At 62.2% G+C, this 54,802-nt stretch carries 57 protein-coding genes, 1 tRNA gene, 1 other RNA gene and 1 pseudogene (1 of these 60 cut by a window edge); 42 read left to right on the top strand and 18 right to left on the bottom strand.

The genetic code is table 11. The annotated features are described in order from the left end of the window. Nucleotides 1-1,296, top strand: the 3' portion of a protein-coding gene (locus NKJ35_RS02135) for an acetolactate synthase 3 large subunit (protein WP_352644642.1). 504 nt of this gene lie to the left of the window's left edge; only the last 1,296 of its 1,800 coding nucleotides appear in the window; its start codon lies beyond the left edge, outside the window; the stop codon is at nucleotides 1,294-1,296. A gap of 80 nt (nucleotides 1,297-1,376) precedes the next feature. Here the strand turns inward: NKJ35_RS02135 and ssrA are convergent. Then, nucleotides 1,377-1,732: a transfer-messenger RNA gene (gene ssrA, locus NKJ35_RS02130) on the bottom strand. 161 nt (nucleotides 1,733-1,893) lie between these two features. Between ssrA and NKJ35_RS02125 the strand changes: the two genes are divergently transcribed. The 6 genes from NKJ35_RS02125 to NKJ35_RS02100 all read left to right on the top strand — a co-directional run bounded on the left by NKJ35_RS02125 (nucleotide 1,894) and on the right by NKJ35_RS02100 (nucleotide 6,439). Further along, nucleotides 1,894-2,205: a DUF2853 family protein gene (locus NKJ35_RS02125; RefSeq protein ID WP_254818940.1), complete on the top strand. Its 312-nt coding sequence runs from the start codon at nucleotides 1,894-1,896 to the stop codon at nucleotides 2,203-2,205. 113 nt (nucleotides 2,206-2,318) lie between these two features. Then, nucleotides 2,319-3,113, top strand: a complete 795-nt coding sequence (locus NKJ35_RS02120) for a thymidylate synthase (RefSeq protein ID WP_352644640.1) — start codon at nucleotides 2,319-2,321, stop codon at nucleotides 3,111-3,113. A gap of 281 nt (nucleotides 3,114-3,394) precedes the next feature. After that, nucleotides 3,395-4,186, top strand: a complete 792-nt coding sequence (modA, locus tag NKJ35_RS02115; protein ID WP_502904605.1) for a molybdate ABC transporter substrate-binding protein — start codon at nucleotides 3,395-3,397, stop codon at nucleotides 4,184-4,186. Nucleotides 4,187-4,202: 16 nt separating this feature from the next. Beyond that, entirely contained in the window at nucleotides 4,203-4,907 is a 705-nt protein-coding gene (gene modB, locus NKJ35_RS02110; RefSeq protein WP_254818937.1) for a molybdate ABC transporter permease subunit, read from the top strand. Then, nucleotides 4,904-6,016 (top strand): molybdenum ABC transporter ATP-binding protein, encoded by a 1,113-nt coding sequence (gene modC / locus NKJ35_RS02105; RefSeq protein WP_352644638.1) that lies wholly within the window; start codon nucleotides 4,904-4,906, stop codon nucleotides 6,014-6,016. Before modB ends, modC begins: the two co-directional genes overlap by 4 nt. Nucleotides 6,017-6,097: 81 nt before the next feature. Next, nucleotides 6,098-6,439: a winged helix-turn-helix domain-containing protein gene (locus NKJ35_RS02100; RefSeq protein WP_023676697.1), complete on the top strand. Its 342-nt coding sequence runs from the start codon at nucleotides 6,098-6,100 to the stop codon at nucleotides 6,437-6,439. 33 nt (nucleotides 6,440-6,472) lie between these two features. On the opposite strand, the gene cobF is transcribed toward NKJ35_RS02100, so the two are convergent. Beyond that, a complete protein-coding gene (gene cobF, locus NKJ35_RS02095) occupies nucleotides 6,473-7,246 on the bottom strand; it encodes a precorrin-6A synthase (deacetylating) (RefSeq protein ID WP_352644636.1) in 774 nt (257 codons plus the stop codon). A 141-nt stretch (nucleotides 7,247-7,387) separates the two neighbouring features. Between cobF and NKJ35_RS02090 the strand changes: the two genes are divergently transcribed. From NKJ35_RS02090 to NKJ35_RS02070, 5 genes are all read left to right on the top strand, one after another. After that, nucleotides 7,388-8,398, top strand: a complete 1,011-nt coding sequence (locus tag NKJ35_RS02090; protein ID WP_352644634.1) for a DUF4424 domain-containing protein — start codon at nucleotides 7,388-7,390, stop codon at nucleotides 8,396-8,398. Then, nucleotides 8,398-8,916 carry a dihydrofolate reductase gene (locus NKJ35_RS02085; protein ID WP_352475326.1) on the top strand — a complete coding sequence of 173 codons (519 nt, stop codon included), beginning with the start codon at nucleotides 8,398-8,400 and terminating at the stop codon, nucleotides 8,914-8,916. Before NKJ35_RS02090 ends, NKJ35_RS02085 begins: the two co-directional genes overlap by 1 nt. Nucleotides 8,917-9,077: 161 nt before the next feature. Next, a complete protein-coding gene (gene hflK, locus NKJ35_RS02080; RefSeq protein WP_023676693.1) occupies nucleotides 9,078-10,172 on the top strand; it encodes an FtsH protease activity modulator HflK in 1,095 nt (364 codons plus the stop codon). Then, entirely contained in the window at nucleotides 10,172-11,128 is a 957-nt protein-coding gene (hflC, locus tag NKJ35_RS02075; protein ID WP_254818932.1) for a protease modulator HflC, read from the top strand. The genes hflK and hflC overlap by 1 nt, the downstream gene beginning before the upstream one ends. A gap of 143 nt (nucleotides 11,129-11,271) precedes the next feature. Then, complete coding sequence (locus NKJ35_RS02070) at nucleotides 11,272-12,789, top strand: DegQ family serine endoprotease (protein ID WP_352644632.1); 1,518 nt, start codon at nucleotides 11,272-11,274, stop codon at nucleotides 12,787-12,789. Between the two features lie 46 nt (nucleotides 12,790-12,835). Here NKJ35_RS02070 and NKJ35_RS02065 read toward each other — a convergent pair whose 3' ends face one another. Both NKJ35_RS02065 and serB read right to left on the bottom strand, forming a co-directional pair. Next, nucleotides 12,836-13,408: a GNAT family N-acetyltransferase gene (locus tag NKJ35_RS02065; RefSeq protein ID WP_352644630.1), complete on the bottom strand. Its 573-nt coding sequence runs from the start codon at nucleotides 13,406-13,408 to the stop codon at nucleotides 12,836-12,838. Next, entirely contained in the window at nucleotides 13,405-14,292 is an 888-nt protein-coding gene (gene serB / locus NKJ35_RS02060; RefSeq protein WP_352644627.1) for a phosphoserine phosphatase SerB, read from the bottom strand. Before serB ends, NKJ35_RS02065 begins: the two co-directional genes overlap by 4 nt. Between serB and miaA the strand changes: the two genes are divergently transcribed. The 3 genes from miaA to NKJ35_RS02045 all read left to right on the top strand — a co-directional run bounded on the left by miaA (nucleotide 14,282) and on the right by NKJ35_RS02045 (nucleotide 16,683). Further along, a complete protein-coding gene (gene miaA, locus NKJ35_RS02055; protein ID WP_352645029.1) occupies nucleotides 14,282-15,250 on the top strand; it encodes a tRNA (adenosine(37)-N6)-dimethylallyltransferase MiaA in 969 nt (322 codons plus the stop codon). The genes serB and miaA overlap by 11 nt on opposite strands. 104 nt (nucleotides 15,251-15,354) lie before the next feature. Further along, on the top strand, nucleotides 15,355-16,149 hold the full coding sequence (locus NKJ35_RS02050; protein WP_254818928.1) for a GGDEF domain-containing protein: 795 nt from the start codon (nucleotides 15,355-15,357) through the stop codon (nucleotides 16,147-16,149). A 147-nt stretch (nucleotides 16,150-16,296) separates the two neighbouring features. Further along, complete coding sequence (locus NKJ35_RS02045; protein ID WP_352644624.1) at nucleotides 16,297-16,683, top strand: ester cyclase; 387 nt, start codon at nucleotides 16,297-16,299, stop codon at nucleotides 16,681-16,683. A 36-nt stretch (nucleotides 16,684-16,719) separates the two neighbouring features. On the opposite strand, the gene NKJ35_RS02040 is transcribed toward NKJ35_RS02045, so the two are convergent. Further along, nucleotides 16,720-18,546, bottom strand: a complete 1,827-nt coding sequence (locus tag NKJ35_RS02040; RefSeq protein ID WP_352644622.1) for an ATP-binding protein — start codon at nucleotides 18,544-18,546, stop codon at nucleotides 16,720-16,722. A 151-nt stretch (nucleotides 18,547-18,697) separates the two neighbouring features. On the opposite strand from NKJ35_RS02040, the gene NKJ35_RS02035 reads away from it, so the two are divergent. From NKJ35_RS02035 to NKJ35_RS01980, 12 genes are all read left to right on the top strand, one after another. Further along, nucleotides 18,698-19,264 (top strand): helix-turn-helix domain-containing protein, encoded by a 567-nt coding sequence (locus NKJ35_RS02035; protein WP_352644620.1) that lies wholly within the window; start codon nucleotides 18,698-18,700, stop codon nucleotides 19,262-19,264. Nucleotide 19,265: 1 nt separating this feature from the next. Then, entirely contained in the window at nucleotides 19,266-19,577 is a 312-nt protein-coding gene (locus NKJ35_RS02030; protein ID WP_254818924.1) for a hypothetical protein, read from the top strand. A 21-nt stretch (nucleotides 19,578-19,598) separates the two neighbouring features. After that, on the top strand, nucleotides 19,599-20,123 hold the full coding sequence (locus tag NKJ35_RS02025; protein WP_352644618.1) for a GNAT family N-acetyltransferase: 525 nt from the start codon (nucleotides 19,599-19,601) through the stop codon (nucleotides 20,121-20,123). A 291-nt stretch (nucleotides 20,124-20,414) separates the two neighbouring features. Beyond that, nucleotides 20,415-22,166: an acetolactate synthase 3 large subunit gene (locus tag NKJ35_RS02020; protein WP_352644617.1), complete on the top strand. Its 1,752-nt coding sequence runs from the start codon at nucleotides 20,415-20,417 to the stop codon at nucleotides 22,164-22,166. Nucleotides 22,167-22,232: 66 nt separating this feature from the next. Next, a complete protein-coding gene (ilvN, locus tag NKJ35_RS02015; RefSeq protein ID WP_023676680.1) occupies nucleotides 22,233-22,805 on the top strand; it encodes an acetolactate synthase small subunit in 573 nt (190 codons plus the stop codon). A 61-nt stretch (nucleotides 22,806-22,866) separates the two neighbouring features. Next, a complete protein-coding gene (locus NKJ35_RS02010; protein ID WP_352644615.1) occupies nucleotides 22,867-23,463 on the top strand; it encodes a LysE family translocator in 597 nt (198 codons plus the stop codon). A 168-nt stretch (nucleotides 23,464-23,631) separates the two neighbouring features. Further along, nucleotides 23,632-24,876 carry an efflux RND transporter periplasmic adaptor subunit gene (locus NKJ35_RS02005; protein ID WP_352644613.1) on the top strand — a complete coding sequence of 415 codons (1,245 nt, stop codon included), beginning with the start codon at nucleotides 23,632-23,634 and terminating at the stop codon, nucleotides 24,874-24,876. Then, nucleotides 24,873-28,031, top strand: coding sequence for an efflux RND transporter permease subunit (locus NKJ35_RS02000; RefSeq protein ID WP_352475313.1), 3,159 nt, complete (start codon nucleotides 24,873-24,875; stop codon nucleotides 28,029-28,031). The genes NKJ35_RS02005 and NKJ35_RS02000 overlap by 4 nt, the downstream gene beginning before the upstream one ends. 56 nt (nucleotides 28,032-28,087) lie before the next feature. After that, entirely contained in the window at nucleotides 28,088-28,693 is a 606-nt protein-coding gene (gene nthA / locus NKJ35_RS01995; RefSeq protein ID WP_352644612.1) for a nitrile hydratase subunit alpha, read from the top strand. Continuing rightward, nucleotides 28,690-29,349 carry a nitrile hydratase subunit beta gene (gene nthB / locus NKJ35_RS01990; RefSeq protein ID WP_352644610.1) on the top strand — a complete coding sequence of 220 codons (660 nt, stop codon included), beginning with the start codon at nucleotides 28,690-28,692 and terminating at the stop codon, nucleotides 29,347-29,349. The genes nthA and nthB overlap by 4 nt, the downstream gene beginning before the upstream one ends. A gap of 19 nt (nucleotides 29,350-29,368) precedes the next feature. Next, the gene (locus tag NKJ35_RS01985; protein ID WP_352645027.1) at nucleotides 29,369-29,701 is read left to right on the top strand and encodes a nitrile hydratase accessory protein; all 333 of its coding nucleotides are present in this window, start codon (nucleotides 29,369-29,371) and stop codon (nucleotides 29,699-29,701) included. A 140-nt stretch (nucleotides 29,702-29,841) separates the two neighbouring features. Continuing rightward, nucleotides 29,842-30,969, top strand: coding sequence for an ATP-dependent DNA helicase (locus NKJ35_RS01980; RefSeq protein ID WP_352644608.1), 1,128 nt, complete (start codon nucleotides 29,842-29,844; stop codon nucleotides 30,967-30,969). A gap of 6 nt (nucleotides 30,970-30,975) precedes the next feature. On the opposite strand, the gene NKJ35_RS01975 is transcribed toward NKJ35_RS01980, so the two are convergent. Continuing rightward, complete coding sequence (locus NKJ35_RS01975) at nucleotides 30,976-31,380, bottom strand: SpoIIAA family protein (RefSeq protein WP_352644607.1); 405 nt, start codon at nucleotides 31,378-31,380, stop codon at nucleotides 30,976-30,978. 115 nt (nucleotides 31,381-31,495) lie between these two features. Between NKJ35_RS01975 and NKJ35_RS01970 the strand changes: the two genes are divergently transcribed. The 3 genes from NKJ35_RS01970 (at nucleotide 31,496) to NKJ35_RS01960 (ending at nucleotide 36,323) form a co-directional block, all read left to right on the top strand. Further along, nucleotides 31,496-32,236, top strand: coding sequence for a pyridoxine 5'-phosphate synthase (locus NKJ35_RS01970; protein ID WP_254818915.1), 741 nt, complete (start codon nucleotides 31,496-31,498; stop codon nucleotides 32,234-32,236). A 96-nt stretch (nucleotides 32,237-32,332) separates the two neighbouring features. Next, complete coding sequence (locus tag NKJ35_RS01965) at nucleotides 32,333-34,246, top strand: potassium transporter Kup (RefSeq protein ID WP_352505658.1); 1,914 nt, start codon at nucleotides 32,333-32,335, stop codon at nucleotides 34,244-34,246. A gap of 157 nt (nucleotides 34,247-34,403) precedes the next feature. Then, complete coding sequence (locus tag NKJ35_RS01960; RefSeq protein ID WP_352644605.1) at nucleotides 34,404-36,323, top strand: potassium transporter Kup; 1,920 nt, start codon at nucleotides 34,404-34,406, stop codon at nucleotides 36,321-36,323. A gap of 43 nt (nucleotides 36,324-36,366) precedes the next feature. Here NKJ35_RS01960 and NKJ35_RS01955 read toward each other — a convergent pair whose 3' ends face one another. Then, nucleotides 36,367-37,257 (bottom strand): SDR family oxidoreductase, encoded by an 891-nt coding sequence (locus NKJ35_RS01955; protein ID WP_352644603.1) that lies wholly within the window; start codon nucleotides 37,255-37,257, stop codon nucleotides 36,367-36,369. Between the two features lie 136 nt (nucleotides 37,258-37,393). Here NKJ35_RS01955 and NKJ35_RS01950 point away from each other — a divergent pair, with 136 nt between their 5' ends. Beyond that, nucleotides 37,394-37,804 (top strand): winged helix-turn-helix transcriptional regulator, encoded by a 411-nt coding sequence (locus NKJ35_RS01950; RefSeq protein ID WP_352644601.1) that lies wholly within the window; start codon nucleotides 37,394-37,396, stop codon nucleotides 37,802-37,804. A gap of 74 nt (nucleotides 37,805-37,878) precedes the next feature. Continuing rightward, nucleotides 37,879-39,116 (top strand): annotated as a pseudogene (locus NKJ35_RS01945) (FAD-dependent oxidoreductase). Here the strand turns inward: NKJ35_RS01945 and NKJ35_RS01940 are convergent. Together NKJ35_RS01940 and NKJ35_RS01935 are read right to left on the bottom strand one after the other, a co-directional pair. After that, nucleotides 39,064-39,789, bottom strand: coding sequence for a glutathione S-transferase family protein (locus NKJ35_RS01940; RefSeq protein WP_352477518.1), 726 nt, complete (start codon nucleotides 39,787-39,789; stop codon nucleotides 39,064-39,066). The pseudogene NKJ35_RS01945 and the gene NKJ35_RS01940 sit on opposite strands and share 53 nt — an antisense overlap. Nucleotide 39,790: 1 nt before the next feature. Further along, nucleotides 39,791-40,096: a Rieske (2Fe-2S) protein gene (locus NKJ35_RS01935; protein WP_254820707.1), complete on the bottom strand. Its 306-nt coding sequence runs from the start codon at nucleotides 40,094-40,096 to the stop codon at nucleotides 39,791-39,793. A 101-nt stretch (nucleotides 40,097-40,197) separates the two neighbouring features. On the opposite strand from NKJ35_RS01935, the gene NKJ35_RS01930 reads away from it, so the two are divergent. Then, nucleotides 40,198-40,650 carry a MarR family winged helix-turn-helix transcriptional regulator gene (locus NKJ35_RS01930; RefSeq protein ID WP_352509627.1) on the top strand — a complete coding sequence of 151 codons (453 nt, stop codon included), beginning with the start codon at nucleotides 40,198-40,200 and terminating at the stop codon, nucleotides 40,648-40,650. A 36-nt stretch (nucleotides 40,651-40,686) separates the two neighbouring features. Here NKJ35_RS01930 and NKJ35_RS01925 read toward each other — a convergent pair whose 3' ends face one another. Further along, the gene (locus tag NKJ35_RS01925; protein WP_352644599.1) at nucleotides 40,687-41,115 is read right to left on the bottom strand and encodes an anthrone oxygenase family protein; all 429 of its coding nucleotides are present in this window, start codon (nucleotides 41,113-41,115) and stop codon (nucleotides 40,687-40,689) included. 153 nt (nucleotides 41,116-41,268) lie between these two features. Between NKJ35_RS01925 and NKJ35_RS01920 the strand changes: the two genes are divergently transcribed. From NKJ35_RS01920 to NKJ35_RS01900, 5 genes are all read left to right on the top strand, one after another. Then, a complete protein-coding gene (locus tag NKJ35_RS01920) occupies nucleotides 41,269-41,922 on the top strand; it encodes a TetR/AcrR family transcriptional regulator (RefSeq protein WP_352644597.1) in 654 nt (217 codons plus the stop codon). Nucleotides 41,923-41,945: 23 nt separating this feature from the next. Then, complete coding sequence (gene ilvC / locus NKJ35_RS01915) at nucleotides 41,946-42,965, top strand: ketol-acid reductoisomerase (protein WP_023676662.1); 1,020 nt, start codon at nucleotides 41,946-41,948, stop codon at nucleotides 42,963-42,965. 455 nt (nucleotides 42,966-43,420) lie between these two features. Beyond that, nucleotides 43,421-44,398 (top strand): DUF3592 domain-containing protein, encoded by a 978-nt coding sequence (locus tag NKJ35_RS01910; protein ID WP_352644595.1) that lies wholly within the window; start codon nucleotides 43,421-43,423, stop codon nucleotides 44,396-44,398. Between the two features lie 499 nt (nucleotides 44,399-44,897). After that, nucleotides 44,898-45,419, top strand: a complete 522-nt coding sequence (locus NKJ35_RS01905; protein WP_352644593.1) for a hypothetical protein — start codon at nucleotides 44,898-44,900, stop codon at nucleotides 45,417-45,419. After that, nucleotides 45,412-46,035 (top strand): hypothetical protein, encoded by a 624-nt coding sequence (locus tag NKJ35_RS01900; RefSeq protein WP_352644591.1) that lies wholly within the window; start codon nucleotides 45,412-45,414, stop codon nucleotides 46,033-46,035. The genes NKJ35_RS01905 and NKJ35_RS01900 overlap by 8 nt, the downstream gene beginning before the upstream one ends. Nucleotides 46,036-46,047: 12 nt before the next feature. Here the strand turns inward: NKJ35_RS01900 and NKJ35_RS01895 are convergent, their stop codons facing one another. From NKJ35_RS01895 to NKJ35_RS01885, 3 genes are all read right to left on the bottom strand, one after another. Further along, the gene (locus NKJ35_RS01895; protein ID WP_352645025.1) at nucleotides 46,048-46,332 is read right to left on the bottom strand and encodes a PilZ domain-containing protein; all 285 of its coding nucleotides are present in this window, start codon (nucleotides 46,330-46,332) and stop codon (nucleotides 46,048-46,050) included. A 175-nt stretch (nucleotides 46,333-46,507) separates the two neighbouring features. Beyond that, nucleotides 46,508-47,092, bottom strand: coding sequence for a BA14K family protein (locus NKJ35_RS01890; protein WP_352477524.1), 585 nt, complete (start codon nucleotides 47,090-47,092; stop codon nucleotides 46,508-46,510). A gap of 51 nt (nucleotides 47,093-47,143) precedes the next feature. After that, on the bottom strand, nucleotides 47,144-47,281 hold the full coding sequence (locus NKJ35_RS01885) for a hypothetical protein (protein WP_254820699.1): 138 nt from the start codon (nucleotides 47,279-47,281) through the stop codon (nucleotides 47,144-47,146). Here NKJ35_RS01885 and NKJ35_RS01880 point away from each other — a divergent pair. Continuing rightward, the gene (locus NKJ35_RS01880) at nucleotides 47,280-48,392 is read left to right on the top strand and encodes an endonuclease/exonuclease/phosphatase family protein (RefSeq protein WP_352509641.1); all 1,113 of its coding nucleotides are present in this window, start codon (nucleotides 47,280-47,282) and stop codon (nucleotides 48,390-48,392) included. The two genes, NKJ35_RS01885 and NKJ35_RS01880, sit on opposite strands and share 2 nt — an antisense overlap. 7 nt (nucleotides 48,393-48,399) lie before the next feature. Then, nucleotides 48,400-49,122: a hypothetical protein gene (locus NKJ35_RS01875; protein ID WP_352644589.1), complete on the top strand. Its 723-nt coding sequence runs from the start codon at nucleotides 48,400-48,402 to the stop codon at nucleotides 49,120-49,122. Here NKJ35_RS01875 and NKJ35_RS01870 read toward each other — a convergent pair. The 4 genes from NKJ35_RS01870 to NKJ35_RS01855 all read right to left on the bottom strand — a co-directional run bounded on the left by NKJ35_RS01870 (nucleotide 49,119) and on the right by NKJ35_RS01855 (nucleotide 52,701). Continuing rightward, nucleotides 49,119-49,361: a hypothetical protein gene (locus NKJ35_RS01870; RefSeq protein WP_352477528.1), complete on the bottom strand. Its 243-nt coding sequence runs from the start codon at nucleotides 49,359-49,361 to the stop codon at nucleotides 49,119-49,121. The genes NKJ35_RS01875 and NKJ35_RS01870 overlap by 4 nt on opposite strands. A gap of 114 nt (nucleotides 49,362-49,475) precedes the next feature. After that, nucleotides 49,476-50,693, bottom strand: a complete 1,218-nt coding sequence (locus NKJ35_RS01865) for an ABC transporter permease (protein WP_352644586.1) — start codon at nucleotides 50,691-50,693, stop codon at nucleotides 49,476-49,478. Nucleotides 50,694-50,695: 2 nt separating this feature from the next. Next, nucleotides 50,696-51,406, bottom strand: a complete 711-nt coding sequence (locus NKJ35_RS01860) for an ABC transporter ATP-binding protein (RefSeq protein ID WP_352644585.1) — start codon at nucleotides 51,404-51,406, stop codon at nucleotides 50,696-50,698. A gap of 2 nt (nucleotides 51,407-51,408) precedes the next feature. Then, entirely contained in the window at nucleotides 51,409-52,701 is a 1,293-nt protein-coding gene (locus NKJ35_RS01855) for an efflux RND transporter periplasmic adaptor subunit (protein ID WP_352644584.1), read from the bottom strand. Between the two features lie 111 nt (nucleotides 52,702-52,812). Here NKJ35_RS01855 and NKJ35_RS01850 point away from each other — a divergent pair, with 111 nt between their 5' ends. After that, complete coding sequence (locus NKJ35_RS01850; protein WP_254820692.1) at nucleotides 52,813-53,718, top strand: PhzF family phenazine biosynthesis protein; 906 nt, start codon at nucleotides 52,813-52,815, stop codon at nucleotides 53,716-53,718. A gap of 105 nt (nucleotides 53,719-53,823) precedes the next feature. Continuing rightward, a tRNA-Lys gene (locus tag NKJ35_RS01845) sits at nucleotides 53,824-53,899 on the top strand. A 483-nt stretch (nucleotides 53,900-54,382) separates the two neighbouring features. Here the strand turns inward: NKJ35_RS01845 and NKJ35_RS01840 are convergent. Beyond that, on the bottom strand, nucleotides 54,383-54,802 hold a 420-nt coding region (locus tag NKJ35_RS01840; protein ID WP_352644581.1), incomplete at its 5' end, for a nicotinate-nucleotide--dimethylbenzimidazole phosphoribosyltransferase.

The raw sequence follows: 54,802 nt of genomic DNA, 5'->3' as shown, positions 1-54,802 counted from the left end.
GTCGACATGCCGAAGGACGTTCTGTTTGCGTCCGGAATGTACACGCCGCCTTCGGACGTTGTCGCGCTGAAGAACTATCAACCGAAGCTGCAGGGCGATATCGGCAAGATCGGCCAGGCGATAGAATTGATGGCCAATGCCAGCCGTCCCGTTATTTATGCCGGCGGCGGCATCGTCAATTCCGGCCCGGAAGCATCGAGGTTGCTCCGGGAGCTGGTTCAACTGACCGACTTTCCGGTCACCTCGACGCTGATGGGCCTTGGAGCTTACCCCGCCTCCGGCAAGAACTGGCTCAAGATGGTCGGTCTGCATGGTTTCTATGAGGCCAACATGGCGATGCACGATTGCGACGTCATGATCTGTGTCGGCGCGCGCTTCGATGACCGCGTGACCTCGCGTGTGGACGCTTTTTCGCCGAACTCCAGCAAGATCCATATCGACATAGATCCGTCCTCGATCAACAAGAACGTCCACGTCGATATCGGCATACAAGGCGATGTCGGCAATGTTCTGGATGACATGGTTCGTCTATGGCGCGCATTGCCTCAGAAACCGGATGGAGGCCGCCTCCAGGACTGGTGGAGAAGGATCGCCGGCTGGCGCGCACGCAATTCATTCTCCTATGAGATGAACAAGGATGTGATCATGCCGCAATATGCGGTGGAGCGTCTCTACGCGCTGACGAAGGATCGCGACACATACATCACCACTGAAGTGGGCCAGCATCAGATGTGGGCGGCCCAATTCTACGGCTTGGAAAAGCCGAACCGCTGGATGAGTTCGGGCGGCCTCGGGACGATGGGCTACGGCCTGCCGGCGGCGCTGGGCGTGCAGATCGCACATCCAGACAGCCTTGTCATCGATATTGCCGGCGACGCATCGGTTCAGATGACCATGAAAGAGATGTCGACGGCAGTCCAGTACGACGCGCCGATCAAGATCTTCATTCTGAACAACGGATATATGGGCATGGTTCGCCAGTGGCAGCAAATTCTTCACGGCAACCGCCTCGCGCATTCCTATTCCGAGGCCTTGCCCGATTTTGTCAAATTGGCCGAGGCGTTCGGAGCGGTCGGCCTGCGCTGCGACAAACCAGCCGACCTTGACGATGCGATACAGGAGATGATCGATGTGGGCGGGCCGGTGCTCCTTGACTGTCGTGTTGCCAAGCTCGCCAATTGTTTTCCGATGATCCGGACTGGCAGGGGGCACAATGAAATGCTGTTGCCCGACGACGCGGCCACAGGTGAAACATTCGCCGGTGCGATCGATGCGGTCAGCCAGCGATTGGTATAAACGCTGCGGCGCCTTGGGTCTGTCAGGGCGCATAAAAAAAGCCGCCGACGAGCCTGCAGCTGCACATATCAAAAAGGGAGAATGGAGGTTTCTGTTGCCAGGTACCTCCGAACCCCGCCTAGAAGTGCGAACCACTAGGGCTTGAATTGAAGCTATCGCACCGCTTACGCGGCGAGACGTGCTTCCGCATAGTTGTCGTTGGCAACTATAAGTTTAGCCCGATAACGGTGGTACAATGCCGGGCAAAAGTACGATCTTTACACCTTCGTCGATCCTATTTCGCCCCCAGCAAAAGCCGCTCCTGAGCAGCGGTTTTTGGTGGAGGCGCCGGGTACCGCCCCCGGGTCCGAACGGCTTATTTCATCGCCTGTTTATCGCCATAGTCGGTCGCGCCGACGAAGCGAATATAGGGACTGGCGGTGGAAAATGAAAGGCCGGAATGCCACTTTCGTCGGTGCCAACGTGGATCATGAAGGGTTGACTTGTAGCCGGTCTCAACCGAAGCTTTGTGGCGGTGAGGAGACCTAGCGCATACTTGCGGCAGCGCGCCACAATCCTCATCAACCGGATCCCGTGGCGCCGACGAGGGGAAATTCGATGGCCGATTATCTTGCAGACGTAAAGAAATATGATGCGGCGGCGGATGCCGACGCGGTCGCCAAGATCGTCAAACATCTGGGCATCGCGCTCAGGAACCGCGATTCCTCGCTGGTGTCCTGCACCGACCCGGAGGAACTGAAGCGCGTCAGGAACAGCTGGGTCGCCGGCAAGCTCGGCGTCACCGACGGCGCCAAGGCAGATGCGGCTATCGAAAAGGCCTGCAAGGCGATGGCGGCCGACAACAGCAAGAGCCGGGTGACGTTCTATTACCTTGTCGCCAGGGATCTGGGCATGCTCGGCTCGCTCTGAGCAACCTCGCCGCTGATGCTGGTGAGGCTTCTGCTGGAATCGTCTCGCTTTGCTGTGTTCGGCCGACGGTCATTCGGCTATGATGGCTGACAACCCGAATCGGACCGGAGCAGATGCGCCAGTATCTCGATCTTCTGAAGCATGTGCTGGAAAACGGCACTGATCGCGGCGACCGTACCGGCACCGGAACGCGCTCGGTATTCGGCTACCAGATGCGCTTCGACCTGGCCCGCGGCTTTCCGGTCACCACCACCAAGAAGCTGCACCTGAAGTCGATTGTCCACGAGCTTTTGTGGTTCCTGGCCGGCGACACCAACATCAAATATCTCAACGATCACGGCGTCTCGATCTGGGATGAGTGGGCCGACGAGAACGGCGATCTTGGTCCGGTCTATGGCAAACAGTGGCGGTCGTGGCCGGACTGCCATGGCGGCGTCATCGACCAGATTGCGAATCTTCTGAAGGAGATACGCAAAAATCCTACTTCGCGGCGGCTGATCGTTTCGGCGTGGAACCCGGCCGAGGTGGAGGCCATGGCGTTGCCGCCCTGCCACTGCCTGTTCCAGTTCTATGTTTCGGAAGGCAAGCTTTCCTGCCAGCTCTACCAGCGTTCGGGCGATATCTTTCTCGGTGTGCCGTTCAACATCGCTTCCTATGCGTTGCTGACGCTGATGGTGGCGCAGGTGACCGGATTGAAACCCGGCGATTTCATCCACACGCTCGGCGATGCGCATCTTTACTCGAACCATTTCGAGCAGGCGCGCGAACAATTGCGGCGCACGCCCAAGGCGTTGCCGACGCTATGGATAAACCCCGAGGTGAAAGATCTCTTTGCCTTCCGCTTCGAGAATTTCCGGCTCGACAACTATTTCGCCGACGCGACGATCAAGGCACCGATCGCGGTTTAGCGCCATAGCTGACCGTCCATATCGAAATTGCCTACTGTGGCTACGCCCTTGGCGTTGTCAGCATTCAACTTGATCGGCCGACGTCGACCTGACGCAATCCCTGGTCGCTGTTTTTATTCAATATTTCCTTCGGCCTCGATACCGCTGTATCCAACGAAGATTATCGCAGGCCACGAAAACCTCAGCCCAGAAGACCGTGGCCGGTAAAGAAGCTTTCCTTGTTATGTTCACATGGATATATCGATAGACGGCTTCGGGCGATCCGAGACGAGGAGAGTTTCATGCTGACGCGCAAGGGTTCGACGACGATTGCCAAAGTCGGTCTCGCCGCCATGCTGATGGTCGTGGTGCCGGCGGCCTATGCCGATAACAAGGTGGTCGTGTTTGCTGCGGCGAGCCTCAAGGAAGGGCTCGACGCCGTCAACAAAGCCTGCGAGGCCGACGTCGGCGAGGTGGCAACCATTTCCTACGCGGCGAGCTCGGCGCTGGCTAGGCAGATCGAAAGCGGCGCGCCGGCAGACGTGTTCATCTCGGCCGATCTCGACTGGATGAAATATCTTTCCGACAGGAAGCTGACCAAGCCCGAAACCGAAATGAAACTGCTCGGTAACCAGATCGTGCTGGTCGCGCCGCGGGATTCCAAGGTCGAGACCAGGATTGAAAAGGGGTTCGCTCTTGCCGGGCTCGTCGGTGACGGCAAACTTGCCATGGGCGATGTCAAGGCGGTGCCGGCCGGCAAATACGGCAAGGCAGCCCTCGAATCGCTCGGTGTCTGGTCTTCCGTCGAAGGCAAGGTGGCGCAGGCCGAGAATGTCCGCGCCGCTCTAAAGCTGGTATCGACCGGCGAGGCAGCACTCGGCATCGTCTACGCCACGGATGCGCATGCGGAGCCTGGCGTGAAAGTGGTCGGCACTTTCCCCGCGGGTACCCATCCGCCGATCATCTATCCAGTCGCCCAGCTTGCGGATTCGAAGGGCAAGGATACCCCGGCATTCCTAAAATGCCTGCAATCCGCCAAGGCTGGCGAACTCTTCAAGGGGCAAGGTTTTACCGTGCTCGCGCCGAGCAATTAGGGCAACGCGCTGACGTATGAACTGGCTGCTGGATCTTACTCCCGACGAATGGAACGCGGTCCGGCTGTCGATCAAGGTGGCGACCGTGGCGATGATCGCCAGCCTGCCGCCGGGCGTAGCAATCGCCCTTGTGCTCGCCCGCGGCCAGTTCTGGGGCAAGACGCTGCTCAATGGTCTGGTGCATCTGCCGCTGATCCTGCCGCCGGTGGTGACCGGCTATTTGCTGCTTTTGACTTTCGGCAAGCGCGGTCCGGCCGGGGCTTTCCTGGCCGAGCATTTCGGCATCGTTTTTTCCTTTCGCTGGACGGGCGCCGCGCTCGCCTGCGGGGTAATGGGTTTTCCGCTGATGGTGCGGGCGATCCGGCTGTCTATCGAGGCCGTCGACCGCAAAATCGAGGCGGCCGCCGGCACGCTTGGCGCCAATCCGCTATGGGTATTCGGCACGATCACCCTGCCGCTTATCCTGCCCGGCCTGATCGCCGGTGCGATCCTCTCCTTCGCCAAGGCGATGGGCGAATTCGGCGCGACGATCACCTTCGTCTCCAACATCCCGAACGAGACGCAGACGCTGCCGTCGGCGATCTATACTTTCACGCAGGTTCCCGGCGGCGACGCCGGCGCGCTCAGGCTGACGCTGATCTCGATCGTCATATCGATGGCGGCACTCGTGGCCTCGGAAGTGCTGGCGCGGCGTGTCGGCCGGCGGATGGACATCGAATGACGGTTCAGGTCGACATCAGCCACCGGCTTGGCGGTTTCGCCGTCAATGCCCGCTTCGAGAGCGCCGGGCGGCTGACTGCGCTGTTCGGGCCTTCCGGCTCCGGAAAGACGACGCTCATCAATTTGATTGCCGGGCTGATCCGCCCCGACAAAGGCCGTATCGCGGCCGAGGGCCGCGTGCTGGTCGATAGCGACGCCGGCCTGTTCGTGCCGAAACATAAGCGGCGGATCGGCATGGTGTTCCAGGATGCGCGGCTGTTTCCGCATATGAGCGTGGCGAGCAATCTGCGCTATGGCCGTTGGTTCACGCCGGCTGCCGAGCGCTACGCTGATATCGATGGCGTGGTCGAATTGCTCGGCATCGGTCATCTGCTCGACCGGCGGCCGGCAAAACTCTCCGGTGGCGAGAAGCAGCGCGTGGCAATCGGCCGGGCGCTGCTTGCCAGTCCGAAATTGCTGCTGATGGACGAGCCGCTGGCGTCGCTCGACGAGGCGCGCAAGGCCGAGATCTTGCCTTATATCGAGCGGCTACGCGACGAGACAAAAATTCCGATCGTATATGTCAGCCACTCGATCGCCGAAGTGGCGCGGCTGGCGAGTGACGTCGTGGTGCTGATGCAAGGCAAGGTCGCCGCTACCGGTCCGACCGGAGCGATCATGCAGCGTCTGGATCTATTGCCGGCCGAAGAGCGGGGCGAGGGCGGTGCCGTGCTGGATACCGCGGTTCTGCGCCACGACGAGGCGTTTGGCATGACCGTGCTTGGCTCGGCGGCAGGCGAGATCCGGGTGCCGCTTCTGGCAATGCCAGTCGGTGCGCCGGTGCGCGTCCGCATCCGTGCCCGCGACGTGATGATCGCCACCGAGCAGCCGGTTGGCCTCAGCGCGCTCAACATATTGCCGGGCACGATCGTGGCGATAGAGCCGGGCGAAGGGCCTACGGTCGAGATCGGCCTCGACTGCAATGGCGCAACCGTGCTTGCCCGCATCACCGAACAGTCGCGGCAGACGCTGGGGCTCCGGCTTGGTCGACAGGTCTTCGCCGTGGTCAAGACGGTGAGCTTCGACCGGGCGAATACCGGCGCCGGCATGCCGGCCGAGGCGGATGGGTGAACGGCCGATGATTCGCTATATCGTTTGGGAATAGCGGTATCGCTGCAGAACTTGTAGAATAGCGTGACCGCGGAGGAGCAAATGCCGTCGCTGAGTTTGCGGATAAATCTCGATCCGGATGGCCGCATCGGGCCGGGCAAGATCGAGCTTCTGGAACAGATCGCCGCCTTCGGCTCGATTTCGGCCGCGGCACGCGGCATGGAGATGTCCTACAAGCACGCATGGGATCTGGTCGAAGACATGAACCGGGTGTTCGGTAAGCCGCTGGTTGCGGCACAGACGGGCGGCAAAAAAGGCGGTGGCGCTCAGTTGACGTCGGTCGGGCTTGCTGTGGTCAGCCGCTTCCGCGCGATCGAGCGGGCTGCGTCTTCAGCAGCGGCGGCGCATATGGAGGCGCTGCAGGCCGAGATCGACGCAGCGTGAACTCGGCGGAATTCATGCCGCGCTCGATCCCTGCTACTCCTCCGGCTCGCCCGGCTTGCGCAGCAGATAGGTGTCCATGATCCAGCCTTTTTTCCGGCGGGCCTCCTCACGGGTGCTCACGATCTTGTCGCCAACGTCGCCAATCCGGCCCGAGATGACGATCTCGTCGGGGGTGCCGAGATAGGCCCCCCAGTAGACGGTGACGTCCTTGTCGTCCAGCGTGTTGAAGGCGCATTTGCCGTCCAGCATGACGATGGTGCTGCCGGCGTTTTCGGGCAGACCTTCCTCGGTGAGCCGGCGGCCGGTGGTGATCAAAATGGCGTCGCCGATTCGGTTCAATGCCATTTTGTGGCTGGCGGCGAGTGCCTGGATGGCGGTGATGCCAGGGACGACCTCCAGCTCGAACGCGATATTGCCTCTGAGGCGCACGCGATCCAGGATGCGCAGCGCGCTGTCGTAGAGCGACGGATCGCCCCAGATCAGGAAGGCGCCGCAGCCATCTTCGGGGAGTTCGTCGCGGATCAGGCCTTCGTAGATCACGGCGATCGCCTCGTGCCAGTCGTCGACGGTCGAGCGGTAGGAAGGCGCCGGCTCGGCGCGCACCGGCACCTCGAATTCGACACGGCGCGAGTTCGGATTAGTGACGAAGCGGTCGCAGATCTGGCGGCGCAATTCGGCGAGGTCGCTCTTCTTGGCGCCCTTGTCGGGAATGAACAGCACGTCGGCCCGATTGAGGCCGTTGATGGCCTGAACCGTCATGTGCTCCGGATTGCCGGCGCCGATGCCGATGACGAGAAGCTTGCGCATGGGCGAACTCCTGCCCGATCGGGACCGGCGTGTCTAGACCGACACGACATGCCGGCAGGCGCCGGCGCATTTGCCGAAAGGCTTTGAAACGCCACATTGAACAGGTAGAGTCATGTCGGCATTCTCGCCGGGGGAGTTTCCATGTTCCGTTACGTTCTGACCGCAGCCTTGGCGCTCTCGGCTACGCCTGCGCTCGCCAATGATTCGGTCGCCGAACTCGGCACTGGTGGGCTGATCCTTTCGCGCAGCGATGCGGTGGCGATGGAAAGCGAGGATCTCTACATCTCGCCGGAAAAGGTGACGGTCGACTACGTCTTCCGCAACAACACCGACAAGGATGTCAATGCGATCGTCGCCTTTCCGATGCCCGACATCGAAGGCGACCCCGAAGAAATACCGGCAATTCCGGAGGCGCAGAGCGACAATTTCCTCGGCTTCGAAGTGACGATCGACGGGGTGCCGGCAAAGCCGCAGCTCGAGCAGAAGGTGTCCGCGCTCGGCATCGACATCGGCGCTGACCTGAAGGCGCAGGGCGTACCGTTCTATCCGTTCGGCGATGCGGCCAAGGCAGCGCTGGCAAAGCTGCCGCAAGCGGTCACCGACGACTGGGTCAATCGCGGCATCATCATCGAGGACACCGCCGACGACGGTTCGGGCATGAAGACCGTCTATACGCCGTTCTGGCAATTGCGCTCGACCTATTGGTGGCGCTCGACCTTTCCGGCCAACAGGGCGGTCCATGTCTCGCATCGCTACAAGCCGAGCGTCGGCGGCACCTCCTCGGTCAGCTTCTTCTATGACGGCCAGTTCCAGGGCCAGTATGCCGCCTACAAGACACGCTACTGCATGGACGATGCCTTCGAGAATGCCGTGCGCAAGGCAGCCAAGGACGATCCCGACGGCTACCCCAAATATTTCGAGAACCGCATCGCCTATATCCTGACCACGGGCGGCAACTGGGCCTCGGGAAACATCGGTGCGTTCAAGCTGACCGTCGACAAGGGCGATCCGAAGAACCTGGTCTCGTTTTGCGGCGAAAACGTCAGGAAGATCGGACCGACGACGTTCGAGATGAAGGCGCAGAACTTCTACCCCGAGCACGACATCGACATATTGCTGCTGGAGCCATCCGATGGCGGGAACGGCGGCTGATGGATCTCGCGATTTATGTCGCCATCGCCGAGAACGGCGTGATCGGACGCGAGGGTGGGTTGCCGTGGCGGCTTTCCACCGATCTCAAGCGGTTCAAGGCCGATACGATGGGCAAGCCGATCGTCATGGGTCGCAAGACCTATGAAGGCATCGGCCGGCCATTGCCGGGCAGGCTCAACATCGTGGTGACACGAGACAGGGCATGGCGCGCCGAGGGCGTCGAAGTCGCGCATTCGATCGAGGACGCGATCGCGCTGGCGACGGTGCGCGGGCGCTGCATGGCCGGCGCCGACGAGATCTGCGTCATCGGCGGCGGGGAGATCTACGCTCAGGCGCTGCCGTTGGCCGATAGGCTGCACGTGACCCATGTTCTGGCCGCGGTCGACGGCGATGCCCATTTCCCGCCGATCGATCCGGCGCTGTGGCGGATCGTCCGCTCGCAAGACGTGGCGGCTGGCGAAAAGGACAGCCATGCGACACGCTATTCGGTTTACGAGCGGCGCCGCGACGTGCATTGAAGACGACAAAGGGTCGCGACAGGTCTAAATGGACCCAAAAGGCGGACAGTGGCGGCAGCCGATCGCGTTGAAAGCGTGCCGTTGCATCCCTATAGAAGAATAATATTGGATTTTGCGCCGGTGAGCCGGCGCTTGAGGGAATTCCAAGCGAAAGGACATTCATGCCCTGGAACGACAAGAGCGGCGGCGGCGGCCCGTGGGGCGGCGGCAACAATCAGGGGCCTTGGGGTCAGGGACCCAAGGGACCCAGCGGCCCGCAGGGCTCGCCTCCCGATCTCGAGGACATCATCCGGCGCGGGCAGGACAGGTTGCGGCGCGCGCTGCCGGGCGGCGGTGGCGCGAGCCCTGCCGTGTTCGGGCTGATTGCTGCGGCGCTGGTGGTGCTATGGGCGTTCAAGGCGGTCTACACCGTGCAGCCCGACGAAGTGGCCGTCGAGCTCAGGTTCGGCAAGCCGAAGGCGGAGCTCTCACAACCTGGCCTGCATTTCCATTGGTGGCCCATCGAAACGGTCGAGACCGCCAACATCGCCGAGCAGCTTGTCAGCATCGGCGGCGGCAGTTCCAGCGGCAATGGCCTGATGCTTTCCGGCGACCAGAACATCGTCAATGTGCAGTTCTCTGTGGCCTATCAGGTCTCCGACCCTAAGGCCTATCTGTTCGACGTGTCCGACCCGGACGGCATGCTGCAGCAGGTCGCCGAAAGCGCGATGCGCGAAGCGGTCGGCCGGCGCCCGGCGCAGGACATTTTCCGCGACGACCGGCAAGGCATTGCGGCATCGGTGCGTGAGATCATCCAGACGACGCTGGACGGCTACAAGGCCGGCCTCAACGTCAACGCAATTTCGATCGAGGACGCCGCGCCGCCGCGCGAGGTGGCAGATGCGTTCGACGAGGTGCAGCGGGCCGAACAGGACGAGGACAAGTTCGTCGAGCAGGCCAATCAGTATTCCAATCAGAAGCTCGGCCAGGCGCGCGGTGCGGCCGCACAGATCCGCGAAGACGCGGCCGCCTACAAGAACCGGGTCGTGCAGGAGGCCGAAGGCGAGGCGCAGCGCTTCATCTCGGTCTATGACGAATATGCAAAGGCGCCGGAAGTGACGCGCAAGCGGCTCTACCTGGAGACGATGGAGAGGGTGCTGAAGGATTCGAGCAAGGTCATCGTCGAGCAGGGCAACGGGCAAGGGGTGGTTCCCTACCTGCCGCTGCCGGCATTGCAGCAGAAGGCGCCGGCACCGGCCACCGGAGGAAACCAGTGATGGCCAACCGTCTTCCCGTCATTGCGGTCATCGCCGCGGTCATCCTGTTCCTGCTCTATTCGTCGGTCTTCGTCGTCAATGCGCGCCAGCAGGCGCTGGTGCTCAGGTTCGGCGAAATCGTCGACGTCAAGAACCAGCCTGGCATCTATTTCAAGGCGCCATTCTCTTTCTTCGATGCCGACACCGTGCAGCTGATCGAAAACAGGGTGCTGCGCTTCGACCTCGACAACATCCGCGTCCAGGTTTCGGGCGGCAAGTTCTATGAGGTCGATGCCTTTATCGCCTATCGTATCTCGGACCCGCGTGTGTTCCGCGCCGCGGTCTCCGGCCAGATCGAACTGGCCGAGGCCCGGCTGAGGACGCGTCTCGACGCCGCCTTGCGCCGCGTCTATGGCCTGCGAGACTTCGAGGCGGCGCTCTCGGAAGAGCGCGCCGTGATGATGCGCGAGGTGCGCGATCAGCTGAGGCCGGATGCCACCTCGCTTGGCCTGCAGATCGAGGATGTCCGCATCCGCCGCACCGATCTCACGGCCGAAGTTTCGCAGCAGACCTTCGACCGCATGAAGGCCGAACGTCTCGCCGAAGCCGAGCGGCTGAGAGCGCGCGGCAACGAAGCAGCGCAGCGGATCAGGGCTCGCGCCGACCGCGAAGTGGTGGAAATCGTCGCCGAAGCGCAAAAAGAGTCTGAAATCCTGCGTGGTGAAGGTGAAGCCCAGCGCAGCGCCACGTTTGCCGGGGCCTATCAGCGCGATCCGGCCTTCTTCGATTTCTATCGGTCGATGAATGCCTATGGCACGGCGCTGAACAGTACCGGAACGACGATGGTGCTGTCGCCGAATTCCGAGTTCTTCCGCTTTTTCCGCGACCCGAACAGCAAGGAAACGCCTGCGGCACCGGCGGCACCACCGCCTGCCGCTCCCGCCGCACCGGCGGCACAGCCAAGCACCGGCCAGTAGGGCCGGTGCAGGGGCGCCGGCGTAACGGAGGATTTATCCTCTGGCCGTAGCCATAGCCGCAAACGTGCCTTATTTCTTGCCAACATGACGCGGACCGGCATTTTTGCCGAAGCGGTTTTTTCAGAACACCCGGAGGCCTTTCGATGACATCCACCACCCTTCTGCGTGCAGCGAGGCGGACGTTCATCGCCGGGGCCGCTGCGCTTCTGGTCGGCGCCGTTGCCGTTCCCTCGTTCGTGGCGCCGACGATGGCAGCCGACGGGCCGCCCTCGGTTGCCGATCTCGCCGCCGGCCTGCTTGGCGCCGTGGTCAACATCTCGACGTCGCAGACTGTTAAAGGCACTGAGGGGCCGGGCGCAGTGCCGATGCCGCAGCTGCCGGAAGGCTCGCCCTTCCAGGACTTCTTCGACGATTTCTTCAAGAACCGTGGCGGCGAAAAGGGCGGCGGCGGGCAAAAGGTGCAGTCGCTGGGCTCCGGCTTCGTGGTCGACGCCGAGCAGGGCATCGTGGTGACCAACAACCACGTCATTGCCGATGCCGACGACATCGAGGTGAATTTCTCCGATGGGGTGACGCTCAAGGCGACGCTGGTCGGCACCGACACCAAGACCGACGTCGCGGTGCTGAAGGTCGATCCGAAAGGGCACAAGCTGACGGCTGTGAAGTTTGGCGATTCCAACAAGATGCGTGTCGGCGACTGGGTAATGGCGATCGGCAATCCGTTCGGTCTCGGCGGCACGGTGACGGTCGGCATCGTCTCGGCGCGCAATCGCGACATCAATTCGGGCCCGTATGACGACTTCATCCAGACCGATGCCGCGATCAACCGCGGCAATTCAGGTGGACCGCTGTTCAACAGCAGCGGCGAGGTCATCGGCATCAACACGGCAATCATCTCGCCGTCGGGCGGCTCGATCGGCATCGGCTTCTCGATCCCGTCGCAGCTTGCCTCGGGCGTCGTCGACCAGCTTCGCCAGTTCGGCGAGACGCGGCGCGGCTGGCTTGGCGTGCGCATCCAGCCGGTGACCGACGACATTGCCGAGAGCCTGGGCATGGCGACCGCCAAGGGCGCGCTGGTCGCCGGCGTCATCAAGGGCGGGCCGGTCGACAACGGCACCATCCAGGCCGGCGACGTCATCATCAAGTTCGACGGCAAGGACATCCATGAAATGCGCGACCTGCCTCGCGTCGTGGCGGAGAGCCCGGTCGGCAAGGCCGTCGACGTGATCATCGTGCGCAAGGGTGTCGAGCAGACCGTCAAGGTGACGCTCGGCCGGCTCGAGGATGGCGAGAAGCTTGCCAGCGGCGGTGAAAACGGCAACACCGACCAGGACGACGCCGACAAGGCGCCTGCGGTTTCGACGGCTTCCGTGCTCGGCATGACGATCGGCGAGCTCAATGACGAGACGCGCACGAAGTTCGGCATCGCCGCCGACGTCTCCGGCGTCGTCGTGACCGACGTCTCCAAGGATTCGGCGGCGGCCGAACGCGGCGTCCAGCCGGGCGAGGTGATTACCGAGATCGCGCAGGAATCGGTCGCAACGCCCAAGGACGTCATGGACCGGATCGGTGCGCTGAAGGAGCAGGGGCGCAAGAACGCGCTTTTGATGCTGGCGTCGAAGACCGGCGAGCTGAGGTTTGTGACAATCCGGATGGATTGAGTCCGGAAGAGCCTGCAACATTCTGATGTTGAAAGGAAAAGGGCGGCTAGCGGGCCGCTCTTTTTCTTGCCTGCCAGTCTGTGCGTGACAGCCTGTAGAAGACATGTCGCCTGAGTGCGGTGTGGTTGTCCGGAACACCTGGATGGTCGAAGTCGGAGGCGGGGTCGGCGATCATGCCCAGGCGCTCCATGACGGCAGTGGGCCGGCTGTTATCCTTGACTGCGAAGGACACGATTTCGTCGAGGCCAAGTCTTTCAAAGCCATAGGTCAGCCAGGCTTCGGCTGCTTCGGTGACATAGAAGCGGCCCCAGAATTCGGGTGCCAGCCGCCAGCCGATCTCGATCGTGCCGGGCGGCAGGAATGGCAAATGATCGGTTCGGGTTATGCCGACGAAGCCGATGCATTCACCTGTGGCTGCGATCTCAGCGGCCGCGAAGCCGAAGCCGTCGCGATCGATAGCCGCGCGCAACTCCTCCATCTTGGCGTCAGCCTGGGCGCGGTCGCGGCGAAACGGAAAGAACTCCATGACCAACTCGTCGGAATTGATGCGATGGAAGAGCTCGCGGTCACGATCTTCCCAGTTGCGCAGGATCAGGCGCTCGGTGCGGATCGGCGTCATTCGACAAATTCCTCCCGGTGATAACCCTGCAGATAAAGCAAGGCGGTGAGGTCGCCGTAGTCGATGCGGATCTTTGCCTCGGATGCCACGGCCGGCTTGGCATGCAAGGCGACGCCGATGCCGGCAAGACGGATCATGTCGAGATCGTTGGCGCCATCGCCGACGGCAATGGCATCGGCAGGTGTCAGGCCAAGGCGGGCGGAAATCTCGAGAAGGGCTTCGGCCTTGGCGGCGCGGCCGAGGATCGGTTCGGCGACCAAGCCGGTGAAGCGGCGATCCTGCTCGATCAGGCGGTTGGCGCGATTTTCGTGAAAGCCGAGCAATCCTGCGATGCGGGCGGTGAAGATGTCGAAACCACCGGAGATCAGCGCCGTCCAGGCGCCGCCGGCCGCCATCGTCTGGACGAGCGTGCGGCCGCCGGACGCAAGCGTCAGGCGATTGTCGATGATGCGGTCGATGATTGCGGCATCGAGACCCTTGAGCAGCGCCACGCGCTCGCGCAAGGCCGGCTCGAATGCGATCTCGCCGTTCATCGATCGCGCGGTGATGGCGGCGACACGATCCTTGACGCCGATCTCGTCGGCAAGCTCGTCGATGCATTCCTGGTCGATCATCGTCGAATCCATGTCGGCGATCAGGATCTTCTTGCGCCTGTTCTCAGCCGGCTGGACGGCCACGTCGATCGGTTCGGAAGCAAGCGCGGCATGCAGGTGCGCCGTTATTTCGGAAGCGTCGGCGGTCTCCGGCAAGTCGAGCTCGCAGGCGATGTCTTCGGCCAGCCAGCGAACGGTGCTTGCGCCGACCGACCGCGAGGCCATATTCGCTAGCGTCGGCGTCAATGCGCGGCCGGCGGGATGGGATAGAAGCGTGGCGATCAGCGGCATCGAAAATTCCAGCGGACAGGCGGGCGAAGGCCGCGTGAAGAACGCGATCCTGATAGCCGGGCCGACCGCCAGCGGCAAGTCGGCGCTTGCACTCGACCTCGCCGAGCGCAATGGCGGTGTCATCGTCAACACCGATTCCATGCAAGGCTATTCGGTGCTCGACGTGCTGACGGCGCGGCCTGGTCCTGCCGAACTCGCCCGCGTCCCCCACTTTCTTTATGGACACGTCGATCCGTCCACCGCCTATTCCACCGGCGCCTGGTTGCGTGATGTCACGAAGCTGATCGACGACGGCACGCTCTCCGAGCGGCCAGTGATTTTCGTCGGCGGTACCGGGCTTTATTTTCGGGCGCTCACGGAAGGTATCTCGGAGATGCCCGACATTCCGAAGTCGATCCGCGATCGCTGGCGCTACGAGCTCCAGGAACAGGGCGCAGTGAGATTGCACCGCATCCTGTTGCGGGAGGATTCTGCGGCGGGCATGATGCTGAAGCCGACGGATGGCCAGCGCATCGTGCGGGCGCTGGAGGTGCTCGACGCATCGGGCCGTTCCATCCTGGACTGGCAGGCCGCGCGTGGCCGGCCGTTGATCGACAGGAGCAGCGCGCGCTTTTTCGTCATCGAGCCGGAGCGAGCGGCGCTGGTGGAGCGGATCGATGCCCGCTTCGACCGCATGCTGGACAAGGGGGCACTGGACGAGGTGAAGCAGCTTTCGGCGCTCGGCCTCGATCCCGACCTGCCGGCGATGAAGGCGATCGGTGTTCGCGAGCTCCAGGCCGCGCTGGCCGGCGCCATCAGTTTTCCCGAGGCCATCGAGCGCGCGAAAATCGCGACGCGGCAATATGCCAAACGGCAGACGACCTGGTTCAGGCACCAATTGGGCCCGGAATGGGAGAGATTGCGTCCGGGTGAGAGGATCGACTCGATGCCCTCACCCCCTCCTTCGAGCGCAACCTGAAAAGTCGACACCGAGGGGCCATTTCGCGTTGAAGTTGTCCAGGTTAACTGTCCGTAAGTTCCCGCATGCCATAAGATCGATAGGAACTTTCCAACGGGGAGCAGATGCGTTTCCACAAGGCGGAATCAGCCTTTTTTGTCTTTATTTTTGTGATCCTGGCCGCCGGCCTGGTCACGCTTTACGCCTATGGGCTCCTGCAAACCCTGGCCGCCGACATCAGCAATACGCCTTCGGAACTCGATGAAATCATCTATCTCAACAAGCTGCTGTTTGCGACCGGCGTGCTGCTGGCGACTGCGCTGTTCTTCGGCATTTTCTTCATCTACCCGCTGATCCGAAAGCAGGCGACGGAAGAAGGCAAGCTGCGTGCCATGACCGTTTCGCTCAGCGCGCGTTCAGAGACGCTGGAGCATGCGGCGCTCACCGACAGCCTCACCGGCATGCAGAACCGGCGCTACTTCGACGATGCGCTGAAGGAATATCTCGAAGAGTTCCGCCGCATCGAGAAACCAGTCGGGCTGATGATCCTCGACCTCGACCATTTCAAGCAGGTCAACGACAGCCACGGCCACGATGTCGGCGACGAGGTGTTGCGGGCGGTCGCCAACTGTCTCAAGGACATGACACGCTATCACGACGTGGTGGCGCGCCTCGGCGGCGAGGAGTTCGCGGTGGTCACGCCCAATATGGATGCCGAGCTGCTATCCAAATTCGCCGAGCGCATCCGCAAGGCGATCGCCAACATGTCGGTGCTGACAGGCAATGTCCGACTGAAAATCACCACCAGCGTCGGGCTTGCTGTCTGGGATCGCAAGGAAACCGCCGAGGAGTTCTATCGCCGCGCCGATCGCCAGCTCTATGAGGCGAAGAGGCAAGGGCGCAACCGCGTCTGCGCCTGAAATTCCGTCGTCAAATTCGTGATGTGGAAATTCGTGATGCTGGCCGTCTGGTATCGTTTTCTGCGTTTCCGGTGCACGCAGACCGACGTCACCCAGTCAAGCTGAGATGCTGCCTTTGTGGGGCTTGCCGGAAATAGAGGTGTTGCCGTGACTAAATCCGACCTCTCAGATCGTTATCGGGGCTATATTGCATGTCTAAACAAGCAGGATTGGCCAAACCTGGGGCGGTTTGTCCATGATGAAGTGACCCACAACGGTCGCAAGCTCGGATTGTCCGGCTATCTCGAAATGTTGGTGAGAGACTTCGACCAAATTCCGGACCTTTACTTCGACATTCAGCTATTGGTTGCCGATCCGCCTTATGTAGCGAGCCGGCTAAGCTTCGACTGCGCGCCAAGGGGAACGTTCCTTGGGCTCGATGTGAGCGGGAAAAGAATTTCGTTTGCCGAGAACGTATTCTATGAGTTTCAGAGAGGGAAAATTGGCCAGGTGTGGTCAATTATAGACAAGACAGCCATCGAAGCTCAGCTGTGATATCTGCGAGCGCTGCCTAAAAGTCGCTCGGCTCGATCATTCTGGCGGACGCAGCCCGAAGGTCGCCGGCTTGAGGCCGTATCGCAAGTCGAAATCGTCGTTCCGCTGGGTGCGTGCGGCCGACGGCTTGCGATAGTCCGAATCGCCGGCCTGCCGGCCCGGATCGACTACTTCCGCGAAAGGCATTGCCTGCTGTGATTTCGGCATGTTGCGCAGCCGTTCGACGATCGCCACTAGGTCGACCTCGTCGCCGGTTTCGGACGGCAAGGCATTCTCGCGTTTGGCGGTGCCTGGGATCAAATCCTCGGAGAGTTTTTCGAACTTCATCCGCATCGTCGTCGCCACGCCTTCTCCGAAGGCGATGGCCTCGCGCTGGCCCATGGAAGACAGGAACGCCAGCGTCGAGGCCGAGGAATCGGCGATCGCCGAGCGGATGATCGCCTGGTCCTGCTCGTTGGCGAGCCGCATGGCAAAGAACGTCGAGCACTGCGACAGGATGGTCGGGTCGAGTTCGCCCGGGCGCTGCGTGACGACGCCGAGATAACAGCCATATTTGCGGCCTTCCTTGGCGATGCGCGACAGCGCGTGCCGCGTAGGCGCGAAACCGAGGCGCGGATCGGCCGGCATATAGCGATGCGCTTCCTCGCACAGGAAGAGCAGCCGCAAGCGGCCTTCGCTCCACAATGCCAGGTCGAAGGCCAGCCGCGCCAGCACCGAGCAAACGGAATTGACCACCTCGGACGGCATGCCGGCCATTTCGAAGCAGGTTACCGGGCGGCCGTGATGCGGCACGCGGAAAATGTTGCCGATCGTCTCGTGGATGGTGTCCTCGATCAGGCGCGAGTTGAACATGAAACGGTAGCGCGGATCGGATGCCGCCGATTCGATACGTGCCTTCAGTGACTTGAGGGTCGGGCGATCGTTCTTGCTTTCCAGCAATCCCATGCGCTCATCGACCAGCTTGATGAGGTCGGCAATGCGATAGGGCACCGGCGCGTCGGCGGTCAGCGCGTCGGTGCTGCGCCGTAGGTAGTTGCCGGAGTTCGGATTGCGGTAGAGGTTCTTGGCCGCGGGGATGAGATCGCGCAAGGCGTCGACCTCTTCCGGGACCGTCTCGCGGCCGCGAAACAGCACCTCGGCAAATTCCTCGAGCTTGAACATCCAGAAGGGCAGGTCGAGCGTCGTCGAATCGACCCTGACGCAATGTTCGGGCAACGACGCGGCGAACTCGTTGTGTGGATCGAGGATGAGCACGCGTAGATCGGGCCGGGCGGCGATCGACTTGCGCAAGAGCAGCGACACGGCGGTCGATTTGCCGACCCCGGTGGTGCCGACAATGGCGAAATGGCGCGCCAGCGTATCGTCGATGGCGATATTGGCGTCGATGGCCTCGTCCTGCGACAGCGTGCCGATGGTGATCGAATGACGACCGGCGAGATCGTAGACGGCCTGCAGGTCGCGGCTGCGGATACGATGGGCAATGGCGCCGATATGCGGGTAGGTTGTGATACCACGGTCGAAGATCGGCTTCGCGCCGGGTTCGGCACCGTCGCGCACCTCGCCGATCAATTCGATGCTGACCTCGATCGGATTCTGGCCCTCGCTGCTCCAGGCACGATCCGACTTGCCGATTTCATAGACAAGGCCGACGGTTCGTGATGTGCCGAGATTGATCGAGATCATCTTGCCGACGCTCCACAGGCCGGTGACCGTGCCTTCGATGTCGTCGGCATAGGCGCTGATGGTGGCGCGCGCGCCGTCGCATTGCACGACATTGCCCAGAATCCGCTTGTCGTTCTGCTCCGCCCTGCGGCGCTCCAGCAAAGTCGGTTCCCCAATGGAGGCTTCGCGTTCAACGAGCATGGACAGGCCGGTCCCCTTTTCCCAAGCGATGAGCCTAGGCGAACGGGGTTAAGGTGGGATGAGGCCGGATGGTTTAGCGGACATTAAGGAGTTTGCGAAAAGTGGACGAAACGGTCGTTGCCTCGCAGAAAAATTTCGATATATTGGATTAATGGATGATATAGCGAACGACATATCCTCGACTATCGGCAGAAGGATACACACCGAAAGGGTGGCTCGCAGCTGGTCCCTGGCTGAATTGGCGGAGCGGTCCGATGTCTCGAAAGCCATGCTGAGCACGATCGAGCGCGGCATGACCAGCCCGACGGCGGCACTCCTCGTGCGCATCGCGGCCGCCTTCGGCATGACGCTGTCCACATTGATCGCAAGGGCGGAATTGCAGGGCGGTGGCCTGCTTCGCGAAGGTGACCAGCCGCTGTGGCGCGATCCGGCTACGGGTTATGTGCGGCGGCATCTTTCGCCGGTCTCCGACATGCCGCTCGAACTGATCCGGGTCCAGTTGCCGGCCGGCGCCAAGGTAAGTTTCCCGGCGGCGTCCTATGCCTTCATCAGGCAACAGATCTGGCTGATCTCCGGGCGCCTCGAATTCACCGAGGGCGACATCGTTCACAAGCTCGAAACCGGCGACTGCCTGGCGCTCGGCGCGCCATCAGATTGCGTCTTCCACGCTCCGGGGCCGGACGCCGCCGACTATCTGGTTGCGTTGGCCAGGCGCTGAGGTGAAGGCACGCCGTCCGAAACGCTCCGACAATGGTGGGCCGCCGCTCGACGACTATGACGGTCCGCCCTGGGGCAAGGGCGATCCCTATGTCTTTCTTGCCTGGCGGACCGCCCATGCCCAGGCATGGAAAGCGCCGAGCCGCGAGATCATGCTGATGCGGCTGGACAAGGCCGAGCGGCTGGGCCTGACCTATGAGGAATACACGCTCGAACTGCTGGAACGCGGGCGACATCTGCAAGAGGAAGACGCCGATCGCATCGCGGAAATCCGCCGGGCCAGGAAGCGGAAGCGGACCAGTCATTTCGACTGACGGGCGGCGAAGGGAAACCACATGAGTTCGATCGAAATCAGGCCACTCAGCAATACTGACGGAACGCAAAAAATGCTGGCGGATCTGCTGATCGGGACAGTCGCTGCCGGCGGCTCGGTCAGCTTCATGCATCCGCTGGCGCCGGAGATGGCCGCGGCCTTCTGGAACAAGTCGCTTGATGCGGCCGCCAGAGGCGAAAGGGCGGTGCTTGGGGCCTGGAACGGCGAGGCTCTGGTCGGCACAGTCACCTTGCTGCTCGACTGCCCTCCCAACCAGCCGCACCGGGCCGAGATCGCCAAGCTGATGACCCGCCTCGATTGCCGCGGCAAGGGCATAGCAACCCGCCTGATGGAGGCGGCGGAAGCCGTTGCCGTGGAGAAAGGCCGCACGTTGTTGGTCCTTGACACGGCAAAAGAGGAGGGGGCTCCCGGCCTCTATGAAAAGCTCGGCTTCACGCTGGCCGGCGAAATACCGGATTATGCGCTGAAGCCGCATGGCGGGCTCACAGCCACCCTCATCTACTGGAAACGCATTGGTTCAGCCTGATCCGACCCGTGCACATTCGCCGTTGACAGCGGCGTCAAACCAATTCTATTGTCCGCCACCATGAAAAAGGCACTCATTCTCGTAGGAAAGCGCGTGGGCGAGGCGGTGTAACCGCCGGGCGATGACCTCCCATGCGCAAGACACAGGCTCCCTCGGGGGCCTTTTTTATTGCCCGAAACACGACTAAACGACGAGCAATCGCCAGATGGCGAACAGTACGGGACCAGACCGATGAGCAGTGGACAGAATGAGCGGCGCGACATGCCAAGAACTGAAATGCCAAGAACTGAAATGACTGGCGCCGAAATGGTGGTGCAGGCGCTGAAGGACAATGGCGTCAAGCATGTTTTCGGCTATCCGGGCGGCGCGGTTCTGCCAATCTACGATGAAATCTTCCAGCAGGACGAGGTCGAGCACATCCTCGTCCGCCACGAGCAGGGCGCGGGCCATGCGGCGGAAGGCTATGCGCGCTCGACCGGCAAGGCCGGCGTCATGCTGGTGACCTCAGGGCCGGGCGCCACCAATGCGGTGACGCCATTGCAGGACGCGCTGATGGACTCGATCCCGCTGGTCTGTCTGACCGGCCAGGTGCCGACTTCGCTGATCGGCTCGGATGCGTTCCAGGAGTGTGACACGGTCGGCATCACGCGGCCCTGCACCAAGCACAACTGGCTGGTGAAGGACGTCAACGAGCTCGCGGCAACGATCCACGAGGCCTTCCATGTGGCAACGACAGGACGCCCTGGTCCGGTCGTCGTCGACATTCCGAAGGACGTTCAGTTCGCCAAGGGTATCTATGTCCCGCCGCAGACGGCGCCGCGCACCAGCTACCAGCCGAAGGTCCAGGGCGACCTGGAAAAGATCAAGGCGGCGGTCGAGCTGATGGCCGGCGCCAGGAAGCCGATCATCTATTCGGGCGGCGGCGTCATCAATTCCGGCCCGGAGGCGAGCCATCTGCTGCGCGAGCTGGTCGACCTGACCGGCTTTCCCATCACCTCGACGCTGATGGGCCTCGGCGCCTATCCGGCGTCGGGCAAGAACTGGATGGGCATGCTCGGCATGCACGGCACGTACGAGGCGAACATGGCGATGCACGATTGCGACGTCATGCTCTGCATCGGCGCGCGCTTCGACGACCGCATCACCGGGCGGCTGACGGCGTTTTCGCCGAATTCGAAGAAGATCCACATCGACATCGACCCGTCGTCGATCAACAAGAACGTCCACACCGACGTGCCGATCATCGGCGATGTCGGGCGTGTGCTGGAGGATCTGGTGCGGCTGTGGCGGGCAACCGCCAAGGCCGACAAGAAAGCGCTTCACCCGTGGTGGGAGCAGATTGCCAAATGGCGCGCCCGCGATTCGCTCGCCTACAAGATGAACCACGAGGTGATCATGCCGCAATATGCCGTCCAGCGGCTCTATGCGCTGACCAAGGACCTCGACACCTACATCACCACCGAGGTCGGCCAGCACCAGATGTGGGCGGCGCAGCACTATCATTTCGAGAAACCGAACCGCTGGATGACCTCCGGCGGATTGGGCACCATGGGCTACGGCCTGCCGGCGGCGCTCGGTGTGCAGATCGCGCATCCGGATGCGCTGGTCATTGACATCGCCGGCGACGCCTCGGTGCAGATGACGATGCAGGAGATGAGCGCGGCGGTGCAGCACGAGGCGCCGATCAAGATCTTCATCCTCAACAACCAGTATATGGGCATGGTGCGGCAATGGCAGCAGCTGCTGCACGGCAACCGGCTGTCGCACTCCTACACCGAGGCGATGCCGGATTTCGTCAAGCTCGCCGAAGCCTATGGCGGCCACGGCATTCGCTGCGACAAGCCGGACGAGCTCGATGACGCCATCAAGGAGATGATCGCGGTCAAGAAGCCCGTCCTCTTCGACTGTCGCGTGGCGACGCTCGCCAACTGCTTCCCGATGATTCCGTCCGGCAAGGCGCATAACGAGATGCTGTTGCCTGACGAGGCGACCGACGAAGCTGTGGCCAACGCGATCGACGCCAAGGGCAGGGAACTGGTGTAGCCTGGTTCGAGGAAGCTGTGCGGAAACAGCAGATTAGCGCAAAAGTTTTAAATCGAGATTCATGTCATGAACGCACAGTTGCAACCGACCGGCTCGGCCTATTTCATCGCCAAGGAGACGGAAAAACCAGAGAACCACACGCTTTCGGTCCTGGTCGACAATGAGCCGGGCGTGCTTGCCCGGGTCATCGGCCTGTTTTCCGGACGTGGCTACAACATCGAGAGCCTGACGGTCTCGGAAACCGAGCACGAAAAGCACCTGTCGCGCATCACCATCGTGACGCGCGGCACGCCGCACGTGCTGGAGCAGATCAAGCACCAGCTCGAGCGCATCGTGCCGGTGCACCGCGTCGTCGATCTCACCGTGCGGTCGCAGGAATTTGGACAGGAGCGGCCACTGGAGCGGGAACTCGCGCTGGTCAAGGTCGCCGGCACCGGCGAAGCCCGCGTCGAGGCGCTCCGGCTCGCCGATGCATTCCGCGCCAGCGTCATCGATGCCAACACCGAGCATTTCATCTTCGAGATCACCGGCAAGGGGTCCAAGCTCGATCAGTTCATCGCCATCATGAAACCGCTCGGGCTCGTCGAGATCTGCCGCACCGGGGTGGCGGCGATGAACCGCGGCCCGCAAGGGATGTAGTCATCCAGCTTGGCTCTGTCTCATCGCTTTGCCACCGATCGCATTGATTTAGGGAAACGGCATGACCTTCGATGCATTCCTTGCTCTGCTGGTTTATGCCTTCGTGACCTCGGTCACGCCGGGTCCGAACAATTTCATGCTTCTGGCCTCGGGTGTGAATTTCGGCTTGGTCAAGACTGTGCCACACATGCTCGGCATCGGCTTCGGCTTCCTCGTGCTGTTGCTTGCCGTAGGCTTCGGGCTTGGCGCCGTGTTGACGGCCTTTCCGGTGCTGCATACCGGGTTGAAGATCGCCGGCGGCCTTTACCTGCTTTATCTCGCCTGGAAGATCGCCATGTCGCGGTCGCTCGGCGGCGAAGGCGAGGCGAAGGGCCAGCCGATGCGCTTCATCGAGGCTGCGGCTTTCCAGTGGGTCAATCCCAAGGCCTGGGTGATGGCGATTACGGCCATGGCCGTCTATACGAACCCGGAGCGCCCGTTTGTGTCCGTGGTGCTGATCGCGCCTGCGTTCGCCGTCGTCATGCTGCCGAGCATTTCGACCTGGGCCGGTTTCGGCATGGCGCTGCGCGGTTTTCTGGCAGATGCGGTGCGGCTCAAATGGTTCAACATCGCCATGGGTGTGCCGCTGGCGGCGACGCTGTGGCCGATGCTGCGTTAGCTGCCGTTTTATTGTGCACTGCACATTAAATCTTCGTAATGACGGGTTTTGGCCCTTTTTCGCCTTCGGCATCCTCTATTATCTGGCAAAAGCGCGGCAATCGGCTGCGAGTTGAGCTAGACTACGGCCACCGGATAGCGGCGTGTCGGATCGAGAGGCCTTTTGTCGATGCGCGGAAAGATCGTATTTGCGGTGATCGCTGCAGCCTGCGTTGCCGCGGCGTGGCTCTATCTTTCGCCCAGCGCAATGAGCGATCTTCAGCATCTGCTGTCGGCGAAGCAGACGGCGGCGGACAAACCCGCTGCAGCGGCAAGTGCCGCGCGTTCGACTTCGGTGGTTGCCGCCACCGCCTCGACGGCCGATTTTCCGGTCCGGCGCTATGCCATCGGCTTCGTGTCCTCTCCTGCCGTGGTCAGCATCAACGCACGGGTCTCGAGCCAGATCGTCGCAATCGCGGTCAAGGACGGACAGATGGTGAAGGCAGGCGACCTTCTGTTCTCGCTGGACGATCGCTCGTTGAAGGCGCAATTGGCACGCGATCAGGCGACGCTCGCAAAGGATCAGGCGCTGCTTGCCAGCGCCACGGCCGATCTTCAGCGGGCCAAAAATCTTGTCGCCAGGCAGGCCGGCACACAGCAGACCTACGATCAGGCTGTCGCGGCGCAGAAATCCGCAGCGGCCACCGTCGACGCCGACAAGGCAACGATCGATGCCGACCAAATCCAGCTTGGCTTCGCCACGATCAGGGCGCCGATCTCCGGCAGGCTTGGCGCGGTCAGCGTCGCCGTCGGTGATCTCGTCACCACCAGCAACAGCAGCAGCACGTCGACCCCGCTGGTGACGATCACGCAGGTCGACCCGTTGCAGGTGAAATTCAATCTCCCCGAAAGCGATCTTGGGTTACTGCACAAAGCGCTGGCGGCGCCGCAGCAAGGCGCGGTGACGCTGACCAAGGATGGCGACCCGAAGCCGATCGGCAAGGGAACGCTGGATTTCGTCGATTCCAGCGTGGACACGGCGTCCGGCACGATCGCAACGCGGGCCAGCGTGCCCAACGCCGATCTTTCGCTGTGGCCGGGCCAATATGTCAACGTCGTGCTCGATGCCGGCATTATGCCGCAAATGACGTCGGTTCCGACGGTTGCCGTCCAGCCTAGCCAGAAGGGGCCGTTCGTCTATGTGATCAAGCCGGACAACACCGTTGAAATGCGGCCGGTGCAGGTCGCGCTGACAGAAGGCGCCAACACCGCGATCAGCCAAGGACTGAAAAGCGGCGAGCGTGTCGTCGTCGAAGGCCAGACCAAGCTGAAGAACGGTGCGGCGGTGCGCGAAGGCAAGGCTTCGACCGGCACCGGCGACCAGGCGGCTCCGAAGGTCGCCGAGGCTGACCGGACGGGCGGAACACAGCCATGATTTCCGAATTCTGCATCCGCAGGCCCGTCGCCACGCTGCTCATGTCGTTCGCTCTGGTTCTGGGCGGGCTATTTGCTTACAAATTCCTGCCGGTGGCGGCATTGCCAAGCGCGGAATTTCCGGTGGTCAACGTCTCGGCCTCGCTGCCCGGGGCCTCGCCGGAAACCATGGCGACCTCGGTGGCAACGCCGCTCATCAAGCAGTTTGCCACCATCGCCGGCATCGATTCGATTTCGACGACCAACTCGCTCGGCTCGACCTCGATCGCCATTCAGTTCGTGCTCAACCGCGACATAGACGACGCCGCCGCCGACGTGCAGGCGGCGATCGCACGCACGCAGCGACAATTGCCGCCGGAGATGACCAGCCCGCCGAGCTATCGCAAGGTCAATCCAGCCGACGCGCCGATCCTGCTGATGTCGCTGGTCAGCGACACCATTCCGCTGACCGATCTCGATGCCTTTGCCGAGAATGTGATTTCGCCATCGCTGTCGACGATCGATGGCGTTGCGCAGGTTTCGATTTACGGCCAGCAAAAATATGCCGTACGCGTCCAGATCGATCCGACGGCGCTCGCCGCTCGCGGCATCTCGATCGACCAGCTGCAGGCGGCCATTGCCTCGGCCAACAGCAACACGCCGCTCGGCGTGCTCAAGAACAACAAACAGCAGCTGACGATCACCGCGAACACGCAGCTGACCAACGCGGCGGGATTCTCCAACATCATCATCGCAACAAAGAACGGCCATCCGGTGCGGCTCGGCGAGGTGACCCGCGTCATCGATTCGGTCGAGACCACGACGACGGCAAGCTGGTACGACGGCACCCGCGCCATCATCATGGCGGTGCAGCGTCAGCCGGACGCCAATACCGTCGATGTCGTCGACCGCGTCAAGGCGATGCTGCCTTCCTTCGAGGGTCAGATGCCGGCGGCGGCGAGCATCCAGTTGCTCAACGACCGCTCGACGTCGATCCGCGAGGCGGTGGATGACGTGCAGTTCACGCTGCTGCTCACCATCGCGCTGGTAGTGATGGTGATCTTCCTGTTCCTGCGCCGGGTGACGGCGACGGTCATCCCCGCCGTGGCGGTGCCAATTTCGCTCATTGCCACGCTGGGTGTGATGTACCTGTTCGGCTTTTCCATCGACAACGTCTCATTGATGGGGCTGACGCTGGCGGTCGGCCTTGTCGTCGACGATGCCATCGTCATGCTGGAAAATATTTTCCGCCATATGGAGGAGGACGGGCTCTCGGCCCTCGAGGCGTCGCTCAAGGGGGCGCGCGAGATCGGCTTCACCATCATCTCGATCTCGATCTCGCTGGTCGCCGTGTTCATTCCAGTGCTTTTGATGGGCGGCGTGATCGGGCGCATCTTCAACGAATTCGCGGTGGTGGTGACGGTCGCCATCCTGGCGTCGATGTTCGTCTCGCTGACGCTGACACCGATGCTGTGCTCGCGGCTGCTGTCATTATCGAAAGCCGAGCAGAAAGCAGCGCATGGCGGGGACCACAGACAAAACGTCTTCATACGGGGCTATGACAGGCTGCTGACATTCTGCCTGCACCACAATTTCCTTGTCTTCCTTGTCTTCCTCGTGACCGCCGGGCTGTCGGTGTGGCTGATCCAGATCTCGCCGAAGGGCTTTTTCCCGCAGGAGGATATCGGCCAGGTCTCAGTGACGACCATTGCGCGCCAGGATATTTCGTTTGACGCCATGGTGAAGCTGCAGGGGCAAGTGGCGGATGTCTTCACCCATTCGCCCTACGTCGCGCATGTCGGCTGGTCGGCGGGCAGTGGAAGCAATGCGCTCAACCAGGGCCAGCTGTTTGTGCAGCTGAAAGACAAGGACCAGCGACCGAACATCGACAAGGTGCTTTCGGATCTGCGGCGCCAACTTGCCAACGTGCCCGGCATCGAAACCTACATGCAGCCGGTGCAGAACCTGCGGCTCGGCGCGCGTTCTTCGGCGAGTGCCTACCAGCTTGCCGTGCAGGGCCTGGATACCCGCCTGACGAACGTCTGGGCGCAGAAGCTGACGGACGCGATGGCTGCCGACCATGCCGCCTTCACCGACGTCACAAATGACCTGCAGAACAATGCGCTTCAGGCGACGCTGGTGATCGACCGCGACAAGGCGGCGACGCTCGGCGTCGATACCGACACGCTGCGTTCCAGCCTTTATGGCGGTTTCGGCACCCAGCAGGTGTCGACCATCTTCGGCTCGGCCGACAGCTACGACGTGATCATGGAACTCGATCCGAAGATCGAGTGGTCGCCCGAGCGGATGCTGGCCATCAAGGTGAGAACGGCGAGCGGCAGCCTGGTGCCGCTCGGCGCGTTCGCCCGCGTCGATCGGACCGCTGGCGCGCTGACCGTCAACCAACTCGGCCAGCTTCCGGCTGTGACCATCTCCTACAATCTGCCGCAGGGCGTAGCCCTCGGCGACAGCGTGAGCCACATCAATGCGCTGAAGGAAAGGATCGGCATGCCGCCGACGATCTCGACCACGTTCTCGGGCACGGCGAAGACCTTCCAGGATTCGCTTTCCAACCAGGGACTGCTGATCGGCGGCGCGATCCTCACCATCTATATCGTTCTCGGCATGCTCTATGAGAGCTTCATCCATCCGCTTACCATCCTGACCGGGCTTCCCTCGGCGGTGCTTGGCGCGCTGGTGGCACTGCGGCTGGCGGGGATGGATTTGTCGGTGATCGCGGTGATCGGCATCCTGATGCTGATCGGCATCGTCAAGAAGAACGGCATCATGATGATCGACGTGGCGCTCGAGCTAAGGCGCGAGGGGATGTCGCCTGTCGAATCCATCCACAAGGCCTGCCTGATGCGCTTCCGGCCGATCATGATGACCACGCTTGCCGCGCTGATGGGTACCATCCCGATCGCGCTCGGCACCGGCGCCAGTGCGGAACTGCGCCAGCCTCTCGGCGTGGCGGTGGTCGGCGGTCTGGTCGCCTCGCAGGCACTGACGCTGTTCGTCACGCCCGTCATCTACGTCTACATGGAGCATTTTTCCGGCTGGCTGGTCAGGCTGTGGGCGCGGCGCCGGGGCGAGCCGAGGCCGGTCGAAGCGGTCGACCAGCCGTCACTGTTCGACGAGGAGGAAGAACCAGTGCCGCAAAAGGCGGCAGCCGAATAGCGCTGGCCCAAGCCGTGGTGCTTGCGGCCGGGGGTCCGCGATCGTAATTTGACGCCATGCCGCATAATCACCACCATGAGAACGAGCTTGATCCTTTTGCGGCGCGCGTGCGCGCGCTGGAGACGATTCTCACCCGCAAAGGCCTGATCGATCCGGCGGCGATCGATGTCATTGTCGACACCTACGAGACCAAGATCGGGCCGCGCAACGGCGCAAAGGTGGTGGCGAAAGCCTGGGTTGATCCCGCCTTTGCCGCATGGCTGAAGCGTGACGCGACGGCGGCAATCGAATCGCTAGGCTACACCGGCCGGCAAGGCGAGCACATGCAGGCGGTCTTCAACACGGCCGAAACGCACAACCTCGTCGTCTGCACGCTATGCTCCTGCTATCCGTGGTCGGTGCTCGGCCTGCCGCCGGTCTGGTACAAGGCGCCGCCCTATCGTTCGCGCGCAGTGATCGATCCGCGCGGCGTGCTCGAGGAATTCGGGCTGATCTTGCCGGCGACGACAACAATCCGGGTGTGGGATTCGACCGCCGAGCTTCGCTATCTGGTGGTGCCTATGCAGCCAAGGGGCACCGAGGGCTGGGATGAGGCACGGCTCGCCGATCTGGTGACGCGCGATGCGATGATCGGCACCGCGTTGGCGCGGGAGCCGGCATGAACGGGCCACAGGATCTCGGCGGCCAGATGGGTTTCGGGCCGGTCGCGCCCGAACCGGACGAACCCTATTTCCATGCCGATTGGGAAAGGCGGGCGCTGGGTGTGACGTTGTGCGCCGGCGCCATGGGCGCTTGGAACATCGACGAGAGCCGGCACGCGCGGGAATCGCTGCATCCAGCGGATTATTATGCCTCCAACTACTACCAGATATGGATCAAGGCGCTGGAGGTGCTGCTCAAACGCCATGGTTTCGTCGGCGACCGCGACCTGGCCACGGGCGACGCAGTCGACCCGGCAGCGACACCCAAACGGGTGCTGAAGGCTAAAGATGTTCCGGCGGTGCTGGCCAAGGGCGGGCCTTGCGACCGGCCGGTCGCTACGCCGGCGCGGTTCAAGGCGGGCGACACTGTGCGTACGAAGAATTTCCATCCGACGGGCCACACCAGGCTCCCGCGCTATGCACGCGGCAAGCAAGGTGTCGTCGAGGCTGTGCGCGGCGGCTTTGTTTTTCCCGACACAAACGCGCATGGCCAGGGTGAAAACCCGCAATGGGTCTATACGGTGGCCTTCACCGGCAGCGAAATCTGGGGCGAGGGCGCCGACCCGACACTTGTCGTTTCGATCGATGCCTGGGAGGGCTACCTTGAGCCGGCGTGAGACGAGCTCAATCGCCGCTATGCCGCCAGCCGGTGTCGAGGCGCCTGTGTTTGCCGAGCCGTGGCAAGCAGAGGCCTTTGCCATGACGGTAGCACTGCACGATAATGGGTTGTTTTCGTGGAGCGAATGGGCGGATGCTTTGTCGGCAGAGGTGAAGCGGCCGGGCGCCGCGCGCGACGGTCGCGATTACTACGAGCACTGGCTGGCGGCGCTGGAAAAGCTGCTGTCGGCCAAAGGCATTGCCGGCAAGAAAGACGTCGACACCATTGCCGCTGCCTGGGAACGCGCCGCGCACGCAACGCCGCATGGCAAGCCGATCCTGCTGGAGAACGATCCACAGCGGGTTCGGTAAGCTGCGGTCGCCTGGTTTGTTCTCTTTACGTTCCTGTTCGTCACTGATAATCCTGTCGCAGCGGCGCAGTTGCCGGCGATGAAATTGATGGTGATGGCGCTCACCTTGTCTTTCCCTCGCGAATCCGGTCTGTCGCGCTGATGGAATTCTCACCTCAACAGGACGAGGCGCTGAAGGCGGTGGCCGGCTGGCTGAAAGCCGGCAAGCCGCAGTTGTTCCGGCTGTTCGGCTATGCCGGCACCGGCAAGACGACGTTGGCGCGCTATTTCGCCGAGCATGTCGACGGCCAGGTGCAGTTCGCCGCGTTTACCGGCAAGGCGGCGCAGGTGCTGCGTTCCAAGGGCGCGGTCAATGCCCGTACCATCCATTCGCTGATCTACCGGCCGAAAGGCGAGGAATCGATAGCGGACGAGGTGACCGGCAAAACCTCGATGTCGCCGACCTTTTCGCTCAACCGGCAGAGCCCGATCTCGCGAGCCAAGCTCGTCGTCATCGACGAATGCTCGATGGTCGACGAGCAGCTTGGCCGTGACCTGATGAGCTTCGGCACGCCGATCCTGGTGCTTGGCGATCCCGGGCAGTTGCCGCCGATCTCCGGCGGCGGCTTCTTCACCGACCACGAGCCGGACATTCTGCTCACCGAAATCCACCGCCAGGCGCGCGACAACCCTATCATCAGGCTGGCGCTCGACGTGCGCGAGGGCCGCGAGTTCATGCGCGGCGACTATGGCGCGGCACAAGTGATCGGCAAGGAAGAGGTCACCCAGGAACTGGTGCTGAAGGCGGACCAGGTGCTGGTCGGTACCAACCGCACGCGCCGCCGCTATAACCAGCGGCTGCGCGAGCTGAAGGGGTTCAACGCCGATTATCCGCAAGCCGGCGACAAGCTGGTCTGCCTGCGCAACGATCCGGCCAAGGGACTGCTCAACGGCTCGCTGTGGAAGGTGATGACCTCGTCGCGCGAGACGGTCAAGCCGGGCATCAATCTGCTGGTTTCGCCGGAGGAAGACGACCCGGATCGCGGCGTCGCCAAGATCAAGCTGCTCAAGGCGGCGTTCGAAGATCCGGACGCCGACATTCCCTGGCAGCAGAAGAAGCGTTTCGACGACTTCGACTATGGCTACGCGCTGACCGTGCACAAGGCGCAGGGGTCGCAATGGAACGAGATCGTGCTTTTCGACGAAAGCTGGGCGTTCAAGGAAACCCGGCAGCGTTGGCTCTACACCGCTATCACGCGCGCGGCCGAACGGCTGACGATCGTTCGATAGGCCGCATCAGCGCTGGGCGATCGGGTTGGCGCCAAGCCATTCCCAGGCGGCGGCCTCGTCCTTGGCCTCGAAATGCCGAAGTTCGATAGGCAAAGAGGCAGGCAGAAAGGCTCTTGCCTCGGCTATCCAGTTCGGCTCACCGACCGCGGCGCAGCGGCCGATATGCTCCACTGCATGAGCTATGCCCTGTTCGATCGTCTCGTCCGATACGTCGGTCCAGTCGACACCCTCATGATCGATCAGGCGCACCAGCACGTCGATTTTCGGGTGCAGCGCGTAGGCCGCTTCCAGCAATCCGAACAGGTTTTCGGCGTCGGCCGCGGCGACATGGCCGACGACATCGATGGCGAGGAGGTCTTCGCGATCGGTATCGATGCGGCGGACCGCCGGCACGGCATCGAGAAAATTCAACAGGCAACTCCTTGCGCTCGATTTTCTTAGTTCACCTTGGAACACCTGAAACCCTCTGTCTGTTCCCCTTAAAGGCGGTATAGATGCGCGCCGAGATCAGTCTGGAACCGTGCAAATGCCTGCAAAGCTTTCCGTCAACCTCAACGCCATCGCCATGCTGCGCAACCGGCGGGACCTGCCGTGGCCAAGCGTGACCGGGCTCGGACGCATTGCCCTTGCCGCCGGCGCGCACGGGCTGACGGTGCACCCGCGACCCGACGAGCGGCACACCAGGCATTCCGACCTGCCTGAGATCAGGGCGCTGATCGACGACGAGTTCCCGAATGCGGAATTCAACATCGAGGGCTATCCGACCGCGGAGTTCCTGGCGCTTGTGGAAAAGCATCAGCCCGAGCAGGTGACGCTGGTGCCCGACGACCCGGCGCAAGCGACTTCCGATCATGGCTGGAACTTCGCCGCCGAGGCTGCGTTCCTGACACCGGTTGTCAAGCGCCTGAAGAAGGGAGGCTTTCGCGTGTCGCTGTTTTCCGATCCTGACCCCGATGGCGTGAAAGCCGCTCGCGACACCGGCGCCGACAGGATCGAACTCTATACGGGTCCGTACGGCAGCTATCATTCCGATTCGGCAAAAGCGGCGAAGGAATTGGAGAAATTGGGAAAGACGGCGGATGCCGCACTGGCCGCAGGGCTCCAGGTCAATGCCGGGCACGACCTTGTGGTGAGCAATTTGCCGGCACTGGCCAGGCGCATCCCGGCATTGGCCGAAGTGTCGATCGGGCATGGGTTGACAGCCGATGCGTTGGAGTATGGCATGGCTGGAACGGTCAGGCGGTTTCTGAAGGCTTGTGGCTGGTAGAGAGAGGCGAGCCGATAGCCCTGCGTCCCCGGCATGGCAGCGCGCCCTTTCCATCCCCGCGGCATAGAGCACCGAACGTCTATGGGAGTGTCGTCCATGGCCCTTGCCAACGCTGGTAGCGAGGCAGAACCCATCGAGCAATCCAGCCACTCCACCGTCGAGCAGCACAGCACCAAGGTGCTGATGCTGGGCGCGTTGGGCGTGGTTTACGGCGATATCGGCACCAGCCCAATTTACGCATTTCGGGAAGCGCTGCACGCGTCGTCGGGACCGGTAGCGCGCAACGACGTCCTCGGCGTGCTGTCGCTTATCGTCTGGGCGCTGACGATCATCGTCACGATAAAATACGTCGCTTTCGTGCTCAGAGCCGACAACAAGGGCGAGGGCGGCACGCTGTCGCTGATGTCGCTTGCGCGTAGTGCTTATCCAAAGGGAGCCCCGTTCATTCTGGGGATCGGACTTTGCGGCGCGGCGCTTTTTTTCGGCGACGCGATAATAACGCCCGCCATCTCCGTGCTTTCGGCTGTCGAGGGCCTGGAAGTGATGGCTCCGACGCTCGAAACCTTTGTCGTTCCGATCACTCTTGTCATCCTGGCAATGCTCTTTGCCGTGCAACGGTTCGGCACCGGCAGGGTGGCGGCCGTGTTCGGGCCGGTGACGGCAGCGTGGTTCCTGGCCATCGGTGCCGCCGGGGTCTACCATCTGCTTGACGATCCGTCGGTCCTGCTGGCGGTCAATCCCTATTACGCGGTCGCTTATCTGGCCAATACGCCCACCGGCGCTTTCGTCACAGTCGGGGCGGTGTTCCTGGCGGTCACCGGGGCCGAAGCCCTCTATGTCGATCTCGGCCATTTCGGGCGCAGGCCGATCGTGCTGGCATGGTTTGCTGTCGTGTTTCCTTGTTTGCTCCTCAACTATTTCGGACAAGGCGCGTTCGTTCTTGCCAACGGCGGCAAACCCACCAATCCATTCTTCCAGATGCTGCCGGATTGGGCGCTAATGCCCATGGTTGGGCTGGCCACGGCAGCGACGGTGATCGCCAGTCAGGCGGTGATCTCCGGCGCTTTCTCACTGACCCGTCAGGCGGTGCAGCTCAATCTGCTGCCACGTATCGAGGTGCAGCATACTTCCGAGATGCAGTCCGGCCAGATCTACATGCCGCGGGTCAATCTGGTGGTCGCGCTGGGCGTGATGTTGCTGGTGGTCGGCTTTGGCAGTTCGAGTTCGCTGGCTTCCGCCTATGGCATTTCGGTGACTGGCGAAATGCTTATGACGACCATCCTGCTGTTCGTGGTGATGCGGTTCCGGTGGAAATGGCAGCTTGCACTGGCGGCCGCGCTCACACTGCTGTTCGGCACGATCGATACCGGATTTTTCCTCGCAAACGTCGTCAAGATCCTCGAAGGTGGGTGGGTGTCGATCACGGTCGCCTGCGGCATGGGGCTGATCATGTCCACATGGATCCGCGGCACCCGCTATTTGTTCGACAAGACCCGCCGGAACGAGATCCCGCTGGATTTCCTTGCCGGCAATCTGCTGAAGAAGAAGCCACATCTGGTGTCGGGCACCGCAGTGTTCCTGACCAGCGATCCGTTGAGCGCACCGACGGCACTGATGCACAGCCTCAAGCACTACAAGGTGCTGCATGAGCAGAACGTCATCCTTTCGGTTGTGACGGCGCCGCAGCCGGTCGTGCCCGACAGCGAGCGGGTGAAGATGGAGACCGTCAACGAGCTGTTCATGCGGGTGACGCTGACCTTCGGCTACATGGAGCAGCCCAACATCCCGCGTGCGCTGGCGATCTGCCGCAAGCAGGGCTGGAAGTTCGACATCATGACGACCTCCTTCTTCCTGTCGCGGCGCTCGCTCAAGGCGTCGCCCAATTCCGGCATGCCGGTCTGGCAGGACAAGCTGTTCATCGGGCTGGCGCGCTCGGCGGCCGATGCAACGGAATATTTCCAGATCCCGACCGGACGCGTCGTCGAGATCGGGACGCAGGTGGCTATTTAAAACGTGTCCGTTGCGACATTCCAGGTAGTCTGTCGATGGGACTGAGTCTGCCAAGTCGTGGAGGACTCGCAATATCGGGACGGAGCCATTACGTGACGGCACTTGATATTGCAGCGCAGCAAGCGTAGAGCACCGCGCGCTTATCGGAGTGTCGTCCATGGCCCTTACCAATGCTGGTAACGAGGCAGAACCTGTCGAACAATCCAGCCATTCTGAGGTCGAGCAGCACAGCACCAAGGTGCTGATGCTGGGCGCGCTCGGCGTGGTTTACGGCGATATCGGGACCAGCCCGATCTATGCATTCCGAGAGGCGTTGCATGCATCAGCCGGTGGCAATGTCGCCAACCGTGGCGACATCCTGGGCGTACTCTCGCTGATCATCTGGTCGCTGACGATCACCGTCACCATCAAATACATCATGTTCGTGCTCCGTGCCGACAATCGAGGCGAAGGCGGGGTGCTGTCGCTGATGGCGCTGGCGCGCAACAGTTTTCCGACGCGCTCGGCGGTGATCCTCGGCACCGGCATCGTCGGCGCGGCGCTTTTTTTCGGCGACGCGGTCATTACGCCGGCGATCTCGGTCCTATCAGCGGTCGAAGGCATGAATGTCGTCACGCCGACATTTCAGCCCTATGTGGTGCCGCTGACACTGGCCATCCTGGCGATCCTGTTTGCGGTACAGCGGTTCGGCACCGGCGGCGTAGGATTGGTGTTCGGGCCAGTCACGGCGCTATGGTTCCTGGCCATCGGCCTTTCCGGCATTAACCACATCATCGCCGATCCGGAAATCCTGCTGGCGATCAGCCCGCATTACATCGTGTCATTCCTGGTCAACTCGCCCGACGTCGCCTTCGTCACGGTTGGTGCGGTCTTCCTCGCCGTCACCGGCGCCGAGGCGCTCTATGCCGATCTCGGCCATTTCGGCCGCAAGCCGATCGTCCTCGCCTGGCTGGCAATCGTGTTCCCTTGTCTATTGCTCAACTATGTCGGGCAAGGCGCCTTCGTGCTGGCAAATGGCGGCGTTGTCGGCCATCCCTTCTTTGAGATGAACCAGGGCTGGACGCTTATTCCGATGGTCGTGCTGGCGACGGCGGCGACCGTCATCGCCAGCCAGGCGGTGATCTCCGGCGCTTTCTCGCTGACCAGGCAGGCGGTGCAGCTCAACATGCTGCCGCGTTTCGTCATCCAGCACACGTCGGAAAAACAGTCGGGCCAGATCTATCTGCCGCGCATCAACCTGATGCTGGCGCTGGTCGTGATGTTGCTGGTGGTCGGCTTCGGCGAATCCAGCCGCCTGGCCTCGGCCTATGGTATTTCGGTGACCGGCAACATGCTGGTGACGAATGTGCTGCTTTTTGTTGTGATGACGCGCATCTGGAAATGGCCGCTTGGCGTCGCGATCGCCTTGATGGCCGTGTTCGCCTTCGTCGATACCGGCTTCTTTGCTGCCAACATAGTCAAGGTGTTTGAAGGTGGCTGGGCATCGCTTGCCATCGCCGCAGTTATCGTGATGACTATGTGGACCTGGATCCGCGGTAGCCGCTATTTGTTCGACAAGACCCGCCGGAACGAGATCCCGCTCGATTTCCTCGCCGGCAATCTGCTGAAGAAGAAGCCGCATCTGGTGTCGGGCACCGCGGTGTTCCTGACCAGCGATCCGCTGAGCGCGCCGACGGCACTGATGCACAGCCTCAAGCACTACAAGGTGCTGCATGAGCAGAACGTCATCCTTTCGGTTGTGACGGCGCCGCAGCCGGTCGTGCCCGACAGCGAGCGGGTGAAGATGGAGACCGTCAACGAGCTGTTCATGCGGGTGACGCTGACCTTCGGCTACATGGAGCAGCCCAACATCCCGCGTGCGCTGGCGATCTGCCGCAAGCAGGGCTGGAAGTTCGACATCATGACGACCTCCTTCTTCCTGTCGCGGCGCTCGCTCAAGGCCTCGCCCAATTCCGGCATGCCGGTCTGGCAGGACAAGCTGTTCATCGGGCTGGCGCGCTCGGCGGCCGATGCAACGGAATATTTCCAGATCCCGACCGGACGGGTGGTCGAGATCGGGACGCAGGTGGCTATCTGAACAAATGGCCGTGCCCTTCGAAGGGCACGGCCATTTGTCAGGCTCAGCTCACCAGAGCCGCCTTGTTTGCCTCAAGAAATTGCTTCAGCGGCCGCGGCTTCCTGCCGGACAGCGTCTCGACCGCGTCGGTCACCATGCTGATGCGGCCGGAGCGGGTGTTGGTGTCGAAGGAAACGATGACCGGGGCGAAACCTTCGGGAACGCCGGCTGCCTTCAATCCCCCGGTGAGCGCTTCGTCCGAAAGCTGGACGACCTCGATCGGCTTGCCGGTAACTTCGGTGACGAGGGCCGCGATTTCAGCGACCGTATAGGCCTGCGGACCCGTCAGCGTGTATGTCGTGCTTTCGGTTGCCCCCGATGCGAGACCGGCGGCGATTGCCGCGGCCATATCGTCGCGCGCGCCATGGGCAATACGGCCGTCTCCGGCGGATGTGTACCACTGCCCCGAGGCGATGGCGTGCGGCAGCGCCATGAACAGGTTCTCCTGGTACCAGCCGTTGCGGAAGATGGTGTAGGGAATGCCGCTCGCCTTGATCGCCTGCTCGGTGCCGTGGTGATCGGGCGCAAACAGCACCGGCGATCCTGGCTCCGGATTGGGCATCGATGTGTAGAGCAGATGCGAAACGCCGGCGCTTTTTGCGGCCACGACCGCGGTCTCATGTTGCTTCAGGCGCTTGCCCGGAAGGGCAAGCTCGTTTGTCGAAATGATCAGAACTCTGTCCGCGCCGGTAAATGCACTGGCCAACGATGCGGTGTCGTCGAAGTCGGCCGCCCTGAGAGTGACGCCGCGCGCTGCCAGATCGGCCAGATTTTCCGGATTGCGGGTGGCGGCGATGATGCGCTGAGGGGAGATCTTGAGCGTGTCAAGCAGATGATTGATGACGCCGCGGCCAAGCTGGCCGGAGGCGCCGGTGACAAGAAGGGTGTCGGTCATGAAGGATCCTGACGTTGCGCCGGAGCGGCGGGTGCATATGTTAGTCTCAAAAAGAGACCAGCACTAAAATAGGAATTGACCCATCCTCGTAAAGAAGGCAGTTTTGCGGGAGGTAGGCACACCCAGGGAACCAGCCATGGACGGCAAGATCGTCAATCTGAGATCGAAGCTCGAGATCTACAAAGCAGGCAGCGGTGGCGGAAACCTTGCGGATTGTCCGGTTCGCGACGTGATCCAGGGGATCAGCAACAAATGGAGTTCGCTGCTGATGGAAGCCTTGGCCGAGAAGCCGTACCGCTTCGGCGAGTTGCGGCGCCTCGTGCCCGATATTTCGCAGCGCATGCTCACCCAGACGTTGCACGATCTTCAGCGCGACGGCTATGTCCATCGCCAAGTGTTTCCGACCAAACCGCCGAGCGTCGAATACAGCCTCACCGATCTCGGGCGCTCGATGTTTGGACCCTTGGATCAGCTGATCCAATGGGCCGAGCTCAATCACAGCGCTGTACGCGAGGCGCGGAAGGTTTTCGATGCTGCCGAAGGCTGAGCCTCCAGGCCGAGACGGCGCCTAGATTTAGCGACAGCGCTGAAGGATTGTCCGGCCTGGGTTGGGGCGGGCAGATGGGCAATTCTCTGGACATCGCGATTGCCGGCGCCGGGCCGGCTGGACTTGCCGCCGCGCTCTATCTCGAGCGCGCCGGACATAGGGTCACGATCTTCGAGCGCTTCGACCGGCCAAAACCGGTCGGGTCCGGGCTGATCCTGCAGCCGACCGGGCTGACGGTGCTTGCCGATCTCGGCCTGCTTGAAGACATTCTGGCGCTGGGCTGCCGCATAGACCGCCTGCATGTTGCAGATGCCAAGACCGGCCGCACAGTGCTCGACGTCCGCTACGATGCCCGGCGTGGCGGCCGTTTCGGGCTGGCGGTACATCGCGCGGCTCTGTTCGGCGTGCTTTTCCGCGCCGCCCGGCGCCAAGCGATCCACATTGAGACAGGCATCGAGCTTGAGACGCTGGAAGCCGGCGAATGGGCAACATTGATCGCCGCAACGGACGACGGATGGGGTCGTTCGACCTGGTAGTGGACGCCAGCGGTTCACGCTCCAAACTGCGGCGGTGCGTGAACAATCCGGGCGAACCGCGATCGCTCGCCTATGGCGCTTTCTGGGCATCGCTTGGCTGGCGCGGCGAGGGTTTCGACGAGCACGCGCTGCTGCAGCGCTACGACAGCGCAAGCGTGATGATCGGCGTGCTGCCAATCGGCCGGCCCGAGCCGGATGCCCAGAAGATGGCGGCATTCTTCTGGAGCCTCAAGCCGGCGGATGCCGAGTACGTCTGGGGGGCAGGTCTCGAGGCATGGAAGGCGAGATTGGTCGGGCTGTGGCCTGAATGCGCGGCCTTCATCGACCAGATCGACAGTTTCGAGCAGCTGTCGCTGGCGCGCTATGGCCATCACACGATGAAGACGCCAGCCGGACGGCTATTGGCTGTCATCGGCGATGCGGCCCATTCAACCAGCCCGCAGCTCGGCCAGGGCGCGAACATGGCGCTGCTCGATGCAGCCGCGCTCAACTACGCACTCATGGGAACGGACCGTGTCGATACTGCACTGGAGGCCTATGTCCGGACGCGGCGATGGCATGTGCGGGTCTTCCAGGCGCTGTCGCTGGTGCTGACGCCGTTTTATCAGTCGGATTCGATTGTGATGCCGTTCGTCCGCGACAGGCTGGTGGCGACGCTGGCAAAAGTCCCGCCGGCGCCGCAGTTTCTTGCTTCCATGGTTACAGGAACGGTGATCAATCCATTCAAGCCGATAGGGCTTGCGGAAGCGCTATGGCCGGATCGCCTTGGCGGATGATTTCCGAAAGGTGCGAACCCTTAGCCTGCAAGAATGCATGGAGGCGTTGCGGATAGTCGGGAGCGACCGCGCCCTTCACGGATGGGCGTATGCGCAACGCCTCGCGCCATACCTGGACATGCGGCTTTCCGTCCAGGATGCCGAAATCGCCGATCCGGTCGAAGACGTCGAAATAGCGGAAAATCGGGCCGTAGACCGCGTCGACCAGTGAAAAGCGCTCGCCGTCGAAGCATGGCCCAGCCGCGCCATTGGCCCGTTCCACTTCCAGGCGATCGAACATTGCCGATAGCGTCTCGCTTTCAGCGAGCAGCGCGGCTTCCGTAGGCGCTGAATAGAAGCGGCCGATGGCATTGAGGATTGCCGAGCCGAACTCGATCCAGGCGCGATGCCGGGCACGGGCATAGGGGTCGGTGGGATGCAGTGGATTGGGCTGGGTTTCCTCGAGGAATTCGAGGATGACCGCCGATTCGAAGATCACCGTTTCCTGGCCGTCATGCTCAACGCGAAGCAGCGGCACCTTGCCGAGCGGTGATATCGCCTTGAACCAGGCAGGCTTGTTGGCGAGATCGACCGTGATGCGTTCGAACGGCACGCCCTTTTCGCGAAGTGAAATCGCCGCGCGCTGCACATAGGGACAAAGATGGTGGCTGACGAGGATGAGCTTACCGGTCATCTCACTCTCCCCAGACATAGTTCAAGGCGCCGTCCTCGATGCGGGTGGAGAGGAACATCAGGCGGGAGCCCTTCGGCGCCGGGCCTTCGAGGCGATCACCGTTCGCCATGTCGAACGAGGCGCCGTGCCACTGGCAGACGAGCTTGCCGTCCTTGCAGTCGAGCGGACCACCGAAATGCAGGCAGACGTTGGCGGCAGCGCGGATACGCTCGCCGCTGCGGTAGACATGGACCTCGCGGCCGAAGAACGGAGCGATCAGGCTGCCTGTTTCCGGAACGTCGGCGATCCTGCAGATTTCATACTTCATCGGAATTTGCCTCTCGTGATTGATGCGACTGCATCTATATAGATGCATTTGCATCGATCGTCAAGCTTGATGCAATTGCATCTATCCCCTACGATGCAATCATGACCGGGATTCCTACACCTCCAGCAATCAAAGCCTGGGCCCGCCTGATGCGGGTTTCGCGCCAGTTGTTGGAAAGAGCCGAGGACGCGCTGAAGGACAGTGGCCTGCCGCCGCTTGCCTGGTACGACGTCCTGCATGAGCTTGCCGAGGCGGGCGAGGGTGGATTGCGGCCATTCCAACTCACCGAGCGCACCCTGTTTGCGCAGTATAACATCTCCCGGCTGCTGGCGCGGCTGGAAGCCGACGGGCTGGTCGAGAAGCTTCCCGTTGCCGATGACGGCCGCGGGCAAACCGTTCGTGTCACCGACAAGGGGCGCGAGACGCGTCGCCGCATGTGGGCTGTCTACGGCCGCTCGATCGCGGAGTTGGTCGGCTCCCGGCTTTCCAATGATGAGCTCGATGCGCTGTCAGCTCTGCTTGGGCGCCTGCGAGTTCCGCCCGCCCTGGAGTGACACGCCTTCATGGCGAAGATGCGCCGATTGGCGAGGTCAGGCACTGCCCCAGAGGAATGCCAATGTCGCCAGAACGCCAAGCCCGACGCGGACCATATGCAGATTGCCCCATTTGACGATCAATGTCCGAGCTTCAGGATTGATGGTGTTCGCGTCCATCGCCTCCAGCAACCTATTTGCCGGCATCATCACCAGCAGCGTCCATGGCCAGGGCAGGATGATCAGCACGGCGCCGGCCAGGTAAGCGAGACTGCCGGTCAGCCACCACGCGACGAGGCCCAGAATACAGGCGACGACGGCGATCGAAGCCTGCATGGCCGCGCCGCGCTTGTAGGAAGGCTGCCATTCCTGCAGCAATGCCTTGTCATCGAGGCGAAGCCGCGCCGGCTGCTCGGCGACGCTGACGTAGATAGCCGCGCCCGCGAACACTGCGGTAACGGTCAAGGCAAGCAATCCGGCGAGCATGATCCGTCTCCCGTGATGCCCCGCATGGAGCAAGCTATAGAAATAAAGGCTTGCGCCGGGTCGGGCAATACGCCATAAAGCCGAACCGTAACGTACGGTACGCCGTCGAGTTCGTACCTAAACTGCGGTGAGTTCGCTTCCTGAGGAAAGACCGTGTTGCACGCTGTGACCGATATAGACACCAGCGAGACGCTGACGGAGCGGCAGAAAGCCGTGCTCGACGCTGCCCTTCGCCTGCTGGTCGAAGAGGGCGATCAGTTGACCATGACCGCCGTGGCGCGGCGGGCGAGCTGCTCGAAGGAGACGCTCTACAAATGGTTCGGCGACCGCGACGGGCTGTTGACGGCAACGGTGCAATGGCAGGCGTCCAAGGTGCGGGTAGTGCCGGTTGATCGCAAGGGGCTCGACCTTGCTTCGCTGACGGGGAGCCTCGAACGCTTCGCTTCGGACTGGCTCAAGGTAATTTCGAGCGACACCTCGATCGCGCTGAACCGGGTGGCGGTCGGCCAGGCTAGTTCGGGGAAAGAGGATCTCGGCGCCATCGTGCTGGAGAACGGCCGCTTCGCACTGGCCAGGCGCCTTAAGCCGGTGCTCGAGGCAGGCAAGGAAGCTGGTTTCCTCGAGTTTTCCGATGCTGAGACGGCGTTCCGCACCTTTTTCGGGCTGGTCGCCCGTGACGTGCAGATCCGCCTGCTGCTTGGCGACCGGCTGGAATTGACTGATGCGGCGATCGGCGGCGATGCCGTCCGGGCGACGCAGCAGTTTCTCGCTCTTTACAGGGCAAAAACCGGGCCGCAAGGCCTCTGAATTCAAAACGGGAAGGAAGAAAAATGCGTGTCTATTACGATCGCGATGCCGATCTCAACCTGATCAAGGGCAAGAAGGTCGCCATCATCGGCTATGGCAGCCAGGGCAGGGCGCATGCGCTCAACCTCAAGGATTCCGGCGTCAAGGACATCGCCATCGGCCTCAAGGCCGGCTCGGCGACCGCCAAGAAGGTCGAGGCCGACGGGCTCAAGGTGATGAGCGTGGCCGATGCCGCCAAGTGGGCCGACCTGATGATGATGGCCACGCCCGACGAGCTGCAGGCCGACATCTACAAATCCGAGATCGCGCCGAACATCCGCGATGGCGCAGCGATCGCCTTTGCCCACGGCCTCAACGTTCATTTTGGCCTGATCGAGCCTAAAGCCTCGGTCGACGTCGTGATGATCGCGCCGAAGGGGCCCGGCCATACGGTGCGCGGCGAATACCAGAAGGGCGGCGGCGTGCCGTGCCTGGTCGCGGTCAACCAGGATGCTTCGGGCAATGCGCTCGACCTGGCGCTCTCCTACGCCTGCGGCGTTGGCGGCGGCCGTTCGGGCATTATCGAGACCAATTTCCGCGAGGAGTGCGAGACCGACCTGTTCGGCGAGCAGGTGGTGCTGTGCGGCGGTCTGGTCGAATTGATCCGCGCCGGCTTCGAGACACTGGTGGAAGCCGGCTACGCGCCGGAAATGGCCTATTTCGAGTGCCTGCACGAGGTCAAATTGATCGTCGACCTGATCTACGAAGGCGGCATCGCCAACATGAACTACTCGATCTCGAACACCGCCGAATGGGGCGAATACGTCTCGGGCCCGCGCATCATCACCGCCGAGACGAAGGCCGAGATGAAGCGCGTTCTGAAGGATATCCAGACTGGCAAGTTCACCTCGGAATGGATGCAGGAATACCGCGCCGGCATGTCGCGCTTCAAGGGCATCCGCCGCAACAATGACAGCCACCAGATCGAGGAAGTCGGCGCCAAGCTGCGCGCGATGATGCCGTGGATTTCCAAGAACAAGCTGGTCGACAAGGCCAAGAACTGAAGGAACTCCACATTCGTTTCGTTGCGCGTCCTCAAGCTTCGCCCTGCGGGCGCGCGGGGGATTTCCAAGAACAAGCTGGTCGACAAGGCCAAGAACTGAAGGAAATCCACATTCGTTTCGTTGCGCGTCCTCAGGCTTCGCCCTGCGGGCGCGCGGGAATTTCCAAGAATAAGCTGGTCGACAAGGCCAAGAACTGAAGGAATCCACATTCGTTTCGTTGCGCGTCCTCAGGCTTCGCCCTGCGGGCGCGCGGGGATTTCCAAAAACAAGCTGGTCGACAAGGCCAAGAACTATCGCAATTTCATTGCCGATCAAGAAAGGCCGGCGGAGCGATCCGCCGGCCTTTTTCGCATAAAGATTGTGTGGTTCCCACGCTTGTGGACAGGCGCATTATCCTCATCACCGTGGTATGCCTGTGCGGGCCATGGCACAGAAGTGCCAAAGGGGGCTGAGACTTGGAACTCAAATTTCTGTTGGTCGGGTTTGCCTGCGCGGTTGCCGGCATGCTCTCCCTCGTCACGTTCCTGAAGTGGTGGGAGGTGAGGGCGGTCAGCCGCTGGTCTCCGACGCCGGGAAAGATCGTCTCGTCGCGTGTCGAGGCTTGCGAGGTGACCAGTTCGGGATCCGGTTCGGACAGCAGAGGGTCGACCGAGATGCGCAACTTCCCGGCGATCACCTTCGAATACAAGGTGAACGGCAAGAAGTTTCGCAGTTCGCACTACAGCGTGCAGGAGAACCTTGGAAACTTTGCCGTGGCGGAAACCCTTGCGAAATTTCCAAACGGGGCTGGCGTAACCGTCTTCTACAACCCGGCCGATCCAGCCAAGGCCGTGATCGAACGCACCATGCCCGAAGGTTCCTTCAAATTCATGGTCCAGCTTTCGGCCGGGCTGGTGGTTGGCGCGCTGGTATTGGTCTTCTCCGTCGGCGGCGTCCTGGAAGCGATCCGGCCGTTTTTGCCCAAGCCGCAGAACCTCGGCGCCGCGGCCCTGCTGCTGTTCATGGGATTGTTTGTCCTGCGCATGGGCTTCGCCCAGAAGTCACTAGCGGAACAGGCGGCGAAATGGCCCATCACGGCAGGACACATCGATGCTTCGGGCTTGCAGAAATTTGAGACCCGCGACAGGTCCGGAGGCGGCTATCGGCCCTGGCGAACAGTCTTCAAATCCCGCATCGTCTACAGCTATAGCGTCGCCGGCCAGCGCTACGCCGCCGATCGCATCGCTTTCGGCGCAAACGTGACGGCTTCGCTGCCGAGCCTCGTTAGCGGTCAATCACGGCGCTACCTCGAGGGCGACAAGGTCGAGGTCCACTACGATCCCGCCAATCCGGCTGCCGCGGTTCTCGAATGCAGGGTGAGTGGGCTTTGGCTCCTGTGGGTCTGCGCAGTTGGCTTCCTCGGCGGAGCCGCGCTGCTTGTCGGGGTGATCTAAGGCTGAAGCTGCCGTCCTCGACGCTGTAGATCCAGAGGAAGGGCACTTGTCTTCAGCATCTGACAAGAACTCCGCTGTCGAAGCCCGGCCATGTCAGTCTCAACGTCGCCCCGTCGACGACAACATGGATGACACGGGAGAACGGCTCTTCGGCCGACGGGTCGGATCCGTAGCATTGGCTGGCCCGCGCCACCCAACCCGTGGGTGTCTCGAGAAACGTTGCGTGTTCGCAGCCGAGAGCAGGGAGCGACAGCGCATCGCGGTACAATGTGTAGACAGTCTGGCGTTGAACATCCGCAACGGCGGTGCAGTTCGATCTGTCCCGGGACCATGTGCCGACATAGGGTTCCGTGGCAAAGGCGCTGCCGCACGAAAATGCTGAGATCGAAATGAGCATCAAGAGATTTCGGATCATCGATTCTTTCTTTCGACCATGACATCGGGCCATGCTAAAGCATCGATACTTAGACTTCACAATGATGCTGCTCCAGGGACTTAAATGATCATCCAAAAGGCAGCAGCTGTTTTTCTGTGCATGCTGAGCCTGTCGCAAGCAGCGAACGCAACAGAATGTTCGCTCAGCCATGCGACCTATCGCGAGCCGCGTTCGGGAGCGACGATACAGTTCCGGCCCACAGACAACGAGCCGGCTGCGCTGACGACCGAGGTCTTTTCGCTGATCGTGCCTAACACCGACCTTCGTTTGCCGTCGGACATCACCTGGACCAATGGCAAGTACTCGTTTCCTGTGGGTACGATCCGGCACACCTGCACCGACGACGATCGCGAGGCGGGTCTCGAGGACGGCACCGGGCTGTGCAGAGTGTGGGACGGGCAGGTCTATGCGTTCAGTGCAGGCGGTGCCGAGCAGCTGAGTTCCCGCGAAACTTCGCCGGCACCGGCAGGGTTGCTGTTGCCTGACTTCGGCGCGATTTTTACCGAATGGCCCGATTTCGCCAAAGCCAATCCCGACGGTTCGGCCTGGGACGCCTTTAGCTTGAGGGGTTGCAGCGATGAATAACAAGAGACTGCCGGCCTGCATCTGCACCCTGTCGGTCCTTGTGGCCATGGCCCCGGGGGCTCGTGCCGACCAAAGCACGCCGTCGCGTCCGCCCGTCGACAAATGCAGCTGGGAACGGTTGGCGGACAGGGATGTCGGGCTGGCTGCCTGGGTGCAGCGCTGCGATTTCGGTTTTCGCCGGATTCATTTCGAGCTTGGCGGCAATGCTCTTGCCATCAAATACAGCGATGGCGGTTCGGCCGATCCCGTCGTCGAAGTCTTCGATATGCTGCCGGGCGAGGCCGCCGATGCTGGGTTGCAGCGCATTTTTACGCAGAAGACCGAGAAAGCCATCAGCACACGTTGCGTGCTCATGCCTTACACCGAAGGGGCGACGCCCGCGCGCATCCTCCGGTATGTTTTCAGTCCCGATGCCGCCTATCGTGAGGAATTGAAGACCGTCGCCAACCCTGACGAGGTCGGCGAACCGCCTTGCGGCGAATGGGGCGAAGCCCCGGACGGCATTCAGTATTTCGAGGTGCAATCACCCGAACTGCGAAAGCTTCTATTCGTTCGCGTCGGCCAGGATGAGCCGCTGTTTGACGAGCAGACACTGCAAGTCCTGCCACCCGGATAGCGCCTTTAGATATCAGCCGTAGTGCCAACTGGGCTTTGGTTCGGTGCCGATGAACATCACGCCGATGCGATCCTCGCGGCGCCAGCGGACCACGGCCTTGTAGGCGATGCCGTCGGTCGGAACATAGAGCAGGAACTCGTCGGGCACGCGCGCGTCGATCGAGACCTTCAATTCGGCGCCGCCGGCATGCATGTTGCGCAGCGTGCATGTCACCTCGGAATTGGTCATGCCGGTCAGGATCGTCGCGCCCTTCAAGACGCGCTGCCGGCGTTTGTCCCTCTGTTCGTCCTCGGCCATCGCACGCAATCCAGCCATTTTTCGCGTCTCGGGCGTTCTGATCGGGAGGATTATTAGACCTGCCTGATAAAAATAGCGTTATCAGCAGTCGGGACTGGGAGATGTTCGCGGTTCCTGGCTGGAAGAAAAAGGCGCCGCGAAGCACGGCGCCGAACGATGCTTGTTATCGGCCTGCTTACCTATAGGGCGAGTAGCATTGCTGGCGCGGCCCATAATAGGGCTGGAAGGTGTTGTCCCAGGCGCGGTACGACCGGTAGCGATTGTAACACCATTGGACATGTGCACTGGAAAGCCGCCCTGCGCGATAATAGCGGCGCGGTGGCGGCGCGTCGTAGTAGTTGTAGCTGTTGTACAGGCTGCCAAGGCCGAGCCCCAGGCCCAAGCCAAGAATCGCGGCACCCGCACCATCATCATAGTAGCCGCCGCGGTAATGGCGGCGATGGTGGCGCCAGCGCCAGCTGTCGTCCCAGCCGCCATTATCCCAGTGTCTCGAAAAATGACGGCCGCGGAAATTGTGGGACCGCCATCTCCAATCGTCGCCGCCGTGCCATTGCCGAAAGCCGCGATTGCGCCAACGCCAGATCTGCCTGTCATTGCCGCCTGCCCAATCTTCACGAATTTGCACGATGTCGGCAGCATTGCCCGCCACCGGCAGCAGAGGTTTGGGTATTGGCCCGGCAAGCGAGGGGGCCGAGAGGCCGGTGATCAGACCGAGGGCCATCAGCCCGGATCTGACAGAAGATAAAAAGAGCGGTTTCATCGCACTCTCCGAAGATTCAGGCCCCACGCCCAGAATACCCCGGGGAAGGGCCTATTGATGGAACTTTCCATCTGAACGGAAGATGAACAAAAAGGTTCCGTCAGCCATAGCGAGCGCGCGATCAAGCAGAGCCGCCTGATTTCTGCGCCCTTGTTTTCGGGCGCGCTTGCGGGCAAAGGTCAAAGCCATGTCGCTGCGCCTTGCCACTTTCAACGTCGAAAACCTGATGAACAGGTTTGATTATTCCGGATACCGCAATCAGCTCAACGAAGATCGCACGCTGGCGCTTTTCGACATCCAGAGCGAGGCCGAATACAAGATGCTCGAGCAGGCGCGGGCCATCGCGCAGTCCGACGACACGCGGCAGTTGACGGCGCTGGCGATCGCGGCCACCCGCGCCGACATCATCTGCATGCAGGAGGTCGACAATATCGAGGCGCTGAGGGCCTTCGAATATGGCTATCTGTTCAAGATGGTGGGGCAAGGCTACCGGCAGAAATACACCACCGCCGGCAATGATTCGCGCGGCATCGACGTCGCCGTGATGATGCGCAACGAGACCGCGCAGGGCCAGCCGATCGAATTCGTGCGCATGACCAGCTACGCCTATGTCACGTTCGAGCAATTCGGGCTGCACACGGCGGAATTGGCAGCACTTGGACATCAGGCCAATGAGCGCATCTTCCGGCGCGACTGCCTGGAAATCGATCTGACCGTGGCTGGCGCGCCGTTGACGCTCTATCTCGTGCATTTCAAGTCGATGGGCTCGCCCCGTAACGGCCTCGACGGCCGCGAGGCGACAATGCCGCTGCGCATCGCCGAGGCGCAGGCGGTGCGCCGGATCATCGAGGAGCGCTTCGGCAAGGACCATGCCGCCGACAAGCGCTGGGCAATCTGCGGCGACATGAACGACTACCGGCAGCGCGTGAAGATCACTGGCGATGTTTTCGACGGCTATCGCTTCGAGGTGATCGACGAGACCCGGTCCTGCATCGACGTGCTCACTGCCGGCGGTTTTTGCGAAAACGCGGTCGAGCGGCGGCCGGAAATGGACCGCTGGACTTTCTATCACACGCGCGGACCGGAAGAGCGGCATCTCTGCCAGCTCGACTACATCCTTTTGTCGAGGGCGCTAGCCAGGCAGAACGCCACCGCCGTTCCCGATATCATCCGTAACGGGCAGCCTTGGCGCACCATATTTCCGGCAGGCCAGGAGGTCGAGCGCTTCCCACGCGCCGGGTGGGACCGGCCGAAGGCATCCGACCATTGCCCGGTAGCAATTGCCCTCGACATGGCGTGAGACAGGCGTGAGTTTCGACCTGCCGCGCAATGTCATCCTGCCCGTCGATGCCATCGACGTCAGGCTCGATCCTGGCCCGCATCCATTCGAGCGCGATAATGCCGAGGCGATCGCGGCGAACTGGCGGCGTGAGACCGCATCGAAGCCGGCGCTTTTCGATGGCACCGTGGTGCTGCTTTCCGCACTCAGCTACCGCGACAATCGCCTCGTCGGCCGCTGCCATGCGGTGCGGTATTCGACCTTCATGCTTTGGCGCAGCAATAGACAGGTGCCTGGTGCCGAACATGCCTACGCGCACGCCATGCTGGTCGCTGGCGACAATGCGCTGGTGGCGATCCGCATGGCGCCGCATACGGTCAATGCCGGGCGCATCTACTTCGCCGCCGGCTCGTTCGAGCCAACCGATTTCCGCGACGGCCTTGTCGACGTCGACTTCAACATGATCCGCGAGGTACGGGAGGAAACCGGCCTCGACCTATCAGGCGCGACACGCGGCAGGCGCCACTACGCCCTGTCGACGGCAAGCGGCACGGTGATCTTTCGCCGCTACCGCGAGACGGCCTCCGCCGACGACCTGGCACAGCGGATCCGCGCTTTCGTCGCGGCCGAGTCAGAGCCTGAAATCGAAGGTCCTGTGATCATCCGCAATGCAGCCGACCTGCCGGACGGATTGATGCCGCATATGAGACCGCTGATCGAATGGCACTTCGCGCAAGGATTCCGACTCTAACGTCGCGACCTGCCTTCAATAGCCTTGCGGTCGCTGCGGGCAGCGACAAAATACAGCAGCACGCCGAGACCCAGGAGTGCCCCCATGGCCGTTCCCATCGTCTGCCCAATTACCTGCTGGAAGTCAGCTGTGACGCGATCGGGATTATCCATTCCATAACGGATCAAATTCCACCAAAGCCCTGCCAATGCGGCTTCGACGATCACCATCGCCAGAGCCAGTCGCCCTCTCTTGCTCATCCATTGTTCCCCCTTAGTCCCCAACAGCATTGTTATCATTGCAGATTGTGCTGCGACAAGGGCAGGTTGCTTATAAAATTGGCAGCGTCGCGAGGCGACATTTGCTGCAACGCTCTATTCATGCCTCAGCGCGTCGATGGGGTTGAGCCGTGCGCCGCGCAGCGCCGGGAAGAAGCCGAACACCATGCCGATCAGCGCGGAAAAGCCGACCGCAAGCAGGATGACCGCCGGGCTTGGCGCAAACGGGATCGTCAGCGTCAGCGAGGCGAGGCCGGCCAATGCCAGGCCGATCAGGATGCCGATGATGCCGCCAAGCAGCGACAGCACCGTCGCCTCGACCAGGAACTGGATGAGGATGTGCTTTTCGTGGGCGCCGATGGCGAGCCTGATGCCGATCTCGCGCGTGCGCTCGGTTACCGACACCAGCATGATATTCATAATGCCGATGCCGCCGACGAGCAGGCTGACGCCGGCGACGGCGCCGAGCATGCCAGTCATGGTGGTGGTGGCGCTGGCCATGGCATCGGCGATCTGGGTCATGTCGCGGATCGAGAAATCATCGTCTCGGTCGGGCGTGATGCGGCGTGTGTCGCGCAAGATGTCCTCGACGCGCTGCTGCAGCACCGTGGTTGGCGTACGGTCGTCGGCGGCGACATAGATCGATTCGATGTCGCGATTGCCGGCAATGCGACGCTGATAGGCGGCGAGCGGCATCAGCACGACATTGTCCTGGTCCTGGCCGAAGCCGGTATAGCCCTTCGGTTCGAGCAAGCCGATGATTTTGCAGGAGGTGCGGTTGACGCGGATGATCTCGCCTTCGGGGTCACCGGCGCCGAAGAACTGCTGGCGCACCGTCTCCCCGATGAGGCAGACGCCGGTCCCCGAGCGGGTTTCCGAATCGCTGAACGGGCGGCCCGAAACCAGCTTCCAGTCGCGGGCATCGAGATAGGCGCTGTCGCTGCCGGTGACGCCCGAGGTCAGGCTTTCGGTGCCGAAAATGACGCGCACCTGCTTTTGCGACGCCGGCGCGATAGCGCGCGCGCCGTCCAGATGCGCGACAAGCGCTGCGAGATCCTTGTAGGCAAGAGGCCGGACCACCTGGTCGAGCCCTCCAGGTCCGCCAGGCCCGGCCGGACGGCCGGAACGGATGACAAGCAGATTGCTGCCGAGCTTGGAAATATCGGACTTGACCTTCTCGGTGGTACCCGAGCCGATGGTCAGCATGGCGATGACGGCGGCAACGCCGATGACGATGCCGAGCAGCGTCAAGAACGAGCGCAGCACGTTGCGGCGGATGGAGCGGAGCGAGAGGCGGACGGTTTCCCAGATCATGGCTAGGCCATCTCGAAATTGGCGGTATCCGAGGCAACATGGCCATCGAGGAAACGGATCGTGCGCTGGGCATAGCCGGCAACATCGGCTTCGTGCGTGACCATGGCGATGGTCAGGCCGAGCTCGCTGTTCAGCTGCGTCAGGAGCTCCATGGTCTCGTGCGTGCGGGCGGTGTCGAGATTGCCGGTCGGCTCGTCGGCAACGAGCAGCGTCGGCCTGGTGACGATGGCGCGGGCGATCGCCACGCGCTGCTGCTGGCCGCCGGACAGCTCGGCTGGCGTATGATGCTCGCGGCCGACAAGGCCGACCTCGGCAAGTGCCTGCATGGCAAGGCCGCGGCGCTCGCGGGCACCTACGCCGCGGTAGATCAGCGGCAGTTCGACATTCTCCGCCGCCGTAGTGCGCGGCAAGAGATTATAGCCCTGGAAGACGAAGCCCACATAGAGATTGCGCAGCTGAGCACGGCGGTTGCGGTCGAGACGGCCGGCGTCGATGCCTTCGAAGCTGTAAGTCCCAGCGGTCGGCGTGTCGAGGCAGCCAATGATGTTCATGGCCGTCGATTTGCCGGAACCGGATGGGCCCATGATGGCGACGAATTCGCCGCGTCTGATTGCGAGGTCGACGCCGGCCAGCGCATGCACCCGGGCTTCGCCCTGGCCATAGCTTTTCCAGACCTTGTCGAAGCCTATGAGCGTGGTCGCGACCGATGCCACGATCAACTCCGCTGCTGCGAGGCGGTAATGACTTGTGCGCCTTCCTCCAGGCCGGAGACGATCTCGGTCAGTTCGCCGTCTGTCGAGCCGACCCTGACGTTGACCGGATGCGGCCGCCCATTCTCCAGCACGTAGAGCGTGCGCGAGCCGTCGGTGGGCTTCGTCGCCGCCGGGTGCTGGCGGTTGCCGCCGGGACGTCCCATGCGGCCGGTGAACAGGTCGGTGAGGCTCCAGCCGCGCTCCGCCGTCTGGGCCGGCCGGTAGCGGAAGGCGATCGACGGCACGGTGAGCACGTTCCTGGCCTGCTTGGTGACGACCGAGACGGTGGCTGTCATGCCGGGCCGCAACAGAAGTTCGCTGTTGTCGACATCCAGCCTTGCATCGTAAGTGACGACGCCGTCGGTGGTGACCGAGGCATAGGAGATGTCGCGGATTTCGGCGTCGAACGGCCGTTCCGGAAAGGCATCGACGGTGAAGCGCGCATGCTGGCCGGGTTTGACGGCGCCGATATCGGCCTCGTCGACCGCCGCCTTCAACTCCATGTTCTTCAGATCGGCGGCGATGACGAACAGGACCGGCGCCTGCAGCGAAGAGGCGACCGTCTGGCCGGGATCGACCGAGCGCGTCAGTATGATGCCGTCGATCGGAGCGTAGATGGTGCTCTTGGCAAGATCCGTCTGCTGCGCCTTGAGATCGGCACTGGCCATGGCGAGGTTGGCTTTGGCAATATCGAGCGCCGCCTTCGAGCGGTCGCACGTGGCGGTTGCCGCTTCGAGCGACTGGTCCGTCGCCATGCCGCGCTTGGTCAGTTGTGCCGCGCGCACCAGCGCCTTTTCGTTTTCGGCCAGGGTCACAGTGGCGTCCTCGACGCTCGCCGCCGCTGCCTTGGCGGAGGCCTGGGCGCGCTCGATCTGCACCTCCAACTTTGCGGTGTCGAGCGCAGCCAGCACATCGCCCTTCTTCACCAGCTGGTTCTCGTTGACCGAAACCGAGCGGACGACGCCGGAGAGTTCGCTGGAAATATCGACCTGGGTGAGGGGCTGCAGCGTGCCGGTAGCCGAAACCGCGACGGTAAGGTCGGCCATGGCGGCCAGTGTCGTGGTATACTCCATCTTGGCGGGCGAGCCCGCATACCAGGGGTAGCCGACGACACCCGCGGCCACTGCGAGTAGCGCAAGCAGCGCGTAAAACCAACCGCGACGGCGTTTTGTCTTCAGGCCCTGGTGGTCGAGCCCGAGCGCCGTCTCGATGGCGGAAGCGGATTCCGTCTTTGGCAGATTGACAATCTGGTCCACGCCGGACCCCTATGTTCAGTGATTTCCCATCAGTGCACAAATCAGGCCTTATGGTTCAAAATTCAAATTAAATTTCGCCCATGTTGGGAATGAGGCAGAGGACTTACTGAGATGCAGCCGCGGAATTACTTACTTTACGACGTATTCACCACCAACCGGCTGGCGGGCAATCCGCTGGCCGTGGTGCTCGACTGTAACGGGCTGGACCTTGCTGCGATGCAGGCGGTGGCGCGCGAGTTCAATCTGTCCGAAACCGTCTTCGTGCTGCCGCCTGATAATCCCAAGCATCGGGCCCGCATCCGTATCTTCACACCCGACTATGAAATGCCGTTCGCCGGCCACCCGACCGTCGGCTCGGCGATAGCGCTCGCCGAAATGGCGGGAGAGGCCGCCGGCATCTTCGTGCTCGAGGAGAATATCGGCCCGGTGCGCTGCGCTGTCAGCAAGCACGATGGTTCGACCTTTGCCGAGTTCGACCTGGCGAAACTGCCGGCACAGCTGGAATTGTCGGCCGATCCCGAGGCGATCGGCGCGGCCCTTGGTCTTGGGCCGCACGAGATCGGCTTCGAGAACCACCGCGTTTCGTTCTGGTCGGCTGGAGTGCCCTACGTGACCATCCCCGTCGCCAATCTGGAGGCGGCCGCCCGGATCAGGCTGGACAACCAGGCGTGGTCGGAGTTGGCACCACGCAAGAGCGAATGGGCCTTCGCCAGCCCCTATGTCTATTGCCGCGAGACGGTCCACCATGACAGTGCCTTCCATGTCCGCATGATGGTGCCCGGCAATCCGTCCTACGAAGACCCGGCGACCGGATCAGCGGCGGCCGCGTTCGCCGGCGCGATCATGCATTTCGACGGCCCGACAGACGGCGTTTCACAACTGTGGATCGAGCAGGGGCTGGAGATGGGCCGGCCTTCGCGCATTCGCCTCGAACTGAATGTCGACGGCGGCAAACTGGCCGCCGCCCGCATCGGCGGCCATGCAGTGAAGGTGGCTGAAGGCAGGCTTTTTGTTTGACGACCTCGGCACTTCGGCGATTTGTCGGGAAATGAATCCCACGGGGCTGGACATGGCGGATGTCGGCGGCTATATGCCCGCCAACGCCGGTTTTACCGGCCGAGTGGGTGCGTAGCTCAGTTGGTAGAGCAGCTGACTCTTAATCAGCGGGTCCACAGTTCAATCCTGTGCGCACCCACCAAAAATCTCCAGGATTTGGTGGAAAGACCTTAGAACGAGCCGGTTTCATTCACCGCGCTCGTTTCATCAACTTTGGGCTGGCCTTTGGAGTCCGATAGTCTTTGGCGAGGCGTGCTCTTAGCTCGCAGCGCTCGCAGCCGACTGGATCAAACGCCGCGATTGCCGCGCCCGAAAACGCGGCTCAGAAACTTGCCGAACCGAAAAGCGATGCCATTGTCAGCACTCTGACGTCTGTCAGCATCAACGTCGGCTTTTCCCCCTGAAAAGTCGCTGATAAGCCATCAGAAGAAGATCAAGAAAAGGACGAGAATCGATCGGACCGTAGCTGGAATATCTGCCGCGCGAAATCAGCGCACCGCTACCGACAATGAGAAACGCAGCAGAGTAGGCGGGGTGAAACTTTTTCATCCCACCAGATTTATCTGAGAAACATTGCGGACGGAAGCTGCTGCCTTAGGGGATCGAGTTCATAGGCCGTATCCGATCACTTCTCCGAAACACCAGCCTCCGCAAAACTTGCCATCCTGGCGTGGCATTCCAATGCCGAGCGGACGATGTTGACGGCGAGGCAGGCGCCGGAGCCTTCGCCGAGCCTCATGCCGAGGTCGAGCAAGGGCGGCAGGCCGAGCGCCTCCAATAGACGACGGTGGCCGGATTCGGCCGAGACATGGGCTGCCAGGGTGTGGGCGAGGCCAGCAGGGTGCAGCGCTGCCAAGGGTGCCGCTGCGGCGGTGCAGACGAAGCCGTCGAGCAATACCGGCACGCCGAGATGACGCGCAGCCAGCGTTGCGCCCAAGATCGCCGCAAGCTCGGGGGCCCCCCGCGGGGCGCGCGCCGGAGACGGGGACGGCGCGCCGCGGGCGGGGGCGGGGGGGTGAAAAACACCTGGCCGAGCACGCGCCAT

The sequence above is a fragment of the Mesorhizobium sp. M0136 genome, from assembly GCF_040322515.1.
Classification (GTDB): Bacteria; Pseudomonadota; Alphaproteobacteria; order Rhizobiales; family Rhizobiaceae; genus Mesorhizobium.
The sequence above is the reverse complement of the archived record's forward strand: the minus strand, read 5'-3'. Positions and strand labels throughout refer to the sequence as shown.

What these genes read in the sequence shown, in the direction of transcription:
- NKJ35_RS02125 (WP_254818940.1), top strand. Translation starts at nt 1,894, where the DNA reads ATGGCCGATTATCTTGCAGACGTAAAGAAATATGATGCGGCGGCGGAT.
- NKJ35_RS02120 (WP_352644640.1), top strand. Translation starts at nt 2,319, where the DNA reads ATGCGCCAGTATCTCGATCTTCTGAAGCATGTGCTGGAAAACGGCACT.
- modA (WP_502904605.1), top strand. Translation starts at nt 3,395, where the DNA reads ATGCTGACGCGCAAGGGTTCGACGACGATTGCCAAAGTCGGTCTCGCC.
- modB (WP_254818937.1), top strand. Translation starts at nt 4,203, where the DNA reads ATGAACTGGCTGCTGGATCTTACTCCCGACGAATGGAACGCGGTCCGG.
- modC (WP_352644638.1), top strand. Translation starts at nt 4,904, where the DNA reads ATGACGGTTCAGGTCGACATCAGCCACCGGCTTGGCGGTTTCGCCGTC.
- NKJ35_RS02100 (WP_023676697.1), top strand. Translation starts at nt 6,098, where the DNA reads ATGCCGTCGCTGAGTTTGCGGATAAATCTCGATCCGGATGGCCGCATC.
- cobF (WP_352644636.1), bottom strand. Translation starts at nt 7,246, where the DNA reads ATGCGCAAGCTTCTCGTCATCGGCATCGGCGCCGGCAATCCGGAGCAC.
- NKJ35_RS02090 (WP_352644634.1), top strand. Translation starts at nt 7,388, where the DNA reads ATGTTCCGTTACGTTCTGACCGCAGCCTTGGCGCTCTCGGCTACGCCT.
- NKJ35_RS02085 (WP_352475326.1), top strand. Translation starts at nt 8,398, where the DNA reads ATGGATCTCGCGATTTATGTCGCCATCGCCGAGAACGGCGTGATCGGA.
- hflK (WP_023676693.1), top strand. Translation starts at nt 9,078, where the DNA reads ATGCCCTGGAACGACAAGAGCGGCGGCGGCGGCCCGTGGGGCGGCGGC.
- hflC (WP_254818932.1), top strand. Translation starts at nt 10,172, where the DNA reads ATGGCCAACCGTCTTCCCGTCATTGCGGTCATCGCCGCGGTCATCCTG.
- NKJ35_RS02070 (WP_352644632.1), top strand. Translation starts at nt 11,272, where the DNA reads ATGACATCCACCACCCTTCTGCGTGCAGCGAGGCGGACGTTCATCGCC.
- NKJ35_RS02065 (WP_352644630.1), bottom strand. Translation starts at nt 13,408, where the DNA reads ATGACGCCGATCCGCACCGAGCGCCTGATCCTGCGCAACTGGGAAGAT.
- serB (WP_352644627.1), bottom strand. Translation starts at nt 14,292, where the DNA reads ATGCCGCTGATCGCCACGCTTCTATCCCATCCCGCCGGCCGCGCATTG.
- NKJ35_RS02050 (WP_254818928.1), top strand. Translation starts at nt 15,355, where the DNA reads ATGCGTTTCCACAAGGCGGAATCAGCCTTTTTTGTCTTTATTTTTGTG.
- NKJ35_RS02040 (WP_352644622.1), bottom strand. Translation starts at nt 18,546, where the DNA reads ATGCTCGTTGAACGCGAAGCCTCCATTGGGGAACCGACTTTGCTGGAG.
- NKJ35_RS02035 (WP_352644620.1), top strand. Translation starts at nt 18,698, where the DNA reads ATGGATGATATAGCGAACGACATATCCTCGACTATCGGCAGAAGGATA.
- NKJ35_RS02025 (WP_352644618.1), top strand. Translation starts at nt 19,599, where the DNA reads ATGAGTTCGATCGAAATCAGGCCACTCAGCAATACTGACGGAACGCAA.
- NKJ35_RS02020 (WP_352644617.1), top strand. Translation starts at nt 20,415, where the DNA reads ATGACTGGCGCCGAAATGGTGGTGCAGGCGCTGAAGGACAATGGCGTC.
- ilvN (WP_023676680.1), top strand. Translation starts at nt 22,233, where the DNA reads ATGAACGCACAGTTGCAACCGACCGGCTCGGCCTATTTCATCGCCAAG.
- NKJ35_RS02010 (WP_352644615.1), top strand. Translation starts at nt 22,867, where the DNA reads ATGACCTTCGATGCATTCCTTGCTCTGCTGGTTTATGCCTTCGTGACC.
- NKJ35_RS02005 (WP_352644613.1), top strand. Translation starts at nt 23,632, where the DNA reads ATGCGCGGAAAGATCGTATTTGCGGTGATCGCTGCAGCCTGCGTTGCC.
- NKJ35_RS02000 (WP_352475313.1), top strand. Translation starts at nt 24,873, where the DNA reads ATGATTTCCGAATTCTGCATCCGCAGGCCCGTCGCCACGCTGCTCATG.
- nthA (WP_352644612.1), top strand. Translation starts at nt 28,088, where the DNA reads ATGCCGCATAATCACCACCATGAGAACGAGCTTGATCCTTTTGCGGCG.
- nthB (WP_352644610.1), top strand. Translation starts at nt 28,690, where the DNA reads ATGAACGGGCCACAGGATCTCGGCGGCCAGATGGGTTTCGGGCCGGTC.
- NKJ35_RS01985 (WP_352645027.1), top strand. Translation starts at nt 29,369, where the DNA reads ATGCCGCCAGCCGGTGTCGAGGCGCCTGTGTTTGCCGAGCCGTGGCAA.
- NKJ35_RS01980 (WP_352644608.1), top strand. Translation starts at nt 29,842, where the DNA reads ATGGAATTCTCACCTCAACAGGACGAGGCGCTGAAGGCGGTGGCCGGC.
- NKJ35_RS01970 (WP_254818915.1), top strand. Translation starts at nt 31,496, where the DNA reads ATGCCTGCAAAGCTTTCCGTCAACCTCAACGCCATCGCCATGCTGCGC.
- NKJ35_RS01965 (WP_352505658.1), top strand. Translation starts at nt 32,333, where the DNA reads ATGGCCCTTGCCAACGCTGGTAGCGAGGCAGAACCCATCGAGCAATCC.
- NKJ35_RS01960 (WP_352644605.1), top strand. Translation starts at nt 34,404, where the DNA reads ATGGCCCTTACCAATGCTGGTAACGAGGCAGAACCTGTCGAACAATCC.
- NKJ35_RS01955 (WP_352644603.1), bottom strand. Translation starts at nt 37,257, where the DNA reads ATGACCGACACCCTTCTTGTCACCGGCGCCTCCGGCCAGCTTGGCCGC.
- NKJ35_RS01950 (WP_352644601.1), top strand. Translation starts at nt 37,394, where the DNA reads ATGGACGGCAAGATCGTCAATCTGAGATCGAAGCTCGAGATCTACAAA.
- NKJ35_RS01940 (WP_352477518.1), bottom strand. Translation starts at nt 39,789, where the DNA reads ATGACCGGTAAGCTCATCCTCGTCAGCCACCATCTTTGTCCCTATGTG.
- NKJ35_RS01935 (WP_254820707.1), bottom strand. Translation starts at nt 40,096, where the DNA reads ATGAAGTATGAAATCTGCAGGATCGCCGACGTTCCGGAAACAGGCAGC.
- NKJ35_RS01930 (WP_352509627.1), top strand. Translation starts at nt 40,198, where the DNA reads ATGACCGGGATTCCTACACCTCCAGCAATCAAAGCCTGGGCCCGCCTG.
- NKJ35_RS01925 (WP_352644599.1), bottom strand. Translation starts at nt 41,115, where the DNA reads ATGCTCGCCGGATTGCTTGCCTTGACCGTTACCGCAGTGTTCGCGGGC.
- ilvC (WP_023676662.1), top strand. Translation starts at nt 41,946, where the DNA reads ATGCGTGTCTATTACGATCGCGATGCCGATCTCAACCTGATCAAGGGC.
- NKJ35_RS01905 (WP_352644593.1), top strand. Translation starts at nt 44,898, where the DNA reads ATGATCATCCAAAAGGCAGCAGCTGTTTTTCTGTGCATGCTGAGCCTG.
- NKJ35_RS01900 (WP_352644591.1), top strand. Translation starts at nt 45,412, where the DNA reads ATGAATAACAAGAGACTGCCGGCCTGCATCTGCACCCTGTCGGTCCTT.
- NKJ35_RS01895 (WP_352645025.1), bottom strand. Translation starts at nt 46,332, where the DNA reads ATGGCCGAGGACGAACAGAGGGACAAACGCCGGCAGCGCGTCTTGAAG.
- NKJ35_RS01890 (WP_352477524.1), bottom strand. Translation starts at nt 47,092, where the DNA reads ATGAAACCGCTCTTTTTATCTTCTGTCAGATCCGGGCTGATGGCCCTC.
- NKJ35_RS01880 (WP_352509641.1), top strand. Translation starts at nt 47,280, where the DNA reads ATGTCGCTGCGCCTTGCCACTTTCAACGTCGAAAACCTGATGAACAGG.
- NKJ35_RS01885 (WP_254820699.1), bottom strand. Translation starts at nt 47,281, where the DNA reads ATGGCTTTGACCTTTGCCCGCAAGCGCGCCCGAAAACAAGGGCGCAGA.
- NKJ35_RS01870 (WP_352477528.1), bottom strand. Translation starts at nt 49,361, where the DNA reads ATGAGCAAGAGAGGGCGACTGGCTCTGGCGATGGTGATCGTCGAAGCC.
- NKJ35_RS01865 (WP_352644586.1), bottom strand. Translation starts at nt 50,693, where the DNA reads ATGATCTGGGAAACCGTCCGCCTCTCGCTCCGCTCCATCCGCCGCAAC.
- NKJ35_RS01850 (WP_254820692.1), top strand. Translation starts at nt 52,813, where the DNA reads ATGCAGCCGCGGAATTACTTACTTTACGACGTATTCACCACCAACCGG.